This is a genomic window from Oceanobacillus sp. B139/18 (genome assembly GCF_055524595.1).
Genome location: NZ_JBVFXI010000005.1, coordinates 1 through 57,671 on the forward strand (window position 1 = coordinate 1; position 57,671 = coordinate 57,671).

Genomic DNA, 57,671 nt, shown 5'->3' on the forward strand with positions numbered 1-57,671 from the left:
TCAAGTCCAAAAAGGCCGGATATTTCACCAAAATGCAAGCATGGTAATGAAGAACATGTTCATCTTGGAATAGCAAGAAATATTTGCTTATTCTTAGGTGCGAAAGTTGAGTTAATAACTTATTTTTTAGAAAACTCGGTATATACTTCGCTTGATATTTCATCATTCATGCCTCTGACAGCATTGAGACCTGCGATTACTCGGTCTATTAAAACCGTTGTTGCAATTACTCGTCCTCTCAAAAAGCATTGCGGCTCCTTGCACTAATTAAAATAACGCTGTTTACATGTATTTAAAATGCAATTCCTCTAATAATGATTGCATCAACTGACTTGCCAGCATAATCTGCTCCTCAAAATCAGCCCCGTCGTATAATTTAATCCCCCAAAAGACGCCGTTACCTATCAAAACGAACTGCTTAATAATTCTGTCAATTTCATCAGCCTGCATCTTCGGATAACTATCTCTTAGTATCGAATCTAAGGATGCGACAAGCCATTCATTATATCGCTTCATATGGTCATACAAATACTGCGAGATTCCCGGTATTGGAGAAGTTACCAATGAAATATAAGCATCCGTTCCTTCCATATCTCCTTTATGGTGGTCTGCAATCCCTTCAAACATGGCAGAAAAAATCTTCTGAACAGGCTCCTCCCGCTTCTCATTCAAAATACTTTTCATTTTATCAAAATGGTTATCCAAAAATTGCTTGAATGCCACGATAAACAAATCTTCTTTATTTTTGTAGAAAAAATAAATAGATGCCGGTTTAATACCAACTTCATTGGCTATTTTCCTCATTGTTGCGCCATGATACCCATTTAAAGCATATTGTTTCAGTGCTGCATCAATTAACTTTTTTTGCAATTCCTCACCACCTAACGATTGTTAGATTATTATATTACCTAACGTTCGTTCAGTCAATAAGTTATTTGATAATTTAATTTAAATAAAATCTTCTCCTAATTTGCATTAATAGGAATCATCCTTGATCTATTCGTGATTCTCCTTTGTACAAAGAAATGGCAACAAAAAACAATCCAACTTTTTGCTAAAAATTGGATTGTCTCTATTTTCCTAGCTTCCTTGTGCTTTTGGCCTGCTGGAGGAAGATAGGAATGTTTGTGTGATTTTTGTTTCAGATAACGGCCCTTCCGTTGGCGGTGTTTTATACTTCTTTCTTGTTGCTTCTCCCCCGCGCAAATGTCGGATTGCTTTATGATACTCTAAGATTTCTTTTACTTCCAATGCTAATTTGGGATTGATTTCCGGCAGGCGCTCTGTCAAGTCCTTATGGACCGTACTTTTGGATACGCCAAATTCTTTTGCAATGGTGCGGACTGTTTTTCTCGTTTCTACAACATGCCTCCCTATTTTAATTGTCCTTTCTTTGATGTAATCATGCACACCGTTCGCCCCCCTAAGTTGTAATTCCGAGGTGTCGTTTGGACAGGGTGTATGTTTTGGGATAGGACTTATAAAAGGATGTTCAAAAAATCCACTGAAAATGACACATCGAATTTCTACGTTAGCTTGCTTTTCCGCTAACGTTGCGTTTTTAGCCGACTCGGTCCTTTTCATTGCACTTTTTTGAACACATACTATAATAAGCGGTTGACTATTTTTATGTAGTCATTGGTATATAAAAAAAGGGTTCCACTTTAGATGAAGGATACTTCTAAATCACATGTCTTTTCACCTCAGACAGTTCGATTGCATGGTTTGTAATATCATCATATTAAAAAAAACGTTCCTTTATGCTTAAGATTTGTACAAATAATTTCCGGGACAAGATGTATTTTCAAAAGTTCGTTCCTGTATTGCTTTAAAGGATGTTCAAAAAAGCCAATAAAAAACCGGCAATGAAGGATTCATCACCGGTTTTTTTGGTTTCCCAAGCATTTTTTATTATTCTTCTGAATTGTCCAATTCTACATCAATTTCTTCATCTGCTTCTTCGTCTTCATCACTTGGTACTTCTTCTTGCTCTGCTTCTTCTGCGTCTTCTGTATCTTCTTCAGGCTCTGTTACATCTTCTCCTGAAGTCGGTTCATCACTTACTGCTTCATCCTCTTCCGCACTCTCTTCTACGACAATGCTGGATGCCGGCTGTTCAAAGTAGCTTTCAGGATTCACTTCTTTGCCGTCTTTACGGATTTCAAAATGCACGTGTGTTCCGTTGTCTTTACCAAACAAGTTTTTTCCAGCTGTTCCCAGCTTGTCTCCTTGTTCAACCTTATCGCTGACAGTGACAGCTACATCTTCAAGACTAGCATAATACGTTTTTAAATCTTCACTATGAGATAAAACAACCACGTTGCCTAGTAATGGGTCTTCCTTCACTTCTTCTACTGTTCCACTGATAGAAGCCAAAACATCAAATGATTCTGCATCTGCTGCTGCGATATCTACTCCTGTACTTTGATAGTAACGATTGTTGTAAAGTACAAGTGCATTTTCTCTGTCTTCTTGTTCTGCGTTGTAGTCAAAAAATTTAGTTACGATTTCTGCTTCATCTGTGTTTTCAAGCGGCATTCCTACCAATTCCTGCTGGTCAACTACCGGAACGGAATCTTCTTCATTCATTACTGGAAGATATTCTTCCTCTCCATTTCTTTGATCAGCCGGTTCTGAAACATCAGATCCTGCATTTTGATACCAAACGACTGCTGCTAATAAAACAGCTGCGATACTTAAATACATTGCTGGGAAAAACCATTTCTTGCGGAAAATTTGGCTCCATTTATTTTTTGGGCCTTTGAATTCCTCTTTCATTTTCATCACCTCTGCAACCATTGTGAGCAGAAAAAGAGAATTATATACATGGCTATGAAAAAATTTTTTTGATTTTCATAATAAGTAGTTTATGCAGAGGTTTTCATAGATAGGTTATTTCCCTTTTATCCTGGTTTAAGATAGAAGGAAAAGCTTCATCGCAGCAGCTTCAAAAGCATCTGATTCTCAAACCATATGAAGCAGTTTTTTGCACATGAATAGAAAAGACATTGATAGGCTTACCCTATTTTTTTGATAAAAAATCCCCCGTCTCAGTTAGAAACGAGGGTTGGTGCTATTTCACCTATCTGGCTGATTTCAACATCTGTGTAATAGTGATGAATGATTTCTTCATAGTTTTTACCTTCTGCCGCCATGCCATTTGCTCCGTATTGACTCATGCCGACACCATGCCCATAGCCTTGTGTTGTAAAGATCAAATGGCTGTCACTCTGTTCAATGGTAAAGTCACTGGATCTTAAGCCCAATTTATCGCGGAAATCCGGGCCAGTAAATGCGTTTCCGGCTACGGTTATTTCATCTACTCTGCCGCTGTCTGTATGGCTGATTTCCATCGGAATGGCCTTATCATCCTGAAGCGGGATTTCTAAAGCTTCGGATACCTCTGCGACAGTCAGCGTCGTCTGCTGGGTGAATTCTGGTGACGCTTCATCCCAAGGACTCTCTACACTGCGCAGATAGGCAACCTCGCCTTCCCAATAATCCTCTGAATTTTCCGTGTATCCATTGCTGGTGGAGAAGAAGGAAGCCGTAATCGGTGCACTATTGTAAGTAATAATCTGCCCTTCTGTCTCTTTCACCGCTTGATTTATTTTGTTCATTTTTTCATGATATTCTGCTCCCCACTGTTCTTGCAGCTCTTGTTCACTTTTATATACTTGATGCTGTGTCGAATCGGTCAGGTCATAGCTGTCGTTTTTCTCGCCATTTAATAAAAAGTTAACTGTAAATGTTCTTGCAGCAATCGCCTGTGCTTTTAATGCCTCCAGTTCAAACTCTGCCGGCATCTCCGAAGAAACCACACCAGCGACATATTGCTCTACCGGAACATTTTCCACTTCTTCATTACTCACGCGCATGACAGAAACATTGAATGGAGAAGCCCCGACTTCTACTGCTTCGTCGCTGGATGCTGTCTCTTCTGGAGGATTTTCTGGCTCATTCTCTTCATCTGGCTTTGCTTCCTCCTTATTGTCGACCGTCTCTGAGCCTGCGCTAATTTGATTCTCTGTCTTAGACATTTGCACAACTACTGTCGGGACAGCAAGAATAAAAATTATCATAACCATAAAAACCGTGATGACTATCTGCTTCCAAGGAGACGGGCGCTGAGGCTTATAATGCACTGATTTCCGATTAGAAAAAGGTACGATTTTCTGCATTGGCTGGTTCGATATCCTGTTTTTCTGCTTCAATTGCTTCATTTTCTTATGAATTGCTGTGTTTTTCCGTTTATATTTTTTGTTATACACGTTCCTCCTCCTTTTCTTAAGACTGATAAGCTGTTTATATCTATCATGCCTACTATTAAATCTATACATTTTGCCGGCAAAATAGACCTTTTCTTAAGAAAAAATGTGAGAAGTACGTTATGCAAATGGAAAATTAAAAAGGAAGCTTTATTCAGCGGGGAGATTTTGCGTCCCTGCGGAATAAGGGTTAAAAACTTGGTGCGTGACATTCTCGGACCGCGATTACCAATGTTGTCAAGTTAAAACGCCGCTGCGACGGGTTTTGGCGGGGTGAGTAATCGCAACCCCAGAAAAACACTACGCTAGATAGGTTTTATTACTATCTGTATCAAAATTAATAAAATTCACTAATCTAAAAGCATTGCTTCCATTACGCGTCCCATCGAAAACCATTGCAATCAGGCGTTCCGCCAAAAACATTTATGGTATCGTCTATATTAAAACATCGTATCCAACAAGAAATTTGGACAGGCTTCCATTATCTCACTTATCAAAAAATTTCGCTTTTATGATATACACACAAAAAACCATAGAAGGGCTCTATTGTTTAAGAGTTTCCATGGTTTCTCCTGCTATGATTGGATTTCTTCTTCGACAATTTCTTTTGTCCGCTGCGGTCCTGTTGTCAGGCTGTCTTGATAATTTTTATCATAGAGGTGACAGGCTACACGATGCCCGGGATCTATCTCTTGCCATACCGGCTTCACGTCCTTGCATATCTCCATTGCCATGGGGCATCTTGTTCGAAATACACAGCCAGAGGGCGGGTTGATAGGGCTTGGCAATTCGCCTTCTAAAATAATCCGCTCTCTCTTTTCTTCTATATCCGGATCAGGGATTGGGATAGCTGATAGCAGGGCTTTGGTATAAGGATGCAATGGATTTTCGTAGAGTGCCTCTCCGCTTGTTTCCTCTACTAAATTCCCTAGATACATCACGCCGATCCGGTCTGAAAATTGCTTTACCATCGATAGGTCATGGGCAATAAATAAGAACGTCAGCCCTTTTTCCCGCTGCAGCCGCTTCATCAGATTCACGACCTGTGCCTGCACGGAAACGTCCAATGCAGAGATAGGTTCATCCGCTATAATGAAGTCCGGATTCAATGCGAGCGCCCTTGCAATGCCGATTCGCTGGCGCTGTCCGCCGCTGAACTCATGTGGATAGCGGTTCACATGATCCCGGCTGAGCCCTACCTCTTCCAACAGTTCATATATCCGGTTCATCAGGTCTTTTTTCTTCTTAAAAACCCCATGTACCTCCAGCGGCTCAGAGATAATTTCCCTAATGGTAGACCGGGGATTCAGCGAAGCATAGGGGTCCTGAAAAATCATCTGCATCTTACGGTAGAGAGCGAATTGTTCCTTTTCCGTCAACCCATGGACATTTTCATAATTAAACCAGACATCCCCGCTTGTTTTTTCATATAATCCTAGAATCGTGCGGCCGATGGTAGATTTTCCGCAGCCGGATTCGCCAACCAGCCCATACGTTTCCCCTTTAAAAATATGAAAAGATACATCATTAACAGCTTTTAAAATATCTGACCTCCCGACATCAAAGTATTTCACTAGATTTTTTACTTCCAGGATTTTATCTTCCATCTCCTCACCTCCAGTATCTTCTTGCTGCGCAGAGCTCCTTTTCATACTCGGTCCCTTTTAAAGGCGTGATTTCCACCCCTTTTCCGGTTTGCGGGGAATGCAGCATTTCTCCATTTCCTTTATAGATGCCGACATGATGGATGGCTCCTTTCCCTTCCTGATAGGCAAAGAAAAGCAAATCTCCCGGCTTGATGGCATCGATTGCAATTTCTTCTCCTGCCCTCGCCTGGTCTCCCGCATCCCTGGCAATCCAGTAACCATTTGCTTTATGTGCAGCATAGGCCAGACCGGAACAATCATAGCCGAAGGAGCTCATCCCGCCCCAGAAGTAATCCAATCCGATAAAGGGAAGAGCTGCAGTGACAATATCTGCTCCGCTGCCCTGTTTTATCCCGTCCTCTTTTGCCACGGTGACTGTTTTTTCTTTGGCGATCTGCTGCTTTCCGGATGGTGTTTGTACATAAACATGTGCTTCCCTCTCCCCTAAATAAGGCAGTATCGTTAAATAACTCAGCTGGATGCGAGTGTCTTTCGCCGGGTCTTCCAGCCAGGCATTGTCTGTCGTCACCACAATATATTTATCCTGAAGCCATGCTTCTTTATCCACGCTTGTCAATTGCCGGAGAGGGATATATCCAGGATAGCCTCTGGAATCTTTTTTGGACGGCTGGAATGGAGCAATCACATGCGCCCAGTCTCCCTCTTCTTCTAAAACGATAACAGGCTCGCCATATAGCGTTTGCGATTGTACGCGATTTTCATTACATAGTGCCAAGCTTTCCTCATAGGTTAAGGAATTGACCCATTTTAATATATCTGTAGGATGGGAGGTTCCATCTTTATCCTCTGCTCTGGCTGCCTGCGGATTGGTCCAAATTGTTGCAGCCTGTACATTTGTTACATGGAATGTTTCCGGAAGCTCCTTCAACAACTGCTGCATTCTACCAGCTCCCTTCCCTTTTGATTGTTTGCAGATAAGCTTTCTTCACTGATTTTATCCCGAGTCCGGATTGATTTGAAAACGTAATTTGATTTCCCTTTCCCTGATACTGGATACCGCCTTCCAAAATATCATCGGACAGCATCAGCGGCGCATCAAAATCAAAGCGGGTCACTGCCGGATGACTGGCTGCAAAATGAGCTGCTGCGGTAATGCCCAGCTTGGTCTCTATCATGCTTCCGACCATACATGAGACACCAAAATCCTGAGCCAGGTTCGCGATTTTTATAGCCTGATGGATTCCGCCGGACTTCATCAATTTAATATTGATTAAATCTGCCGCCCCCATTTCCAGCACACGGCGTGCATCCTGTGTGGAAAATACCGCTTCGTCAGCCATAATCGGTGTTGTGGTACGTTCGGTAATATATTTGAGCGCCTGCACATCATGTGCCGGCACAGGCTGCTCTACCAATTCCAAATTTAATCCCAGCTCTTCCATTTGTGTAATAGCTTTCACAGCCTCTTTCGCCGTCCAGCCCTGGTTGGCATCTAACCGGATCAGCACATCCTCTCCTGCAGCTTTCCTGATAGCAGCTACCCGTTCTATGTCTTTTTCTGCCGGGTCCTTGCCTACTTTCACCTTTAAAATCCGAAACCCATTCCCTTTATATAACTTTGCATCCTGCTCCATCTGTTCCGTCTCGTTCACGCTGACCGTATAATCATTTTCAATCTGCGAACGATAGCCTCCCAGGTATTGATATAAAGGCTGTTCGGCTGCTTGAGCAAGACAATCATACAATGCCATATCCACTGCAGCTTTGGCGCTTGTATTGCCTGTGATTGCTTTCTCTAAACGGGCAAATACAGCTGCATAAGAACATAACGATGCATCGATTATAACCGGACGGAGCACTTTATCCATTGCATAATGGATGCTCGCCAGGCTTTCCCCTGTAATAACATGTGTCGGCGGGGCTTCTCCCCAGCCAGTGATGCCATTATCGCAGGTTATTTTCACAACTATACTTTCCGCAATGGTTACTGTGCGCAACGCTGTTTTAAATGGGGTATGCAATGGAATCGAGCTATGATAAAGTTCCAAATCAACAATCTTCATGCTAAACAGCCCTTTCTATGTGGGTAATTCTCTCTTTCATTAACGGACTCCCGGCGACAGCTGAAGTGTTTTCGTTCTGCTGGATAACGTTGCTTTTGCCCCCAAAGGAATAGAGAAATGCGGAAAACAGTGGCCAATTCGGAAACCGGCAACAACCGGCTTGGTATAATTTCTAAAATAATGCTTCCATACTTCCTCCATCCTCAGACTGGGCTGGACTTTCGGTTCAGCTTCCGCAAAGTCGCCAATAATGATACCGGCAGCATCCTTTAGTTTCCCAGCCAGACGAAGCTGGTTCATCATCCCGTCAACTCGATACGGCTCCTCTCCAATATCCTCGATGAACAGCAACTTATCCTTTGTTACAATTTCATAGGGCGTTCCGATTGTCTGCACCAGGAGAGAAAGATTTCCACCGACAATGCTGCCCGTGGCTTCTCCTTCTCGATAGACAGTCAGCGGAGAAATGCTTTCCGAATAAATGAGATTGGTCGGCCCGAACAACTGTCTAAACAGCTGACTGGAAAGCGTATCGAAGTCTTTTTTCACCATATCCGATGCCGGCATCGGGCCATGGAACGTAATCAGGCCTGTTGCTTGCCGGATAGCTGTATGTAAAAATGTAATATCGCTGTATCCCCAGATAATTTTGGGATTTTTTTTGATTAATTCCATATCTAATTTATCAATGAAACGCCCCGTACCGTATCCGCCTCTGGCAAAAATGATCGCTTTGATGTTCCGGTCGGCAACCATCTGATGAAAATCTGCTAACCGATGGGTATCCTTTCCTGCTAAATAGCCATATTGATCATAGACATGCTGTCCAAGCTTTATCTTTAAACCCATATTTTCAAAAAAGGAGAAGGATTGCTCCAGTTTTTCTTTTTTTACAGGACCGGCCGGCGCAATCATTCCGATGGTGTCCCCAGTTTTCAAACGATAAGAAAGCATCTATATATCCTCCTTTTTTGGCAGTTAAGAAAGTATAAACTTTCTTACTGCATAAGTGTAACTAAGGTTGTCACCTAAGGGCTTAGTGACAACCAAGTTTTCTAAAAACAGAGACAGGCTCATATATGAATGAGCCTATCCTGTTTACCGCAGTTCCCCTGTACCTTACTCCGTCTTATCTGCGTATTTCAAATCAAAGTATCCTACCGGGTGGCGAAGGATTCCCTCCACGCCATCTGCTTCCAGAACAACCACGTTATAGTAGCGGATTGGCATGGCAATCATTTCTTCAGCCAGCATTCTTTCTGCTTCGTATAGATATTCATAGCGCTGCTCTTCATCTGTTTCGCTTTTACCTTTTTGAATCAGCTCGTCATATTCTTCACTTTCAAACCCGGTACGGTTCATATAAGAATCTGAGACAAAGCTTTCTAAGAAGTTGACTGGATCAGCATAATCATTGATAAATGAGCTTCTTGAGAATTGCAGTTCCAGATTTTGCTGCGCTTCTGCAAACACATTCCATTCCTGGTTCTCCAGTGTGACCTCCACGCCTAAGTTTTCACTCAACATATTTTGCATGGATTCTGCAATCGCTTGAATAGTGTCGCTGGTATTAAAGGATAGTACAATCGGCGGCAGCTCATCATAGCCTTCTTCCTTCATTCCTTCTGCGAGCAGCTCTTGGGCACGTTCCGGATCAAATGCTACTAAATCGCCGTTTTCTTCACGGAAATCGTTTCCATCCGGTGCGGTAAAGCCAGGTGATACAAAACCGTATGCAGGCTCTACCCCTTGTTTAACGACGTATTCCGCAATATCATCGCGGTTAATAGCGTATGAAAACGCTTGCCTGATTTTCTTATTTTGGAACGGTTCTTCTGTCAGGTTAAAACGAAAGAATTCCAGTCCGCCATATTCCCCGATAAATACATTATCTCCATCTATCAATTCATCAGATAGCTCTGGAGGCACGCTCGCTGTATCCAGCTCGCCTGTCTGGAACATTTGGTATTGTGTATTTGAATCGTTAACCATGGAAAAATGAACATAATCCAGGTTAACAGCATCTGCATCCCAATATTCTGGATTCTTTGCAAAAATCATTTCGCTATCATGATCCCATGAATCTAACATGTATGGACCATTTGCTACAAACGTATCTGCTTCAGCATGCCAGTCTGGCGTTTCTTCAGCAACCTGATGGTTGATTGGGAAAAATGCCGGGTTGGTAAGCAAATCCAGGAAGAATCCAGTCGGCTGAATTAAAACAACTTCCAATGTCTTATCATCAATGGCTGTGACATTGACATCATCGGCCGAACCTTCCCCGCTGTTGTATTCTTCTCCGCCTTCAATGTAGTAAGCTAAAAATGCGGCAGCAGAAGCTGTATCAGGATCCAGCATATGCTTCCAGGCAAAGACAAAATCTTCTGCAACCACAGGGTCTCCATTAGACCAATTGGCATCCTCCCGCAAATGGAATGTATACGTCAATCCATCCTCAGAAATATCCCAGCTCTCTGCCACCCCTTCTGCTGCTTCTGAATTCTCATCCAGACGTGTCAACCCTTCCATCAGATTATTCAAAGGATCCCAAGATACCTGATCAAAGCCAATGGATGGATCGAGGGAGGTCGGCTCTTGACCGTTGTTGATATATAATGTCTTTCCATCCAGATCCGGCGTTTCTTCTGCAGCAGCATCCTCTCCGCCCTCCTCGCCATCCGCTTCTTCTGCTGTATCCGTGTCCGCATCATCCGGCTCTTCTCCTGCATCCTCGCCCGCTGTACATGCAGCAAGAACAAATGCTGTAAAAAGTACCAGGAGTACCCATAAAAGCTTCTTTCTACTCATTGTTTTGCCCCCTTTTTAAGTTTGTAAGACATTTGCAGCTAACAGCCGCTTGGCCCGCTCATCTTGCAGCCAGCAATCCACATAATGTGTATCGCTGATTTTTTCTGGAGCGGGGTAAACTTTATCACACACCTCCATCGCAAATGGACATCGCGCTGTAAAAGGACATCCCTTTGGAGGTGAGAATAAATCAGGTGGTGTACCAGCAATCGGCTTTAATTCTTCCTTGGCATCTAATCTGGGAACAGAATGGAGCAGCCCTTGTGTGTATGGATGCTTCGATTCGTAGAATATTTCCCGTTTGCTGCCGGATTCAATAATTTTCCCAGCATACATCACAACAATGCGGTCTGCTATCTTTGCGACCACGCCCAGGTCATGCGTAATCAAAATAATCGATACCCCAGTCCGCTCCTGGATGGTTGCAAACAATTCCAAAATCTGTGCTTGAATGGTCACATCCAGTGCAGTCGTCGGCTCATCCGCTATCAGCAAATCCGGATCACAGATTAGAGCAATTGCAATCACAATCCGCTGACGCATTCCCCCGCTAAACTGATGCGGATATTGTTTTAAACGTTCCTCCGGGTTAGGAATTCCGACCAGGTTCATCATTTCAACCGCTTTTGCCTTCGCTTGTGTCCCCGATATTTTCTTATGTTCCTTTAACCCCTCCATCAGCTGTGTGCCAATGGTTAAGGTTGGATTAAGTGCTGTCATTGGATCTTGAAAAATCATTGAAATATCTACTCCGCGGATGGACCGCATTTTCTTCTCCGAATATGCTGCCAGATCCTGCCCTTTAAAAATAACGGAGCCTTTCGTGATTTTCCCCGGCGGATCCGAAATCAGCCGCATAATGGCATTGGAGGTAACACTTTTTCCACAGCCGGATTCCCCGACGATTGCTAAGGTTTCTCCTTTATCCAAGTGAAAATTGACGCCCCGGACAGCTTGGACTGTCCCTCCATACGTAGTAAAGGTCACATGCAAGTCGTTTACCTCGAGTATTCTTTCCAAGTTGCCCACCTACTTTCTTAATTTCGGATCAAGTGCATCCTGCAGACCGTCTCCCAAGACATTGAAGGCAAACATCGTAAAAGAGATAAAAAATGCCGGGAAGAACAAAGTCCACCAGTTTCCGGATAAAATCGCTCCTAATGAATCGTTTGCCATTACTCCCCAGCTGGCAAACGGGGCTTGAATCCCAAGACCGATAAAGCTTAAGAATGCTTCGGCAAATATTGCAGACGGCACGGTTAAGGTCATTTGAACAATAATGGGTCCCATCGTATTCGGAAGGAGGTTCTTCCGGATGATCCGCGATGTTTTCGTACCAAATGATTTCGAAGCGAGGACAAATTCATAGTTTTTAATTTGCAGCACCTGTCCCCGCACAATTCGGGCCATCCCTACCCAGCCGGTAATGGTCAATGCCAGAATAATCGTTCCAAGACTCGGCCCGAGTACAACTAAAAGTAAAATAACAACTAATAGATAAGGCAAGCCATATAACACTTCAATCATACGCATCATCACATTATCCGTACGGCCGCCCTTGTAACCGGAGATTCCTCCCCAGATAATCCCGATGGTGACGTCAATCAAGGCAGCTACCAGACCGACAAATAAGGAAATACGGGCGCCGTACCACGTCCGTGTAAACACATCTCTCCCTGCATTATCCGTGCCAAACCAATGCTCCATCGAAGGCGGCTGATACTGATTCGGAAGGTCTTGTCTGTTTACTTCATAAGGAGAAATAACCGGACCGAAAATAGCCATAATCGTCAGTAAGACGAGAAAGATCAGCCCAAGCATGGCCATCTTATTTTTCACCAGACGCCGCCAGGCATCCTGCCAATACGATAAGGATGGACGGGACACTTCCTCCATTTTTTCTTTATCCTTTTCTTTCCACGAAAACCATTCATCAGGGATAGCGGCCGGTGTCTCAAAATGCTCCATTTCTTTCTCTGGTTTCATCTTGATCTGCCCCCTTTCTGATGCATCTTGATTCGTGGATCAAGTATTCCATAGACAATGTCCACCAGGAAAAGCATAATAATCAAGAAAGCGCTGTAAAAAACAGTGGTCCCCATAATTACCGGGTAATCACGCTGGTTAATGCTTTCCACAAAATATCTTCCCATTCCCGGTATCGCAAAAATCTGTTCAATCACAAAGGTTCCTGTCAAGATCCCTGCAAAGAGGGTTCCCATAATCGTCACAACTGGCATTAACGCGTTCCGGAGCGCATGCTTGAAAATGACCTTCCAAGGCGACAGTCCTTTTGCCTTTGCCATTTTAATATAATCCTGTGTCAGCACCTCCAGCATTGTAGAGCGTGTCAAACGGGCAATAATTGCCATTGGTCCTGTCGCAAGCGCAAGGATAGGAAGCACCATGTGAGCGGGGCTTCTCCAGGTGGCTGCCGGAAATATTTCCAAATTTACCGCCAGCTGCTGAATAAGAATCGTAGCTAAAATAAAGTTTGGTATCGAGATGCCTAAAACAGCAATCCCCATAGTTAGATAATCAAGAAAGCCGTTATGCCGCAGCGCTGCAATTATTCCAATCAATACGCCGGAAACGACTGCCAGGGCAATCGTGATGATTCCCAGTTCAAAGGAAATGGGAAAACCCCGTGATAAAAGGTCATTTACTGTCTGATTAGGCTGCTTGATAGAAGGTCCGAATTCAAAGGTGACAATGGATTTAATGTAAAGCAAATATTGTATGTAGTAAGGCTGATCTAAATTATAATGCGCCTCCAGGTTAGCCTGTACCGTTGCATTTGATGACTGATCTGTGTTAAAAGGAGATCCTGGTATATTTACCATTAATACAAAAGTAAGGGTAATGATCACCCATAGTGTAACAATCATAATAAGTAAACGCTTAAAAATGTATTTCAGCATACCTTTCACCTCACTATCATATCTTTTTATAAAAAAACATTCCGTATATAAAGAAAAGAAAAACGAACCTGTTAATTAAAAAGAATAAATCAGCTTGTTACTAATGATAAATATGTTTGTTTCTTGTATTCATTACACTTTAAGAGGTGGTTTAGAAGCTTTAGGAAAATGTTGTCTGCATGGCCAGTTCCGTCATAACCAGCATCGCTTGATAGGCTTCCTTCATATCTTTTGCCTGGAAGCGCACTTTGGTTGTGCCGGGAATCCATAGCGTGCCGGGCATTAAATTGGCCCATTCTGCCTGTCCGCTGTTATTAAATTCGATCGTCAGCTCTGGATTTTCTGGAGGAATCAATGGGGATACAAGCTTGCGGTTATCCAGAGCGAGCTTTACTTTTTCTTTAAGCAACAGACCTGCTTTTTTAGGTGTTAAACTTTTTACGGAGGATCTCGAGATTGTTTCCTTTACAACAGCAGTGGTGACATGCGGGATTAATTTCTCTGCTTCTGCCGCTGCCTGGTCATCTCCTGCTACAAATAAAACAGGTACACCAAAGTATCCGGCAAGATATGCATTCATTCCCATCTCCCCGATACAATGATCATTCAGATAAAAGTTACGGATAGCGTGTATCATTGAGTGTGACATCACCCCGCGCTGCCCTGCTCTTGCATGATAACCTACAAAGAAAACACCGCTATAGCTGTCATTTAATCCTTGCATCATTGAAAAGGGCTTGACCTCTCCCGTTATTAATAAGGCATCCGGATGAATCTCATCAATAAGTAAATTGTTCATCTTGGAATGGCTGTCGTTCACTAATACTTCTTCTGCTCCTTCATCAAAGGCAGCTTGAATCACGTAATTTGCTTCATCCGTCATTATTTTGCGGGCTCTTTCATAATTATGTTTCCGCCAATCCACAAAGCTGGCGTCGGGAAGTCCTGTTATTCCTTCCATATCCACAGAGATATACATTTTCATTTTCATCACCCAATCGAAATATTAGTAATTTTCTCAAATATAGCATGTTTCATGAAAAGTGAGAAGAGAAATATTGTAAAAAAATGAATTATCACTCATTTCATTTTCTAACATTTTATTTCGAAAAACGAATAGACTGCTGATTTAACGTAACTTGTTACTAACCATATCTATTTAATAAGATTTGAAAAAATAATTCTTTGTACCTATATGCTTTAAAATGAAGGTTTTACCTTCTAGCTACCGCTACAGAAAAACACTACGCCTTCCGTGGGCTTGAGCTCAGCCTCCTCAAAAAAAAGAAGTTCGCTTTTTTCTGCGGGGTCTTCCCTCCGCGCTTTCCCACAACGGACAGGACGTCCTAATGTCGGTCGTTGGCACAGGACGTGACCGTTCTTAGTCGACCAGGAGTCTCCGTGTTTTTCTTCCGCTAGATAGTTTTTTACTACTTTTCTGTAGCAAATGTACTGTAACAAATATAATATTCAATAAAATTAATTAACCTGATAACATTGCTGCGATTAGTCGTCCTATCAAAAACTGTCGCTTGTTATAGGGGTTAATTACAGAAAAATAAAAAAGACGCATCTCCATGAGATACATCTTTTTTGAAAGGATTGCGATAGTATTATTCCGTTACAAATTCACTTAATTCGACATTTTCTTCTACGCCTAATGGCTGTAATACGACACCATTTTCATCAACGCGTCTAATGTCTGCGCCAAGATTCGCTAATTTTCCTACGATATCAACATATCCGCGATCTAAGTGCTTCAGCTCTGTAACCCGTGTATAACCGTCACTTACAAGTCCTGCTAAAATAAGTGCTGCTGCTGCGCGTAAATCTGTCGCTGCCACTTCTGCACCCTGTAATTTAGAAAGACCTTCGATAATCACACTGCGGCCTTCAATTTTAATATTCGCATTCATACGGCGAAATTCTTCTACATGCATAAAACGGTTCTCAAATACGGTTTCAGTGATAACACTGGTTCCCTTCGCACATAACATCAATGCCATCATTTGTGATTGCATATCTGTCGGGAAACCTGGATGCGGCAATGTTTTTATATCTGTAGATTGCGTCGCATCAGAACCAATAACCCGTAATCCGCCGTCTTCATCAATCACTTGCACGTTCATCTCTTCCAATTTCGAAACCACTGAACTTAAATGTTCACGCACAGCATTTTCAATTAATATATTTCCTTTTGTAATTGCTGCTGCAACCATAAATGTTCCTGCTTCAATACGATCTGGAATCATGATATGCTCTGTTCCGTAAAGCTTTTCCACACCGTGGATACGGATGGTTTCAGTACCAGCTCCAACGATTCTTGCGCCCATTTTATTTAAGTAGTTAGCTAAGTCAACGATTTCAGGTTCTTTCGCTGCGTTTTCAATCACTGTTTTTCCATCTGCTAATGCAGCGGCCATCATGATATTTTCTGTAGCACCAACACTTGGCATATCTAAATAAATTTTCGCGCCATGCAGGCGGCCATTTGATTTAGCTTCTACAAAACCATTACCAACGTGAATCTCTGCTCCCATAGCTTCAAAACCTTTTAAATGTAAGTCAATTGGACGTGATCCAATTGCACATCCTCCAGGCATAGCTACCTTTGCGTGTCCATAGCGGGCTAATAATGGTCCCAGCACAAGCACGGATGCACGCATTTTTCTTACATATTCAAACGGGGCTTCTGTCTCCAGCTTAGCAGAAGCATCAATCATTACTGTTTTTTCTGTTGAATCAAATTCCACATTGGCATTTAAGTTGCGAAGCACTTCATTAATTGTGTATACGTCTGCTAATACTGGTACTTCTTTAATAATACTTTTTCCTTCACTAGCTATTAAGCTAGCAGCAAGTACAGGCAGGACTGCGTTTTTAGCACCTTCAACACGCACAGTGCCTTCTAACTTTCGTCCGCCACCAACGATGATTTTTTCCATGTCATAAATCCCCTTCAGAATCTAATTTCCCTATTATTAATATTCATTGATTAGGATAGGTGTTCCTATCATAAAACTCTTTTCCCCTTGACGATCTGCAACAGTGGTAATTTGCACATTTTTTGGGTCATTTTCCATGAAATAAAACTGCTCCCATGTTTTTGTATACCCGTATGTACTTTTTTCAATCCTAGAATTTTCTATATTGTCATTTTTAGTCGAAATATGCTCTATATTAAAATATGTCGCTGCTTCATTTAAAATTACATCGTGATTCATTATATCACTATCTTGTATAGATAGACAAGTATATAGTTGTGTCTCTTTTGTTAAATAATTCTTTTGTACAGCTCTTTTCTCTTTTTGATACTTTTGGCTTATTTGGTTATTCCAATCAGTCCCATGCATAACAACAATTACCTCTGCCAGCTCTTCCTTATCCACAGGAAGAATCACATTATATATTACGTAAAAGGGGTCCTCTTTGTGACGACTCTCAAAAGTATACTTTATCCGGTTTTCATCCTTATCCTCCTGTAGCGTATACGTTGCTTCCAGCTGCTGAACAAGATGTTGTGCCTCTTCTGCTGCCATCTGTTCCTTCATCGTTACCTCCCAAAAGTCGATATTCCAATCGTTCGACATCGCAAATGCACCTAAGTCCTGCATTTCATCCTCCTGATAAGGCTGGCTGAAGGCCTGGTTAACAAAAAAGCAAATAAGCAGCAAAAAACAAATAGCCTGTTTGTTTCGCTGACCTCGATTTTGGAATGCCTGAAGGGGGCTTGCTTGGGTAAAAGGGAAATTAGAATGAAAAAGAATTTTATGAAACATAAAAAAACCTCCTATCAAATCTATTAATCTCAGTTTTGACAGAAGTTTTTATATCAATACATATATGGAAGAAAAAAGATATATTAAATCACCAGACCATTGTAATATATCAAGAAAGAACCTGCTTACACCTGTTCCAATCATAATCGTAATAAACAGAAGAAACACTCTTGCTTCTGCTGATCTTCCTTTTTTAAATATCGTTTCAATCCGGATGGCAGTAACTACTTTCCAAGTCAGATAAATAAACATGATATGGGAGAAGATACTGAGCAAAGCTAATTGTCCTGCTGAAAACATAACAAACTCCTTTCTTTATACGCTGAAATATTATTTTTTAAATGATTGTCGGATTTATACCTGCCGCTATAATGGTTATGACGGTGGTCAGTAACCGCACCCCACTAAAAACGTTCGCTGATTACTCTTTTCAATCACCATCTCGGCATTATTATAAGAAAACAAAATTCTAATTTCTTACTTTCATTTATATATACCATTCCACTTTTATTTTTTGTCTTATATTGTGGAATAATATTTTCAATGCATCATTTCCCGGGAAATTATAACATATTTCGTTTTATTTCCTTGGTAAGAAGTACTTTTGATATCGATAACAGCCAATATGAATTATTTATTATTCAACTGTTTGCTCCCTTCTTAAAACAAAATTTTATTCAGAGGGAGTCCTGCAGTCAGTTACACTGCGATAAAATAAACTCCCTATCCATCATTTGGGCAGGGAGTTTATTTATTTAAAACTTATATTATGAATTTGCGATTTCCAGACGATTAATTGCCCGTTTTAATGCAAGTTCAGCACGATATCTATCTACTGTATCGCTTTTATCCTGAAGACGTTTCTCTGCACGTTCTTTTGCTTGCTTTGCACGCAAAACGTCGATATGATCAGCAGTTTCCGCAGACTGTGCCAGGATAGTTACTTTATCAGGCTGTACTTCCATAAAGCCTCCGCTGATTGTAACCTGCTTCGTATCACCTGATTTCTTCAAGCGGACAATACTAATCTGCAGTGGCGAGACAAGCGGAATATGCTTTGGCAGGATTCCAATTTCACCAGTTTCCGCTTTACAGACAACCATATCAAAGCTATCTTCCAGAATCGGACCTTCAGGAGTGACGACACTTACTTCTAATGTACTCAATGTTTACCCCTCCTACAGCTGGCCTCGAAGCCATAAGGATGATACATTGGTCTTTCATTTATGAATCATCCTCTGCTGTCTATTATTCCGAAGCTTTTGCTTTTTCAACTACTTCTTCGATACGTCCAACAAGACGGAAGGCATCCTCTGGAAGGTCATCGTACTTTCCTTCAAGAATTTCTTTGAAGCCTTGAACCGTTTCTTTTACCGGAACGTACGAGCCAGGCTGCCCAGTGAACTGCTCAGCAACGTGGAAGTTTTGCGATAAGAAGAATTGAATACGGCGTGCGCGGGAAACTACCAGCTTGTCCTCATCACTTAACTCGTCCATACCAAGAATTGCAATAATATCCTGCAATTCACGGTATTTTTGAAGTGTTTGCTGTACTTCTACCGCAACACGATAATGCTCCTCGCCAACCACTTCCGGGTCAAGTGCACGAGAAGTTGATGCTAATGGATCCACGGCAGGATAGATACCTTGCTCAGAAAGCTTACGATCTAAGTTTGTCGTTGCGTCCAAGTGAGCGAAAGTAGTTGCCGGCGCTGGATCAGTATAGTCATCGGCCGGTACATAAATTGCTTGAATTGATGTTACAGAACCTTTATCCGTTGAAGTGATACGCTCCTGTAATCGTCCCATTTCTGTAGCAAGTGTCGGCTGGTAACCTACGGCTGAAGGCATACGTCCAAGAAGTGCGGATACCTCCATACCTGCTTGGGTAAAACGGAAGATATTATCAATAAACAATAATACGTCCTGACCTTGTTCATCACGGAAATATTCAGCCATCGTAAGACCTGTCAATGCCACACGCATACGGGCACCAGGCGGCTCGTTCATCTGACCAAATACCATCGCTGTTTTTGCAATAACTCCAGAGTCGCTCATTTCATAGTAAAGGTCATTTCCTTCACGGGTACGTTCTCCAACACCCGCAAATACAGAAATACCGCCATGCTCTTGAGCAATGTTATTGATTAATTCTTGAATTAATACGGTTTTACCTACACCGGCTCCGCCAAACAGACCGATCTTACCACCCTTGATATATGGGGCAAGCAAGTCTACAACTTTAATACCTGTTTCCAAGATCTCTGTTTCTGTAGAAAGATTCTCAAAATCCGGTGCTTCCCGGTGAATTGGATCTAAGCGGGTGCCTGCTGGAAGCGGCTCATCTAAATCAATTTTTTCACCTAAAATATTAAATACTCGTCCTAATGTAACATCTCCAACAGGGACAGAAATCGGTCGACCTAAATCTTCTACTTCTGCTCCGCGCTGGAAACCATCTGTTGAGGACATTGCAATTGTACGAACACTATGATCACCAAGGTGAAGGGCTACTTCAAGCGTTAAATCTTCACCTGACTGTTTACTGCGTACTACTAATGCATTGTTTATAGCTGGGAGCTGACCATCTTCAAAACGTACGTCAACGACCGGTCCCATCAGCTGTGTTACGCGTCCTTTCGTCATCTGTTCCCCTCCTAACTTAACTTACCTGCGTGCCTATTCAAGCGCTGCTACACCGCCGACGATTTCGGTAATCTCTTGGGTAATCGCTGCTTGACGTGCACGGTTATATGAAAGTTCTAAATCACCAATCAATTCATTTGCATTATCTGTTGCACTGCGCATTGCTGTCATACTTGCAGCATGCTCACTTGCTTTTCCGTCAAGTAATGCGCCAAAAATCAAGCTCTCTGCATATTGAGGTAAAAGTACTTCCAGAATCTCCTCCTGATTCGGATCAAATTCATAATCAGAGGCAGAAGCGCTTTGTTCTTCTATATTTTCAATCGGCAGAAGCTGTTTATTTGTGACTACTTGAGAAATCGCACTTACATAATGATTATAAATAATATGAAGTTCATCAATTTCCTCATCAGCATACATTTGCACAGCTTCAGAAGCAAGGTCTTTCACATCTGCAAATGAAGGATGGTCTGACATTCCTAATATACTCTGGGCAACTGGAAGTCCGCGTTTACGGCAAAAGTCATATCCTTTTCTCCCAATCACAATAAGGGTATATTCATCTTTTGAGGAATGATTCTGTTCAATTTTATTTATAAGGTTTTTTAAAATATGACTATTATACGCTCCAACTAAACCACGGTCAGAAGTGATGATCAGATAGCCTGTTTTCTTCACTTCCCGCTTCGTAAGCATCGGATGCTGTAAGTCTGTATTGGAATTTGCAATACTGCTAACTACTTCCTGCAGCTTCTCTGCGTATGGAACAAATCCGCGGGCATTTTGTTCTGCCTTAGACATTTTAGATGCCGATACAAGCTCCATTGCCCCTGTGATTTGTTTTGTTTTCTTCGTTGAGTCAATTCTTCCTTTTAAATCTCTCAGTGATGCCAAGCTTTTCACCACACTTTCCTATAAGGAATGCGGACCGAAGTTATTCGCTATTCGGTCCTTTTACTTTTATCGCAGACATCTTATTGATTAGATGGCAAGAATGTATTTTTGAAGCTTTCAATTGCTCCGCTGAATTCTTTATCATCTGGAAGAGCACCAGTTTCGCGAATTGTTGTGAAAATATCATTTTGGTTATGCTCGATCCAAATATTCATTTCTTCTTCAAAACGCTGAATATCTTCCACAGGAATATCATCTAAGAAACCTCTTGTTAAGGCATAGATAATCGCAACCTGTTTTTCAACGCCCATTGGTTTATGAAGACCCTGCTTCAATACTTCCACTGTACGTTGACCGCGGTTAAGTTTCGCTTGTGTTGCTTTGTCAAGATCAGAACCGAATTGCGAGAATGCTTCCAGCTCACGGAATGATGCCAGGTCAAGACGAAGCGTACCAGCAACTTTTTTCATCGCTTTGATTTGTGCGGATCCACCTACACGGGATACAGATAAACCAGGGTTAATCGCCGGACGTACCCCTGAGAAGAATAAGTCGGATTGTAAGAAAATCTGACCATCTGTAATCGAGATAACGTTGGTAGGGATATACGCAGAGATATCTCCTGCTTGTGTTTCAACAAAAGGTAGTGCTGTTAACGAACCGCCGCCTTTTGCGTCACTTAGTTTAGCTGCACGTTCTAATAAGCGTGAATGCAGATAGAATACATCCCCCGGGAATGCTTCACGGCCTGGCGGACGACGAAGTAACAGAGAAAGTTCACGGTAAGCAACTGCCTGTTTTGATAAATCATCATAAACAACAAGCACGTGTTTGCCGTTATACATGAACTCTTCACCCATCGCTACACCAGCATATGGTGATAAGTATAATAATGGAGCCGGGTCAGATGCACCTGCAGATACAACGATTGTGTAATCTAATGCACCATGTTTACGGAATGTTTCTACTGTCGAACGGACAGTGGATTCTTTTTGACCGATGGCAACATAGATACAAATCATATCCTGATCTGCCTGGTTCAAAATTGTATCTACTGCTACCGTTGTTTTACCAGTCTGACGGTCACCGATGATCAACTCACGCTGTCCGCGTCCGATTGGTACAAGCGCGTCAATCGCTTTTATACCTGTTTGTAATGGCTCATCAACGGATTTACGATCCATTACACCTGGTGCCTGTGCTTCGATTGGACGCATTTTTGACGTTTCGATTGCGCCTTGTCCATCGATTGGCTGACCTAACGGGTTCACCACGCGGCCTAAAAGTTCCTCTCCAGCCGGTACTTGCATGATACGGCCTGTACGACGAACTTCGTCACCTTCTTTGATTTCCTCGTAAGGTCCAAGAATAACGATACCTACATTGCTTTCCTCTAAGTTCTGAGCCAGGCCCATTACTCCATTAGAGAATTCAAGCAGCTCTCCAGCCATTGCATTATCAAGTCCGTGTGCACGTGCAATCCCGTCCCCGATTTCAATAACTGTTCCTACATCAGTAACTTCTATGTCTGAATCAAAATTTTCAATTTGCTTTTTTATCAGCGTACTGATTTCTTCAGCATTAATGCTCATACCATTTCACCCCTATCATCATTTATTAGCAGATACAATACTACGGGAGATTCGATTTAGCTTCCCTTTTACCGTACCGTCATAAATCGTATTTCCAACTCTGATTTTGATTCCGCCTAAAATCGACGGATCGACGATATTGTTAAGTTGAACTGCACTTTTTCCTAATCGGACAGCAAAAGAGCGTGCTAAATGACTCTTTTCATCATCCGTTAAATTTCTTGTCGAATAAACTGTAGCATCTGCCATTCCTTTTGCATCATTTACTAAAGAAATGAATTCATCGATAATGGTTGGAATGATCGATATTCGATGGCGATCCACCAATAATTGAAGTGTATTCAATACAATCGGGTCCACCCCTTGAAAACCTTCAACTACCAGCTGTTTCTTTTTTGCATTATCAATCTTTGGATGCGTCAGGAATTTAGCTAATTTTTTATCATTCTTAAAAACAGGCTGCACGACTTTAAAGTCTGCTGTAAGCTGTTCTAATTTTTGCTGTTCTACTCCAAGTCTGAAAAGAGCATCTGCGTATCGTTTAGCAACTACTACATTACTCATCGCTCTTCTCCTACCTCTTTAATGTATTCGTTGATTAATTTCTCTTGATCCTGCTCCGTTAATTCTTTCTCAATCACTTTGCTGGCAATTAATACAGATAGAGACGCCACTTTATCCTGCAGCGCTTGGATAGCTCTTTCTTTCTCGTTTTGGATATCTGCCTGGGCAGCTTCTTTCAGACGCTCTGCTTCTTTCTTCGCAGCTGCAATAATCTGTTCTTCTTGCTTGCTGCCTGCTGCTTTTGCATCTTCAATCATTTTTTGAGCTTCCGCTCTCACTTGATTAAGCTGCTCAGCTGCTTCTTTAGAAGCTTTTTCTGCATCAGCTCTGCTTTTTTCAGCTTCTTCGATTTCATTCGCTACGTATTGCTCACGCTTTTCCATCATATTCATCAATGGACCCCAGGCGAACTTTTTCAATAATGCCAGAAGTACAAGGAAGAAAAATAGCTGAACGAGCATGTCTACCCATTGCAAGCCGCCGATTTGGGCTCCAACTATCAATAAATCAGTATATGAATGCACGAATTCCACTCCTTTCGCTAAGACCTTGTTCTAAAATAGAGCGCATACCGCTGCTGCTCAGCCGGGCTGCCTGCTCTATTTCATTTATTACATACAAAACGTCGTATACCTTTTAGAATGAACACTGTTGCATAAAGGAATGGCGAAGATTCTCCCTGAGATAAACTTCGCCATTATATTTCTGAAAAATTAGCCGCCAATTACCATAAATGCGATAACTGCTGCGATGATCGGAATCGCCTCAACAAGTGCTACCCCGATAAACATTGTTCCTTGAAGCGGTCCTCTTAGTTCTGGCTGACGAGCGATTCCCTCTACTGTTTTACTTACGATCATACCGTTACCAAGACCAGCACCTAATGCTGCCAGTCCAATTGCGATTGCTGCTGCTAAAGCTCCCATGAATAATTTCCTCCTTTTTATGTGTAAAAAAATATAATAGTTTTATTTAATGGTCCTCGCTCACTTTATGAGACATGTACACCATTGTTAACATAACAAATACATAAACTTGAATTGTACCGATAAAGAGTTTGAAGCCCATCCACGCAAGTGTCGGGATCGCTGCTCCGAAAAATCCGAATACAGATGATGTTGCCAGTCCAATAAGTAGACCTAATAAGATTTCACCTGCATAAATGTTACCGAATAAACGAAGACCTAATGTTAAAGTATTTGTGAATTCTTCAACAATTTTAAATGGCAACATAAGCGGCACGGGACTTACGAATGTTTTTAAGTATGCCTTGGTGCCCCGGATTTTTATACCATAGTAATGCGTTAATAAAATAACCATTACAGATAGTGTCAATGTCATCACTGGATCTGCAGTTGGAGATTTCCACCATAAGTCATGTCCAACCACGCCCACAGTTGCTACACCCACAAGGTTACTTACTAAGATATAAAAAATAAGCGTTAAACCAAGCGGAAGAAATAGTCTCCCTGTTTTCCAATCCATATTGTCTTTTATAATGCCTTTGACAAACTCTACTGCCCATTCCATAAAGTTCTGTATGCCTGTAGGCTTCATCTGCAGTTTTTTGCTTCCCCACACACAAAAAACAAACACAATGAGTGATACAATAACAGTCATTAAAAGATTGGCAAGGTTTAAATCCGCACCTGGTATCCCAAAGACATCATGTACTATCGGACTTTCGTGATCCAAAATTATCACCCCTTTACTAAAACTATTTGTAAGTAAAAATGGAATACTAGAGTGGTCTATCTTCTCCTCGTTTGTATACGATAATCTGATAGAAAATAAAATCCAGCGCCATAATCACATAAGAAGATACAATTCCAAAGATTACAGCATATAAATGGAAATACGCTTCAAATCGCATCGCGATGACAACAGCTAAAATGGCGGCTGTCATCCTGGAGAATGTACCTAAACCGCTTCTAGCCTTCCTGCCTGCTGCAATTGTTTCGCCAAGTTGATTGGACTTGTATTGCAGTAACCACAAGTTATAAAGACTAACACTACTACCTAAGATTAGACCGAGTAAAATTCGGGTATAGGGTAGGAATCCAGCGCAAAGAACTAAAATTGCTAACCAGTAAAGCATCCACTTCCGCTGACGGATAATCATATTATCAAAATTAGACATCAATGCTATTTCACTCCTAATGCCCGTCAACTTAGATACTTGTGTTAGGAAAATAGATTTGCATCCGTTTTCAATCAAGTTGGGGAACTTCTTGCTGGGTAATACTACTTGTAGTCTTAGATGCGGAGGTGTTACATACTATTTGCATCTATGTATAGAAGGCAGAGAAATGCATTTCGCATATTTTTCAGAAAGCATCGATTTTTAATGGGCTTTTACCGCTCTCTCCTTTTCTCCACACTAAGTAAGTTTACAATACGCCTGTAAGAGTTGTCAACGTGTACCAAGCAATATACTGGGTATTTTTAAAACCGTCATAAAACCCTTCAAATCAAGCGTATTCCTATAGTATAAGGGTTTGTGAAATGTTTTACAAGGTCTCTTCCACACAAATACTTCCAATCGATTTGACATTTTTGTGAACAAGCTTTTTTTTACTAGATAAAAAAGGTAGAAATCAGAGATTTTTTCATCTTATTTTAGCTGAGATAAAATAATACATTTTATTATCATACATGGATGTTCAGAAAGACCAAGAACACCAATAGGTCTTTACAACCTCGGTGTTCTTGCCAAAGAGATGTCCGCTGCGACGTTTTTCGATGGGACGAGTAATTGCAGGTTAATGCGACCGCTGCGAAAAAACACTACGCTTTCCATGGGCTTGTGCTCAGCCTCCTCGAAAAAAAGAAGTACACTTTTTTTCTGCGGGGTCTTCACCCTACGCTTTCCCATAGGAGTCTCCGTGTTTTTCCTCCGCTAGATAGGTTTGAGTACTATCTGTATAATATTTAATAAAATTCATTAACCTGACAACATTGGTAATTGCAACCCACATCCCGCCGAAAAAAGCCTATCCGTACTTCTTGCGTGCTGTGTTTTACAGAAATCCTTGCCCGCAGCTTATTACTGAGGGACATTTTGAACGTCTTCTATAAAAACCATCGTTTCCACCTGCTCAAACTCACCGTCTTCAAGCTCTGCTGTGATTAATGCCAGGTAATAACCAGGTGCTCCTGCTTCTTCTTTGCTGATAACTCCCTCATGACGCCCTTCCTCCAGTTCTGCTTCTTCCAGCAGTTTCCGTTCAAACAATAATGTCTCTGGGTGATATAAACTGACATCCAGGCTTTTAACAGGTTCTGTTACAAAGAATTGATACTTATAATCCGCATTTTCAAACGGTTCCAAGTAGAATTCAAAGCCTGCCGTTTTAGGCTGATCTGCCTCCTGATTGACAATGATGTACGGCAAAGCATAGCTTCTTTCATCTTCTTTCAGTGTCAGCCAGCCTTCATGCACTCCTTCTTCCAGACGCTCCCGGTTCATTGACAGCTCTATCGTTACTTCCTCTTGTTCTCCCGGTTCGATTGTAAAGGATTGCGGGATGCTCCATACTAGACCATCTTTTCGCTCCGGCGTTTCAAAATAATACGTTTGTTCTTTCTCTGTTTTATTTTCAATCGTAACTGTTTCTGTAAATGCTTCCTGATACTGATTCAGCTTCCCAAACTCCAGCTGCGGGTCAGAAATAATGGCAGGGGTATCTACTGCCGCATCCAGCTGCATCAGTCCCATCCCTTGCGTAGTAGCATTAAGCCGGACTTCCTGTTCTTCAAAAGGCTGTGCTGTTGTTTTAAGTGCGCCAATCAGCTGTGTATTCGTCCAGTCTGGATGCGCCTCCTTTAAAACAGCAAAGGCCCCTGCCACATGCGGAGCGGCCATACTCGTCCCGTCCATTGCCTGATATCCTCCGGGAACCGTGCTCCATATGGCAGCTCCCGGTGCAGAAATATCCGGCTTGATTGCCCATTGGACAGTCACCGGCCCACGTGAACTAAAGGGTGCAATCGTCAATAACGATTCTTTTTGAATAGAATCTATAAAATAATTCCCTTGATTTATTTGCGTCTGCAGCCATTCTCCTTCTTCTTGCTGGATAGAAGCAACCGGAATTGTTACAGGCTGACGGTTATTCTCTACCGATGCCTGCAAAGGTCCAGGTTCTGAATTATAAATAATCAAGGCTTCTGCACCCAGACTTTCTGCTTGTAATGCCAATTCAAAAAAGGGAATCTCTTTTCGTTTCGCAACTGCTATTTTTCCTTGTAGAGATTCTCCCTGCTCCAGATTGTCCATATCCGCCAGCTCATAGGAGCGGTCCAGCTCCCATGGTTCAGCTCCGATTGCTTCGATTAAAGGAATTTCCTTTTCCTCAAACGTATCTGCAAGCACAGGCTCTTTTTGGGGTGTTGTGGATGCTCCCACAGATACAGACTTGTCTGCTGTTGCCGGCGATCCGACTGTCCATGCATCCGGTCCGCTGTTTCCATTTGCAATAACAACAATCATGCCAAGCTCGCTGGCACGGTTTACAGCCATACTCGTCGGGTAATCCGGAACATTGACATCATTGCCCAAGGACAGGTTGATAATATCCATCTCATCCTCGATTGCTTTTTCTATAGCAGCCAGCACTTGAACAGAGGAGCCTGAACCGCCTGGCCCAAGAGCACGATAGGAGTAAATCTCTGCGTCTGGAGCTACCCCATTTATCTCCCCATTGCCTGCAATGATTCCTGCTACATGGGTCCCGTGTGCAGTTGGCTGCCCTTCCTCCGGTGTGGTTTCCATTGGATCATCATCGAAATCAACCAGATCATAGCCGCCTTGATAATTCTTTTGTAAATCATTGTGGTTATAGTCAATTCCTGTATCAATCACACCTACTTTAACACCGTCCCCTGTAAAAGGAGTTGTATTCAAATCTTGCGGTTCTGGTGCAGAGGAATCCATTTCTTCCGTTACATCGGCGCTATTTGTCTGTTGAGGCAGGGTTTCGTATGTCTGCACCTGGTGGAATGTCTTCACCTGCTCAATGGAGCCAAGCTCTGCCAGCTGCTCTCCTTTTCCTTCGACAGCAAGTCCGTCAAAAACAATATCGTATACCGCTACAACCTCCACAAATGGATGATAAGCTTCTATTTCTTCTTTTACTTCATGCGGGTCTCCCTCTACTTCTATAATCAGAGTCTGCTTGGGATTGTCAGCATGATACACCGTTATGGTTTGCAGCTGCATCAAAAGCAAGCAGATTACGAGAGAGTACAACACCTTTTTCCACATAACATCTCCACCTTTGTAGAGTAGTTTTCGTGGATAAAGGTCATTTTATACAATTTTTAACGGGGGTAAATTTATCACACGGTTCTTTTATGGTATTCTGTGTTATCCACAGTCTTCTTTTTAACATGAAAAGCAGACTAGATATGATATCCAGTCTGCTTTTCATTCTCTTATTTTGTTCCGAATAGACGATCTCCTGCATCTCCAAGGCCGGGAACAATGTAACCATGGTCATCCAGACGTTCATCTAGTGCTGCTAAGTAAATATCTACATCCGGGTGTACTTCTTGTACTGCCTTCACGCCTTCTGGTGCCGCTACCAGACACATCAAGCGGATATTTTTCGCGCCGCGTTTTTTCAAAGCACCAATGGCATCAATTGCCGAACCGCCTGTTGCCAGCATCGGGTCAATCACAATCAGTTCACGTTCTTTAATATCATTGGGTAATTTAACATAGTATTCTACCGGTTTTAGTGTTTCTGGGTCACGATATAAACCAACATGTCCAACTTTTGCTGCCGGAATCAGTTTGCGTACGCCGTCAACCATGCCTAAGCCTGCACGAAGAATCGGCACCAGTCCAAGTTTTTTACCAGCTAATACTTTTGATTTTGATGTGGTAACTGGTGTTTCCACTTCTACATCAGATGTTGGTAAATCTCTTGTAATTTCAAATGCCATTAACATCGCTACTTCGTCTACAAGCTCGCGAAATTCTTTTGTTCCTGTATTTTTATCGCGAATATACGTTAATTTATGTTGAATTAACGGATGATCAAATACAAATACATTACTCACGTGACCACTCCTTAAATTTATATATCGTTCAAATTGTACTGAAAATCAGGTATGCTTTCAAGTGAATTTTCTTTGCTGAATGAATAATAGTTTATTGCAAAAATTATAATTTTGTTTTTTATTATCTCGCTGATTCCTGAAGAAATCAAGTTGGTTTTACTATAAATCAAATAATAGATATGCTTTGGAATAAAAAAGATTTCCTGGCTGTCGCTCCAGAAATACACTCCGCTTTCCGTGGGCTTGAGCTCAGCCTCCTCGAAAAAAAGAAGTTCGCTTTTTTTCTGCGGGGTCTTCCCTCCGCGCTTTCCCACAGGAGTCTCCGTGTATTTCTTCCGCTAGTTATAATATCTGACTAAAGATTATTCACGTCTATTATAAAAGAAAAGTATATAATTTAATAATTCACCTTATGCATCTTTTAAATTTAGAGAATATTTCTATACTAACCAACAGAAAAAAATAAATATAGAAATCCACAGAGCACCTAACTCTGTGGATTTCTATTGTCCTGCTTTAAACGTATAAAGTTTATCCACAGTGGGGATATCTTATTTATAAAGCGGGAATTTTTCTGTTAATGCTTGTACGCGTTCTTTTGCTTCGTTGAGTTTTTCTTCGTCTTCGTAATTTTTTAAGGTAAGTGAGATAATTGCTGCTATTTCGTTCATTTCTTCGATTCCGAATCCGCGTGTGGTTACTGCTGCTGTTCCAATACGTACGCCGCTTGTAACAAATGGGCTTTCGGTATCAAAAGGGATGGTATTTTTATTTGTAGTTACGCCCACGTCATCTAATGCTTTTTCTGCTACTTTTCCTGTCAGATTTAATGGCGTAACATCTAATAATAATAAATGATTGTCTGTTCCGCCTGAAACAATACGGATGCCTTCTTTTTGCAGTGCTTCTCCAAGTGCTTTTGCATTCTCAATGATATTTCCGGAATATGCTTTGAAATCATCGGATAATACTTCTTTGAACGAAACCGCTTTTGCTGCAATAATATGCATTAAAGGTCCGCCTTGGATTCCAGGGAAGATGGCTTTATCAATTTTCTTCGCATATTCTTCTTTACAAAGAATCATTCCGCCGCGTGGACCGCGTAATGTTTTATGCGTTGTGGTTGTCACAAAATCAGAATATGGAACCGGATTTTCATGGTGACCTGTCGCAACCAATCCGGCGATATGTGCCATATCCACCATTAGATAAGCACCGACAGCATCTGCAATCTCTCTGAACTTTTTAAAGTCGATGCTTCGGGAATACGCACTTGCACCAGCAACAATCAGTTTCGGTTTGACTTCTTTTGCTTTTTCCAGGACAGCATCATAATCCAGCTGCTCTGTCTCTTTATCCACACCATAGTCAACAAAGTTGTACAACCCGCCGCTGAAGTTGACCGGGCTTCCATGCGTTAAATGTCCGCCGTGATTTAAATTCATTCCTAATACGGTATCTCCTGGCTCCAGAAAAGTAAAATATACGGCCATATTCGCTTGGGAACCGGAATGAGGCTGTACATTGGCATGATCCGCGCCGAATATTTCCTTCGCACGTTCTCTGGCAAGGTCCTCTACAATATCAACATACTCACAGCCGCCATAATAGCGTTTATCCGGGTAACCTTCCGCATATTTATTCGTAAGTATGGACCCCATTGCATCCATAACCGCCTTGGATACAAAGTTTTCTGAAGCAATCAGCTCAATCTTATTTTGCTGACGCTCCTTCTCTTGCAACATCGCCTGAAAAACTTCATTATCTGCTTGTTTTACATATTCCATCATTACTGCACAGCCTCCTATATAGGGTAAAAATTTATTATTATTTGTTGTTCAAACGAAAAAGAATGACTTATCTCACTGCGTTTTCTCCGTAATATGCCCGGTGGCCGCCAATCAATTTCGGACGGGTCCGAGCTGCCCTGACTCTGGCGTGGCCAATCGTACGCTGTTCCAATTTCAAGGGAACCGCTACTGGCTTCAAATGCATGCCTATCATGGTTTCGCCAATATCTATCCCGGCATGGGCACGAATATTCTCCACAACAACAGGATGCTCCAGTTGCCTATAGACATAGCTCGCCATTGATCCACCTGCTTCTGGAACAGGCACCACAGCAACTTCCTCCAGACCATACTGCACAGCTGTCTGTTGATCTACGACAAGAGATCGGTTTAAGTGCTCACAACATTGAAATGCAAGATGGACTCCAGTTTGCTTCTGAAGCTTTGTCATCTGCTCGTAAATACTTTTAGCAATTTCCGTACTCCCGCTTGTCCCGATTGGCTGACCGGCTACCTCACTTGTAGAGCAGCCAATAACAACGATTTCGTCTTTTTGCAGGCTGTTTGTCGCCAGCCATTGATCAATAACTTGTTCTAAGTCTTTTGTTATCATCATGACACACCCTTACTGCTTATCATCCTTCTGCGTCTTCGTTTAACACAGCAAATAATAGAATCATTTATAGCATACCATGATTTTTTTAAAATTACGATACATCTTGATGCCTGTTTTCCTCTAAACCGCCCCTGCTGCTGTCAGAAGGCTCCATGGATATCACGCTGCCAGAATCCGTTTCTTGCTTCACATTAAATTGCTTAATCTGTTCTCTTAGATTTCCGGCATGCTCCTCCATCTGGCCTGCTAATTGGTCCACTTGTTCCATTGTTCCAATCTGCTCTTGAACCGCAGCATTGACCTCCTGTGTACCAGCAGATGTTTCCTCGGCAATCGCTGCTACTTCCTGCGATTGATTGGCTGTATTTTGAATCGATTGCAGCTGCTGCTCCACCAATTCATAAATCGTATCGACCTGCGTGGCGGTCTCTGTAACTGTTGTCCCCATTTCCGTAATCGTACGATTCGTGTCCTCTCCACGACCGACTTCTTTCCGCGCGGATGCCGCATTGGTATTCATTTTTTCTGCTAATTGCTTCACATCTGTCTGGATGGAAAGCAGGAGCTCGGAAATATCGTTCACTGCCTTTCCGCTTTGGTCGGCTAGCTTCCTCACTTCCTCTGCAACCACCGCAAAGCCTTTTCCATGCTCCCCAGCCCGTGCAGCCTCAATGGAGGCATTTAATGCCAGTAAGTTGGTTTGTTCTGCAATCTCACCGACTAAAGTAATGATTCCTTCCACTTCCATCGTGCTTTGGCGCAAATGATTGACATCTTCCATTGAAACTTCCTGCTCTACAGCAATACGCTCGATTCCGGCAACTAATTGTTTCACCATGTTCTGGCCTTCCTCCAGCATATGAATCATAGCATGGGACTGCTTTTTGGAGGTCTCTGCTTTATTTTGTACTTCGTTCGCAAGCTCTGTTGCAATTTCAATCGATCCGACCGTCTCCTGTGTCGCACGTGATGAATTCTCGGCACCATCTGAAATTTCGTTGATCGAATCACCAATCGCAGCAGCATGCTTTGTAGCCGTATTCGAAGCTTCCTTCAATTGATGGACGGTTGTATTTGTTTCCTCAAAATGCTGGTCAATATTTATTACCATTTTATTTAAACTCTGCAGCATACTGTTTACCGCAACAGATAACGATTTGATTTCATCATCCGATTTCGGGATTTCCACCCGCATCTCTAAATTTCCTTTGGCTGCTTCCCCTGTAATTTTCTCCAGTTTCTGCAAAGGCTTTGTAATCCATCTCGCAGCAAAAAAAGCTAGAATCCCGGACCACACCACCCCGGCCAGCAGCGTGCTGATAACAAAAACCTGCTGAGATATATTGACCCGGGATTGCACATAGTCATATACAACATAAATAAAAAATGCGCTTGTTGAGTATGTAATAAGCGCTAAAAAAGTAGTAAACACAACCAGCTTTAACCTAAGACTAAACCGATACCTATTCCCCATTAAACTTCCACTCCCCCAATTAAAATTTTCATCGCTGCGGTTATAAGACTTGCATGCTGTACAGCGGAAATCTGATGAAAATACAGCAAGCAAAACATGCAAAAACTCCGGCACAAGCGCTTTCAAGAAAAAGCAAATTTTTTCGCTTTCCCTTTCACTGCAAAGATTCCACGGAGTTTTCACAGACTGCCATCCACTGCCTTCTTCATTGCTGCTTTTTAAGATGACAGCCAATGATCAAGACAGGCTTCAATTTCTTGTTTTGTCTTCAAATAATGCGCTGTTGACCCGCCAAAAGGATCGGCAATATCAGAATGCGTCAGCTGTCTTTTTAAATCACGAATTGTTTCCATCTCTTCCTGACCTATTTCATACAGCCGCTGGCGCTGTTCTATCGGATCCATTTTAGAATCAAACTGCTTGACGCAGCGCTTTCTTTTTTCTTCTAAATTCGCATAGGCTTTTTCTATTTGCTCCCATATTTTTATATCGGCATGTAGTGCAAATTCTTTAAGTGTATATGTTTTTTTTCTTTCTTCGGGATATTCGGACCAGATTCTTTCTTTATGGGAAGCGGTCATAGTCAGGATCACATCGGCCCATTGTACCAATGCGGCGCTGATTGGGGCGGATTGATGATTGATTTCAATCCCTTCCTGTCTCAGGACCTCTTCTGTCTGACTGCTCGCCGGCGCTCCCGGCATCGCACTGATTCCGCAAGATTTCACCTGTATATCTGATTGTGCGCGCTGCTTCAACAAGGCTTCTGCCATTGGACTGCGACACGTATTTCCCGTACATACAAATAATACATTCATAAGATGAATCCTCCTGTTCTTATCACGGTAATATTTATCAAACGTATTCTTTTTTACATCATATCATGATTAAATCAAAAACGCAGACTGCCCTTTAAAAGAGATATGAGGTTTCGTTTCTCTTCATAAGGTGTATCTACTACTTAGTATGGTAGAAATAAATTATAAAAATGAACAGCTCGCATGAAAAGAACAATTACGCAGCTGGGACAAAGGGAAGATACACCCTTTCTTTAATAGGTTTATTAATAGAAACGAGGAGAAATAATATGAAGCGAAATCACACTATGATTCAATTTTTCGAATGGCATGTAGAAGCAGACGCTCTCCATTGGAACCGGCTGAAGGAAACAGCTCCTGAATTAAAAAACAGAGGCATCGACGCTGTTTGGATTCCGCCTGTTACAAAGGGCATGTCACCTGAAGATAATGGCTACGCTCCCTATGATGTATACGACTTGGGGGAATTTGATCAAAAAGGGAGCACCGCTACAAAATACGGCACAAAAAAAGAGCTGCAGGAGGCGATAAAAGCGTGTCATGATGAAGATATCCATGTGTATACGGATATCGTGATGAATCATAAAGCCGGAGCAGATGAAACAGAAGTATTTCAAGTGATTGAAGTAGATTCGAATGACAGAACAAAAGAGATTTCAGAACCCTTTGATATAGAAGGTTGGACAAAATTCACCTTCCCTGGACGTGGTGACACGTATTCTTCTTTCAAATGGAGGTTCGAGCATTTTAATGGGACAGACTACGACGCGAAGGAGGACAGAACAGGTATATTCCGAATTGTAGGCGATAATAAAACATGGAACGAAGCGGTAGATGATGAATTCAGCAATTACGATTATTTAATGTTTGCGAATATCGACTACCATCATCCAGAAGTCCGGGAAGAAATGATCCGCTGGGGCAAATGGCTAGTAGATACGCTACATTGCAATGGTTTTCGCTTAGACGCAATGAAACACATTAATCACGATTTTATTAACGTGTTTGCAAAAGAGATTGCCCAAACGTACGGCGAGGAATTTTATTTCGTCGGCGAGTTCTGGAAGCATGATTTGGAAGCATGCCAGCAATTTTTAGAACAAGTTGATTACCATATCGATTTATTTGATGTCGCGCTGCATGATAAGCTGCATGAAGCTTCTAAAGCCGGCAACGATTTTGATTTGACAGCCATTTTTGACGATACACTGGTTCAATCCTATCCGCATCATGCTGTGACCTTCGTGGATAACCATGATACACAGCCTGATGAAGCACTTGAATCCTGGGTCGAGGATTGGTTTAAACAAAGTGCTTATGCCCTTATTTTACTGCGGGAAGGCGGATACCCATGCATTTTTTACGGTGATTATTTTGGGATTGGAGGAGAAAATCCAATCGAGGATAAAAAAGAAGCCATTGATCCGCTTCTCTATGCTCGCTATCATAAAGCGTACGGTGAACAGGAAGACTACTTCGATCACCCTAGCACGATTGGCTGGGTTCGCTGCGGCTCCCCGGAAATAGAACGATCAGGCTGTGCCGTCATTATCTCAAACGGAGATGATGGCGAGAAAAGAATGTATGCAGGAAAAGATCGTGCAGGAGAAGTCTGGGTCGACCTGACCGGAACAAGAACCGAGCATATCTCCATTGAAGAAGATGGCTTTGCCGTTTTCCCTGTCAATGGAGGCAGTGTGTCCATATGGGCGCTTCCAAAAGAAGACGTCGAATAATTTAGTCCCATCAAGCCATAACTAGGTGTTAAAAAGGTTAAAACCTGTGCAATTCGGGGTTTTAGCCTTTTTGTAATAGGGTGGCGTGTGCTTTTTTCATCTGTGATTGATATGGAATATATCGTTTTATCCCTATCCCCGTTCTGAAAATTCGGCCGCCAGCACTTTTTATTTCGATTCATCATTTACGCTCAGCTGAATAACATATAAAGCCCAAAGCATGAAAGAATAATCCCTCCAAAAATTTCACTGTATATACCAAGGAAGCCCTGCAGCCGTCTGCCTAATAATAAGCCAATCCATGTAAAAAGACAGCTTACAGCCCCAAAAATAAGGAGCGTAAAAATAATCGTGACGCCAGAAATACCAAGGCTGAACCCAACTGTAAAGCTATCGAGGCTGACGCTGAACGCAAGCATCCACAATCCGAGGCCGACCGGCTGCCATCTGTACTCCTCGGATGTATGAAAGGCGGAGAAAAACATATGGACGCCGATAAAGAACAGCAGGATTCCCGATGCCAGCGCTGCCCATTGTCCGACCTGTTCTGATAACGCATGTCCAAGCAGCATGCCTGCCATCGGGAAAAGCATGTGGAGACTGCCGATTACCAGGCCAATAATAGCAATCCGTTTCAATCGCATTTTATTCATTCCTAAGCCCAAACTGATAGAGAATGCGTCCATACTTAAACCAACGGCAAGCAAGGCCAGTGAAAGTAATTCGGTAGAAAAAAACATTCATACGTCCCCCTTTGAAGCATGCTTGTACACTTTATGCTTCCAAACAGGATTATATGAATGTTTTCAGAAATATTCGTGACGACCAATGTGGATATCTCTACTATTAAAAAGATTATTCTTTTATAATTTGATCTGCCGCCTTTCGCAGACGATTCATGACTGCTTGACCAATTCCTTGCTCCGGAAATGTCTCGCAAACAATCTTATCCACATTGGCATGCTTAAAGAACCGCAATCCATCATATAAGGAAGAAGCGATTTCTTCTATCGTCCCGCCAAGCAGATGCACTTTTGTGCCGTCTGGAAAAATTTCAGCACTTTGATTGGATGCCAGGACGCCTATTCTGTTCCCTGCCTGCTTTTCCTTATCCACAAATGCACTAAAAGCCTGAAGATTTCCTTCAAATAAATAAAGCGGAACCTCTGGTGCATAGTGTTTATATTTCATTCCAGGAGCTTTGGGACGGTCCGCGGAGGATGTAACAAGGCCAGGGTCGATCATCACAGTGCCCGCTTCCGCCTCTAATTTTTCCTTTGTCACTCCGCCGGGCCGTAAAATAACCGGTATTTCTCCCGTGCAGTCAATGACCGTTGATTCCAATCCGACACCAGTCTGCCCGCCATCAATCAGTCCGCTGATTTTTCCGTTTAAATCCTCATATACATGTGCCGCTTGAGTCGGGCTGGGTTTTCCGGACACATTTGCACTGGGAGCCGCAACAGGTTTTCCTGCTGCCTGTAATAAAGCAAGCGCAATAGGGTGACTCGGGATTCGCACCCCGATTGTGGATAAACCCGCTTTTACATTCTCTGCACAGAAATCATTTGCTGGTAAAATATATGTTAAAGGGCCCGGTGAAAAAGCCTCCATCAATGGATACACATAATCTGGAATATATGTGACAAGCTCTTTTAACTGCTCCGCTGACGCAACATGGGCAATCAATGGATTATCCTGCGGGCGTCCCTTTGCTTCAAATATTTTTCGGACAGCTGCTTCGTTCGTCGCGTCTGCGCCCAATCCGTATACCGTTTCTGTAGGAAAGGCGACAACCTCTCCTTCTTTTAACAGATTTGCTGCCTCTTGAATCTCTTTGTCTATGATAGTGGTTCCATTCTTTTGCCATACTTTCGTGTGCATAACTTTTCCTCATTTCCCGCAGTGTAACAAGCTGGGAGATCGATTACCAATGTTGTCAGGTTAATAAATTTTATTGAATATTATATTTGTTACAGATAGGTAGTAAAAAACTGTCTGGCGGAGGAAAAATACGGAGACTGCTATGGGAAAGCGCAGTATTTTTCCGTAGCGGCTATTAACCTGACAATATTGCTTCGATTACTCTTCCCACCGAAGGGCTTTTGTAAAACTCCCACTGCATGAAGTTTCACTTTATACGTTTCTATTTTAGTCGATACACAACGGAAACGCAAAAAAGCAGTATTTTTACAAACTTATGCACATTATTCACAGTTTTTATCCACAAAATGACGATAATTCACATATATCCCCTAATTATACACACCCTGTTGTGAATAGTGTGTATAATTTTCACTTGACAAATTACGAAATAAACTATGCTAGTTATATCAAGCTTCTCTCCTTTTTAAGAAATTAGGATACCTGATACGCCCACCAATTCCCTGTTTTTTCTGAATTTATATTTTTAAATGTGACATCGCTTTCTCTTTTGAATTGTAAAGACTCTAATAAGATATCCACAACCGGGCTTTGATTATGCACATATACACATTTTACGTTATTTTTTCTAGATATGACGAGAACAGATTCAAATACAACAAATAATTTTTCTACATGCTCTTTATTTAAATATAATTGCTTCAGCCAATACGTTGATTCATCTACCATATCCAGATTAAAGCAGCCTTCCATACTTCCGTTGATTTCTACAACATAGCTCTCCTTTGTTAATTTTTTGCCGAAAAGCGTTCCGTTCTTTTCCATAAATTTCTCTATCAGCTCTAGTTTTGCTTCTTTAACTTGGTAGATTTGCATTTTTCCATCCTCCATTCTTTTTCTTGATTAAACTTAAGCTACGCTTTACTATCATCGTATGCCTCTATGAACAAATCTATGACAAGCCTAACCATTTAAATAAAAAGAATTCTACTTCGGCCTCTTCTTCCTCTTCTGCTTCTGCTGCATCTCCATCCGCTACAGAGGTGCCGTTAAAGAAATCTAAAAAGCATAATGGCGGGAATAGGACACACCACCAGTTGGCGCCAGAACCTTCTCCTATCGTTACTAAAATCGCTTCATATTCCCCTGCCGGATAAAGGTAGTCTCCATATAATTTCGCAGGAAATGATACATCCTCCGCAAATTCCAGTTCAAAGTCATCATCGCTATTTTCTTTCTCCAGTGTATCTCTGACTACTTCTTCTAATTCCGGAAGCCGGTCATCGATCAGCTGTCTCGCCTCTTCAATATCATCAATGTCCTTCACCCATTCTGTGATGACTTCATTCACTTCATCACGGACCTTATGTTTTACATCTTGGTCCTTCTCGCTGTCACTATTTGCCAGAATACGCAGCCGGATCGCTTCGTCCGGGATAACCTGATAGTCAAGCTCTTTATTTTGCAATTCTTTTGCTATACTAACTACTGGAATAATCGATAATAATAAAAATATAAGTGCCATTGCCATCCATAATTTTTTCATAAAAAAATCTCCCTTCCATCTATCTATGAGATAGTTTGGACAAGGAGATTTCTGCTTATACAAGTTTGATAGAAATATATATTTGAAAACCGGGTATACTTTTTCGTTATTCTGGCTATGCAGACATCAGTTTAAATGGCTCGCAAATACCATTCGATCTTTTCCGTTGATATCTTGTTTGATTTCCACATGGCTGCCTGGAAAAACCTGCTGTATCCGTTTCTTTACAGATTCCCCCTGCGTATGGCCAATTTCAAAAGCCAGCAGTGTATCTTTTTTTAAGGGCAGCTGTTTCACTTGTTCGATAATCATATGATATGCTGCCAATCCATCCTCTTCTGCAAAAAGCGCCAGCTCCGGGTCAAAATCACGGACGGTATCACTAAGCGCAGCTGCTTCTGATTTCGCAATATACGGCGGGTTGGAAACAATCACATCAAATGGCGTGGTTTCATGAATAACCGGAGATAAAAAATCTCCCTCCAGAAATGATACATCTGCCTCCCATTGATCGGCATTCTGCTTGGCTATTTGAAGCGCCTCAGCTGAAATATCGGTAGCAAAGACTTCTGCATGATTTAATTCTAATGCCAACGTAATCGCAATAACGCCGCTTCCTGTACCTATATCAACCACCCGTACAGGTCCGGTTTGCGCAGCAAGGTAATCCTTTACAGCAAGCACCAGCTCTTCCGTTTCCGGTCTGGGAATTAACACATGCTTATTCACTTGAAAGACGCGTCCATAAAATTCCTCAGATTCCGTCAAATGCTGGACGGGAATTCCAGTTTCAGCATGCTTTTTTATATCTGCTTCAATCTGTATTTGTTTTTCTTCAGATATGGGGTCACGCAAAGCAAGCAGCCATTCCTGTCTGGATAACCCTAAATGATGTCTGATTAATATTTCTGCCACTTTTGGTTCTCTATTTGCCTTTTCTAAAAAAAGAGAAGCCCGGTGAAGGACTTCATAAATTTTTGTTTGGGTCATTGATTGGGTTCCCCAATCTGCTCTAATTTTTTCGCTTGCTCTTCCATGACAAGCGCATCGATAAACTCATCCAGCTTGCCCTGCATAATCTGGTCCAGCTTTTGAATGGTCAAACCGATCCGATGGTCTGTCACACGGTTCTGTGGATAGTTATACGTACGGATACGCTCTGAGCGGTCTCCTGTACCAACCGCTGATTTACGATTTTCATCATATTCTGCTTGTGCTTCCTGCTGGAATTTATCATAAATACGAGCCCGTAATACTTTCATTGCTTTTTCTTTATTCTTAATCTGTGATTTTTCATCCTGAATCGATACCACAATCCCAGTAGGCTCATGCGTTAAACGTACTGCTGACATCGTCGTATTTACGCTTTGTCCCCCCGGTCCGCTGGAAGCAAAGGTATCCACACGAATATCCTTCTCATGGACATCTATCTCTACCTCTTCCGCTTCAGGCAGCACCGCAACAGTTGCAGTGGATGTATGAATCCGTCCGCCAGACTCTGTTTCCGGAACACGCTGTACGCGATGGGCGCCATTTTCATACTTCAGTTTCGAATAAACGTCTGATCCATTGATCATAAAGATGATTTCTTTATAACCGCCAACGCCTGTGGAGCTAGCCTCCATCACATCGATTTTCCAGCCCTGCGCTTCTGCATAACGAGAGTACATCCGATATAAATCACCTGCAAATAAAGCAGCTTCATCTCCCCCGGCAGCACCGCGAATTTCCATAATAACGTTCTTATCATCATTCGGGTCTTTAGGAAGCAGGAGAATCTTCATTTGTTCCTCCAACTCTTCTTTTCTGGACGATAATTCAGATACTTCCATCTTCGCCATTTCCAGCATTTCATTATCTGATTCATCTTCCAGCATTTCTTTCGCATCTGCCAGTTGTGATGTAACTTCTCTATACTCACGGTGAGCCTGGACAACGTCCTCCAGTCCAGCCTGCTCTTTCGAATACTCACGCAGCTTTTTTGTATCACTGATTACTTCCGGGTCACTTAACATTTCATTTAATTTATTATACCGATCTTCTAGTGCTTGCAAACGATCTAACACAAGAATACACCTCTTTCTCCATAACAGTCTTATTATATTATAAGGGAGCATCCGGGTCAATTGCACACCAGATGAGCAGTAATGGCAGGGTTGCCGATAAACAAAAAAATACCCATAAACTCGGCACGTTTTATACATGACCTGTCTATAGGCATTCTTTCTTGATTTCTTCTTTATTTAATTTAATATACAGCATCCGCTTATTTTCCCTTCCAATTCCGTATCTTTCTAAAAAGAAAAGTTTATTTTTTTAACCTTTATCTGATACTTATTTCTTTTTTCTGCATGATATTGGGATTTTTCCGGCTTGTATGAAGCACATATACCTCTCTTCCTAAATTGTATCGGTGAATCTCCTGACAAATTTTCATTGCCTCTGGAGAGTTGGAGAATTTTTTCAAAGGGTCCATGTCTTCTAAAATGCGTTCACTGTGCTCATTAGTATGCGCCTGAACTACTTCAATTAAAACCCATTGTTCCGGAAATGCGTTGCGCACTTCTTCCCATTTCAATGTATTCACCTCCAGAATGATACATAGTATATTTATATTGTATCATGAGAAGGAATAGCGTAATAGCACTTGTGCAAAAATTACGATAACTTTCACAATTTCTTTGAAAAAGAATTTGTCCAGAAAGAAGACCCTTTTTATCAAAAAGAAACCCAAGCTAATTTGGATTTCTTTTGTGGTATACGAATCTGATGTAAAATATTGCACCTGCAATTATCGTATTGTTATTTATTTTTTTAATAAATGTTACCTTTTCCTCCGCCTGTATTATTCATCAGCCTTACTCCTATAACAACGTTTTAAAAAACGGCCAAGCGTTATCACATCCGTACAATAACAGCTCCGCCGCCACTTCCTTGAATACATTTGGTATCTTCTTGCTCATGCATAAATTGCAGCAGTCGATTGTTCTGTGCAATCAAGTAGTTAAGCTGCTCCAGCTGGCTTCTTAAATCCATCATCATCTGCATCATGTATTGCATATCCGGTGATGCATCATGATAAGAAGCGGAATGGGCTTTATATAGATTGCTTCCCGGTCTTTGGCTGGCTGTATCCTGAACAGGAAGTTCATAGCCTGATCCATAGTTATCACCTTGTATTTGCGTTTCCACACCTGCGTCCTGTGCGCTATTGCTCCGTTGGCTCTGATATTCCTTTTGCCGGGTATACCCTCCCTGATTTTGACGATAAGGGTGCCAGCCGGGCGAATAGGGATAGTGAAAAGACATCCGTTAACCTCCTCTCATCCTATATCCAGTGTATTTGCCCGTTCTTTCCATGTGTGCAACGACCTGAAATTGATTAATTAGCCCGATTTGTGAATTATTTTTCCTCAATAATATTAGGATTCTGACGGTTAGTATGAAGAACAGGAAAAAGCCAAATCAGAACAAACGGAAATCAAATGTCATTTATTTGAGATGGCCTCTAAGGATCATCCATATATCCCGTACCCTTTTTTGAATGCTTTGTTTCAATCGATGAAACAGAACGATTATCAATCCTTACCGATTCAATCGAGTCAAGGCATTATGAAAATGGTCTTTCAAAATTGGAGATCTTTTTATGGCAGCTTACGGGAGTATAAAAAGAATCCCGTAAAATTTAAAGCACGTCCTAGAATACCAGGATATTGTCGTTCCAAAGAAAAAGAAATAACCTTTTCCAATCAGGATTGTATGGTAAAAGATAATAAATTCTTGAAGTTCCCTAAAACAAAAGCACGCCTGAATATAGGGAAGTTAGGTTATTCGGAAGGAAGGCTCAAACAAGTTCGAGTCGTTCCCAAGTACGGTCAATATGTCGTGGAATTAGTTTTTCAAATTCCTGCAAAAGCAGAGAAAAAAGAATCCAAGAACCGTTTTATGTCTGTTGATTTAGGTATGGATAATCTTGCAACCATTGTCACGAACACAGGCAAAAGGCCAGTTTTAGTGAAGGGCAAAAATATCAAATCCGTCAATCAACGCTATAATCAGCTAAAAGCCTATTATACAGGGATCTTCCGTCAAGGAAAAAATACAAACGAGGGGCCGTTTACATCCAAACGTTTGGAGAAAATCAGCCAAAAACGATTTCTTCAAATCAAAGATCTCTTTCATAAAGCCAGTTTTCAAATCGTGAAAATCGCCTTGGAAGAGGATATTGGTACCATCATCATCGGGCAAAATAAAGACTGGAAACAACACGCCGCTATAGGAAAAAGGAATAACCAATCTTTTACAGCTATCCCGCACAGCCTGCTTATTCAAATGATCACATACGAAGCAGAAAAGCATGGGATAACGGTGATGTTGACAGAAGAATCTTATACGTCGAAAGCAAGTTTTCTTGATAACGATGAAATCCCTATTTATGACCAAAAGAGTCAAAGCGTTGTATTTTCAGGGAAGCGTATCAAACGCGGGCTTTACCTTTCGAAAATGCGTTTACTATGTATCATGATTATACCAAGAATTATTACACTTCCATTTCGATACATGCTTATATATGTAAGAAGAAATTTCGTTAAATTATTCCAACTCCATTTACCACAATATAACTGAATGTTTGGCGTTCACTCCAAAATAAGTAAAATATCATTTTTAAACAGGAAATCCAACAACAAGTACCAACACGATTCACTCAACTGCCAATGGTTTTAATTGGGTAAGTAATCGCAAAAGCCATTCTATGGAAGAGAGTAATCAATGCGCCTTTCTCCAACTCTAACCTAATCCTGCAAGGTGGCGAGGAGGAATCGCAACAAAATGAGGTTTCATTATATAAAAAACTGCCGAATATATAGATTCGGCAGTTTTCGTATTAACTATTTGCTTGTTTTACAACATTTTGTGCTACATTTACTTCTGGTTTATTAGGTACTTCATGATGATGACGGCAGCGCGGTTCATAGGATTCTGAAGCTCCTACCAGAATGACAGGGTCATCGTAGGAAGCAGGTTTTCCATCAATCAGCCGCTGCGTTCTGCTGGCAGGCGAACCGCATAATGGACAGATGGCGTTTAATTTCGTCACCGATTCCGATAAAGCCATCAGCTGCGGTACGGGTTCAAAAGGAACCCCACGAAAATCCATATCCAGGCCGGCAACAATGACACGGATATCCCGGCGAACAAGCTCCTCGATGACATCAATGACATTGTTATTGAAAAATTGCACTTCATCAATCGCCACAATCTCTACATCGGGCTTTATTTCCTCTAAAATTTCAGCCGCATCCTTGATTGATTTTGCAATAGTAGTTCTGCCATCATGAGAAACAACTGCTGTTTCATCATAACGGTTATCAATAGCCGGTTTAAATACACATACATCTAGATGCGCATACGTTGCTCTTCTGACACGACGTATTAATTCTTCTGATTTCCCGGAAAACATGCTTCCGCAAATTAATTCTACCCAGCCATTTCGCTTCATTATATGCATTTGGAGAAACTCCTCTCGCGAATAAGTATAACTATTTTTAATGAGAAGCTCAGGCAGCACTCTCAACTATCTTCTATTATATGATAAATGAAAAAAACTTATTTTTCATATTTTATCTCATTAAAAGTAAAAAAACAGGCAAAATGAGACATTTTGCCTGTCCTTTCCAAATTCCATTCCTTATAAAAATTCTTTTTAACCGATAGACGGTTCATCAGAAAATTAGTTAAGGTTATATTTTTTCTTAAAGCGATCCACACGGCCGCCGACTTTGTCAGCTTTTTGCTTACCAGTGTAGAATGGATGTGAATCAGAGCTGATTTCTACTTTTAATAGAGGGTATGTGTTTCCATCTTCCCACTCAATTGTTTCGTCTGATTCTTTTGTAGATCCGCTTAAGAACTTGTAATTCGTGCTAGTATCAAGAAAAACTACTTTTCTGTACTCTGGATGAATTTCCTTTTTCATGTTCTTCTACTCCTTTTTGCCCTGAGTCCCTTGGAAACAGAGTTATTCGAAGAGTCGTTCGCGATGCAATGCACCCTACCTAAACTCACATAGAAAGATTATAACAGTGTATAGAATGAAATGCAATAGAAGTTATTAACAAAAAACAAGATACATCTGATTCTATTGACGATTCATTCCTTTTCGTTTCATTTCTTCGTCCATCAGCTGCAGGAATTCTTCATTATTCTTAGAATTCTTCATCCGTTTTAAGAAGCGGTCTAAGAAATCATTGGAATCCTGCATGGTTTTCCGCAGCAGCCACATTTTATCTAAATGTGCTTTATCTACCAAGAGCTCTTCTTTACGGGTTCCTGAACGCAGAATATCGATAGCAGGGAAGATTCGGCGGTCTGCAAGATGACGATTCAGGTGCAGCTCCATATTCCCTGTTCCTTTAAATTCTTCATAAATCACATCATCCATACGTGAACCGGTGTCTACCAGCGCTGTCGCTAAAATGGTAAAGCTGCCGCCTTCTTCAATATTTCTTGCCGCACCAAAGAATCGCTTTGGACGGTGGAAGGCTGCCGGATCGATACCGCCGGATAAGGTACGTCCGCTTGGAGGAATAACTAAGTTATACGCCCGGGCCAAGCGTGTAATGCTATCCATCAGAACGATGACATCACGCTTGTGCTCGACAAGACGCATAGCACGCTCTAACACAAGCTCCGACACTTTGATATGGCTCTCAGGAACTTCGTCAAAAGTAGAGGAAACGACATCAACGTCCGGACCTACAGAACGTTCAATATCGGTTACTTCCTCTGGACGCTCATCCACCAGCAGAATAATCAGTTTGGCATGCGGATGGTTTTGAGAGATGCTGTTTGCAATTTCTTTAATCAGCATCGTTTTCCCAGCTTTTGGCGGCGCGACAATCAAACCGCGCTGTCCAAAACCGACTGGTGTCATTAAATCCATAATACGTGTAGATAACTGGTTTGTTTCTGTTTCTAACCTGATTGGCCGATTTGGGTAAAGTGCTGTTAAAGCTGGAAAATGGACACGTTCTTTGGAAGAATCCGGGTCTTCATCATTCACTGCATCGACATGCAACAGACCGTAATAACGTTCGTTTTCCTTTGGCGGACGTACCTTTCCGGATACTTTATCTCCATTTCTCAAATCAAAACGACGGATTTGGGAAGCAGAGATATAGATATCCTCTGCACTTGGAGAATAGTTGATTGGACGCAGGAAACCAAATCCTTCAGAAGGAATAATTTCTAAGATTCCATCCATAAATAAAAATCCATCTTTTTCCGCCTGCGCTTTTAATATTGCAAAAATTAGCTCTTTCTTTGTCAGCTTTGCGTAATATGAAATTTTATAATCTTTCGCAAGTGCATAAATCTCTTTTAACGTCATTGTCTCTAAACTAGAGATTGTCAGTGTTGCCATTAAATCACCACGCCTGTTCTAGGTTCTTTTATATATTTTAATAGGACGAATAAACATTGTCCCATCTTTTCATACAGCTTCTGTATTTTATGATAAATAATTTGATGGAGTACACCATCTCTATCTTTCTCCATAGCTGATCGTTTGGTTACCTATTGCTGTCTTATCGTGTATACGCTTCATTAGAATTTCATCCGCTAAAGATTTTAATCAAATGGAGAAAAAACGGATGATTGATTCGTTGACAGCTTATCATTCGTTTCCTATTTTTCGGAAACGATATGTATCTGGTATTATTTTTAAATCTTTCTAACTTCCTTTTTCATCTATCATCGTCTTGACTGTAAAAGTACCATTTTCGTCATGGTATGCAAAACGGATTTCCTTATAATGATATGGAAGGAGTACTAAGAAGACCTGCTCCGGCTGAGAGAAGCAGTTAGAAGCTGTGATATTGCTGCAGATGTCTGGAGATAACAGACACAATCCATGTTATTTATTAGACTGACAGTACTTTTCAGGAAGGCGGGTCATCAGAGTTGCGTATTTTGGTAAGAATACGATATCACTGTAAAATGAAACTTCCTTTTCTATTTCCCTGTCAGACTTTTATCAAATTGCTTGGTTTGACTAAACATCTATTATCATACTCTTTTACGAATAAAGATTCAATAGACTTTTTTGTCAAAAATAGAGGAATTTTATCATGTTAACTATGACTTTTATCTATGATTCTGAAGTTATCGAAAATGTACTCATCTTGCAGGCTTTTTCGACAATAGAAGTTATTTGAGGACAGGTGTATCTTTTCTATCACTGCGTTTAAAAATATTCAGGAAAACGATACATCGATAAGAAGTATTTGCCAGACCGCCCGAATACCTCAAAACATGCTATATAATAAAAGAGAAGGAAGCCGCTTCTCTTTTAGAGGATGTTTAAAAAGCAAATAAAAGGACTTGCCGGCTTAAATTACAGCAGTTGGAGGGATGGAGCCCCCGCGCTGTAAAAATTCGATGTGTCCTTTTATTCCGCTTTTTAACCGTCTCTTTTACGTATTCTGATCTTGGTAAATTTCTGATTCAGTCATTTCTTCCCGCCAAATGGTTGCTCCGAGAGAAGAAAGCTTGTCCGTCAAATTCTCATAGCCGCGGTCAATATGATCCAAACCGGTAATCTCCGTTACGCCATTTGCAAGAAGTCCGGCAATTACCAGAGCTGCTCCGGCACGAAGGTCACTGGCTTTTACCTTTGCACCTTCTAATTGAGTCGGACCAGAAACAATCACGGATCCGCCCTCCACTTTTATTTCCGCATTCATCCGGCGGAGCTCATCAATATGCTTTAATCGTGCAGAATAAATGGTATCGATAATCACACCAGAATACCCCGCTTGTGTTAATAGTGTTGTAAGCGGCTGCTGCAGGTCAGTCGGAAAGCCAGGATAAACCAATGTCTTGATATCCACACTGCTTAATGATTTTGTTCTGGCAACATATAATTGGTCATTGTGTGATTCAATATTTACATTCATTTCCCGCAGTTTTGCAATCAATGATTCCATATGCTGCGGAATAACATTGTCAATAATCACTTCTTTCCCCATTGCAGCGGCTGCAATAGCATACGTACCCGCTTCAATACGGTCAGGAATAATGGTATGCGTACAACCATGTAAGGAAGGAACCCCGTCGATACGAATCACATCTGTTCCAACACCTTTGATTTTGGCACCCATATTGGTTAATAGCGTCGCAACATCAATAATCTCGGGTTCTTTTGCAGCATTTTCAATGATTGTTTGTCCTTTTGCCTTTACCGCGGCCAGCATAATATTAATGGTAGCCCCAACACTGACGACATCCAAATAAATGCGTGCACCGCGCAGCTCTTTGGCACGTAAATAAATCGCACCCTGCTCATTTGTCACCTCAGCACCTAATGCTTCAAATCCTTTAATATGCTGGTCTATTGGGCGCGGCCCCAGGTAGCAGCCTCCAGGCAAACCAATAACTGCTTTATTAAATTTTCCAAGCATGGCACCCATGAAATAATAGGATGCACGTAATTTTTTGACTCTTCCGTTCGGCAATGGCATGGCAATCATTTTCTCTGGATGGATCGTCATGTCCTGACCATCCCGGGATACTGTCCCGCCAATTTCTTCTAACAGCTGACCTAACGTATCTACATCCGAAATATCCGGCAATCCTTCAATCGTTACTGTAGAATCTGCAAGAATAGCTGCAGGCAATAAAGCTACTGCACTATTTTTTGCACCGCTGATATGAACTTCTCCAGATAATTCATGCCCACCCTCAATTAATAACTTTTGCATGTAAAAACCTCGTTCCTATGGAAGTTATGATCCACAAGTTGTTTTTGTTTATTCAGATGCATATCATCTTTACCCTTTTCTTATTGTCTGTCTTTTTTCCAACTCTATGCAATTATTTTTGATTATTCCAGTCTGCTAAGAATTTTTCAATTCCCTGATCCGTTAATGGATGCTTGACTAAGGACGACAGAACGTTGAATGGAATGGTTGCAATATGCGCTCCGTTTAATGCAGCATCTGTAACATGAATTGGATGACGGATAGATGCAGCAATGATTTCAGTCTGAATCTGATGACGGTCAAAAATAGCTGCAACATTAGCTATCAATTCCATTCCATCCTGTCCAATATCATCTAATCTTCCCAGGAAAGGAGATACATAGGTTGCTCCAGCACGTGCTGCAAGCAATGCCTGATTCGCATTAAAAATCAATGTTACGTTGGTTTTGATATTTAAATCGCTGAACACCTTAACCGCTTTCAAACCTTCAAGGGTCATCGGTACTTTTACCGTAATATTTGGTGCGATGGCTGCCAGCTCTTTCCCTTCTTCTATCATGCCTTCTGCGTCCTCAGCAATTACTTCTGCACTGACTGATCCAGAAACTTCTTCTGTGATTTCACGCAAGCGGTCATGAAAAGAAACCCCTTCTTTTGCTACAAGGCTTGGGTTGGTTGTAACACCAGCCAGTATTCCAAGCTTATTCGCTTCTTTGATATCTTCAATATTAGCTGTATCAATGAAAAATTTCATTTAGATTACCTCCCTGAGATTTTGCAGCAAAAGCTGCACCATCGGTACAGCTTTTGCCTGATATATTTTTATTGATGTGATTAAAAAGTTTCTTATCTGCTCTTTTTAACACATATTTTTAATGAAATCAATTATGCATTATTAGAAGAACCAAATTCACGCATTTTACCGATTACGGTTTCTTTAATCGCTGCAGTACCTGGTCCTAAATATTTACGCGGATCATATAAATCCGGCTTTTGTGCTAATGTTTCACGAATTGCTTTCGTCTGGGAAATTTGATTCTCTGTATTCACATTGATTTTAGCAGTTCCTAAAGAAATTGCTTTTTGAATATCTTTTGTAGGAATTCCTGTACCGCCGTGAAGTACTAATGGCACATTAACTAACTCCAGGATTTCTTTCATTTCTGTGAATCCTAAGTTAGGCTCTCCTTGGTATGGACCATGAACGGAACCTAGTGCTGGCGCCAGGCAATCTACTCCTGCTTCTGTCACAAGACGCAGACATTCTTCTTTATCTGCATAGTTGATTCCGCCGATAACACCATCTTCTTCTCCACCTACAGTACCAACCTCTGCCTCAACAGATACACCATGGATATGAGCAAGTTCAACCACTTTCTTTGTTACTTCGATATTTTCTTCGATCGGTGAGTGCGATCCGTCTATCATGACAGAAGTAAATCCTGCATGGATTGCTTCTGCACAGCTTTTAAAGCTGGACCCGTGATCTAAATGAATGGCAACAGGCACGGTTGTACCATATGAATCCATTAAAGATTTTACCATAGCAACTACGACATTGTAGCCGCCCATATATTTTCCAGCACCCTCAGAAACACCAAGAATTACTGGTGACTTTTCTTCTTGAGCTGCTTGGAGAATACCTTGGATATATTCCAGGTTGTTAATATTAAACTGACCTACTGCATATCCATTTTCTTTTCCTTTTTCGAGCATTTCTTTCATTGATACTAAAGGCATACCAAGTTCCTCCTTCAAATTGTCCGCATGAATTTCTGACAACATTCATTACAATATAAGAATACCAATTTCAAGACTTTATCGCAACAAAGTAGCAGTGATTCATTCGTTTTTCTTCAAAATTTCTTCCACAACATGACATAGTTTTGCAACATTGAATGGCTTCGAAATAATTTCCTCAGGTAAGTTTTCCCCCAGTTCCTGTTTTGCAACTTCCGGCAATCCAGTAATGATGATAGTTTTTGCTTCTACCCTCATCTGCTTTATTTTTTGCATGACAGCCTTTCCGTTGTAAACAGGGATATGATAATCCAGAACTACCAAATCGCAAGGGGACTCTGATAAATGTTCAACCGCTTCTTTTCCGTTCTTTGCAAGTGAAGTACGATAACCGGCTGTTTGAAAAACTTCTTGAAGCAACATGCGAATTCCTATTTGGTCATCAACAATGAGGATTGATTGTGTCATACTTACCCTCCGATATATTTAATTTTTGTTTTAAATTTAAAATTCGATATATTTATTTAAATTCCTGCTTATTTATATGGATTTGTTTTTTACCCCCTATTTTAACAAGAATCATTTTACGGCTAAAACTGCAGACCTGATGGCAGTTTCCACCATTCATTTAGATGTGTATTCACAAGCGAAAATTATACACCACCGCTCATCGTTCCTCCCGGCCTTTTGCCAGCCAAAGCAGCCATTGTCTCGATGAGATTCAGCTCCTTTCGCTTTTTTTCAATAAACCTTATTCTTCCAAAAAACAGGGGACAAGATTTACATAACACAATGGTGAATCAGCCGTTTTTTCTCCGGCACTATGGGATAGTATAGATGCAATTGCTTCTGTGATGTATTTCTGCCCACGGAAAATACTTTAACCATACTTTAGCATAGATGTCGAGGAAATTGTTCCTATATTTTATTTTGATAAGCGATTAAAGTACTTATACTTGCTGTTTAACCCAGCGTGAATACAAAAAAAGATACTCATCTGTGATAGATGAATATCTCCTTTTTGCTTTTATCATTTATTTTTTATTTTCCACAGCCGCACCGATAAATCCTTTGAACAATCCTTGCGATCTGGTAGGGCGAGAAGTGAACTCCGGATGGAATTGGCAAGCAATAAACCAAGGATGATCCTGAATTTCAATTGTCTCTACAAGGCGTCCATCCGGGCTAGTCCCAGAGAAAACAAGCCCTTTTTCTGCCATTTGCTCCCGATACACATTATTAAATTCATAACGATGACGATGTCTTTCTTCCACTACTTCTGCACCGTCATACGCTTCTTTTGTTTTCGTGCCTTCTGTTAAATGGCATGGATATAATCCAAGACGCAATGTACCGCCTAAGTCTTCAATATCCTTTTGCTCTGGAAGCAGGTCAATAATCGGGTATGGCGTTCCCGGATTAATTTCTGCAGAATGTGCGCCTTCTAAGCCTGCTACGTTTCTGGCAAACTCCACAGTAGCCAGCTGCATGCCTAAGCAAATTCCAAAGAACGGGATTTTGTTTTCACGCGCGTAACGAATCGCATGGATTTTTCCATCGATACCACGGTCACCGAATCCGCCAGGAACGATAACCCCGTCTACTTTCGATAATGCTGTTTCAATCTCTGCTTCTGATAATAATTCAGAGTTGATCCAATGTATATTGACATTCGCATCAAAATCATACCCGGCATGCTTTAAGGATTCGACAACAGAAAGATAAGCGTCAGGAAGTTCTACATATTTCCCGACCAGCCCAATCTCGACTTTTTTAGAAAGGTTACGAACCTTATTAATAAGTTCCTTCCAGTCGTCCATGTCTGCATCTTGGCAATCTAACCCAAAATGGTTGCAAACAATCTGATCCATATTTTGCTCCTGTAAAGCAATAGGAACTTGATACAGCGTATCTGCATCCATCATTTCAATAACCGATTTTTCATTAATGTCACAGAATAAAGCAATCTTTTCTTTCATTTCCTTAGTAATTGCCATTTCGGTACGTAATACAATCACATCTGGCTGGATTCCAAGAGAACGGAGCTCTTTTACACTATGCTGTGTCGGCTTCGTTTTTACTTCGCCTGCAGCTTTAATGTAAGGAACAAGCGTACAGTGGATGTACATCACACTATTCCGGCCAACATCACTTTTAATTTGACGGATAGCTTCTAAGAATGGCAGTGACTCAATATCGCCGACAGTTCCGCCGATTTCTGTAATAACAACATCTGCGCCAGTAGCTTCACCTGCACGGAATACCTGGTCTTTGATTTCATTGGTAATATGCGGAATAACCTGTACTGTTCCGCCAAGGTAATCGCCGTGACGCTCTTTGCGGATGACACTGGAATATACTTTCCCTGTTGTAATATTGCTGTATTTATTTAAGTTGATATCGATAAAGCGTTCATAATGTCCAAGGTCTAAATCTGTTTCAGCGCCATCTTCGGTCACGAATACTTCCCCATGCTGATAAGGACTCATTGTCCCAGGGTCTACGTTGATGTACGGATCAAATTTTTGAATCGTTACTTTTAATCCGCGGTTTTTTAATAAACGTCCTAATGAAGCTGCTGTAATCCCTTTTCCAAGCGATGATACTACGCCGCCAGTTACAAAAATATACTTTGTCACTTGTTCTCATCCTTCTTTCTTTATTTTATGTTATGCATTGATTAAGTGATTTAGGGAGTTAGCGCCCGTTATCTCTCGCCCGAATACATTTATTTTGAGGCGGAAGGTTTACGGAGGCTTCTCCGTGATAAAATTGGCCGTTCTTTGGAATGATTGTCCTGTCCGTAGCATTTACATAGATGGTAAAAGCTATCACACAAAACTATTTCAATTTATTTCTCTATCTAACAAGAAAAGCGTTTCCCCTCTCATCTCTCAGGGGAAACGCTTTGTAATTATATTCAAAGAGCCCAATAAAGATTCTACTGTTAGTCTATGTAAATGTCAAGCACTGAAAAAAACATGTTTTTTTCCTGTCACGTTCCCGCTTTATTACAAAAAGCTGGAGCAAGTCGAATGATGATCAACTTGCCCCAGCTTATCAACTTTGTACATTAATGATTAACGATCGTCTTCATTATCGTAATCTAATTCATCGAGATCGTCCTTGCCGATAACGTCGTCTACTTCATCTTCAATTTCTTCCAGATCCGCATCTTCTACGTCATCATCGAAATCATCCAGCATATCATCGATGTCTTCATCAGTTATGTCTAAATCATCATGGATATCTTCTGTGTCTTCCACTGCAGCTTTCTTCTTTTTCTTACGCTTTTTCGGTTCTTCCGTAATTTCTTCTTCTCCCTGTTCGACCGAATACCAGCTTTTTAGTCCCCATACACCGGAACCTAATGTTAAATAACGTCCGTCAACATTCATGTCTGTATAGAATTGTGCAATCAAATTTTCTTTCTGTTCTTCGGATAAGTTTTTTAACTCTGCTATTTGAGAAAATAAATCTTGAAAAGGGATTGCTTTATTTTTTTCTTTTAGAATGAGGGAACCTAATTCAATCATGGATAAATCGTCAATTTGCTCTTGTGTTAATTCTTTCAAACTCACGCTCATGCACTCCTTTTAGAAAATAATCATACCCATCTATGCTATCAATGATTATTATATATGCTATTTTGAGATCGACACCAAAATCTATGGTTTATAAATAGATGTTATCATGACTCATAGTGACCGCTACGGAAAAACACTACGCTTTCCGTGGGCCCCGAGCTCATCTCCTTTAAAGAAGACTTGCTGATTGGCAAGCCGTCAGGCGCAGACAGAAGCATAGTCGCACTTATGCCCTGCGGGTAGAAAAAAAGAAGTACGCTTTTTTTCTGCGGGGTCTTCCCTCCGCGCTTTCCCACAACGGACAGGACGTCCTAGTGTCGGTCGTTGGTCACAGGACGTGACCGTTCTTAGTCGACCAGGAGTCTCCGTATTTTTCCTCTGGGACTGGGACTGCGATTACTCGTCCCACCGAAAACCATTGCGGTTACTCGCCCCATCAAAACCGTCGCTAGCTAGTATCGCCAACATAATTATTCACTTATATCAACCAATGATTTGGATGAACATCCCCATTTCTTCACAATAAATCTATTTTACATTATAAACACATTTGATTGCAATTATCCAGTGAAAGTTGTTCAGATCTACGCTGGATTTAAACATACCATTTCTTCTGCTTCTAAAGGAGCACGAGCTGGTATTACAAATGCCGAGACGGGTTTCTGGATATTACATGTTCCGTCTGTATTGCCCGCCGACTTCATAGAGTGCTCTGGTGATTTCTCCAAGGCTTGCGTGGCGGACGGTGTGCAGCAGTTCTTGGAAGATGTTTCCGTCTGTTACTGCTGTCTGTTTTAATCGTTTTAGAGCTTCTTCTACATGATCTTTATGCTCTGATTGAAAACGACGCAGTTCATTAATTTGATGCATTTTTTCCTCTTCGGTTGCCCGGGCAAGCTCCATGGAATCAATGTCTTCCTCTGAAGGCGGGTTGGGATTTAAATACGTATTCACCCCTACGATCGGCAATGCTCCCGAATGCTTCTTTCCCTCATAATAAAGCGATTCCTCCTGAATTTTCCCGCGCTGATATTGGCGTTCCATCGCTCCCAGGACACCACCGCGGTCATTCATCTGTTCAAATTCCTGCAGAACCGCTTCCTGCACGAGGTCGGTTAATTCTTCAACAATAAAGGATCCCTGTAAGGAATTCTCATTTTTCGCCAGGCCAAATTCTTTATTAATAATCATCTGAATCGCCATCGCTCGGCGGACAGATTCTTCTGTCGGGGTCGTGATTGCTTCATCATAAGCATTGGTATGCAGGGAATTCGTATTATCCTGAATAGCTAATAATGCTTGCAATGTGGTGCGGATATCATTAAAATCAATCTCCTGCGCATGCAGGGACCGCCCTGAGGTCTGCACATGATACTTCAGCTTTTGGCTGCGTTCATTGGCACCGTATTTTTCCTTCATGGTAATTGCCCAGATTCTTCTCGCTACCCGGCCTATCACGGTATATTCCGGATCTAGCCCATTCGAGAAGAAGAAGGAGAGATTCGGTGCAAATTTATTAATATCCATTCCGCGGCTTAGATAATATTCTACATACGTAAATCCATTTGCTAACGTGAACGCCAGCTGGGTAATCGGATTCGCGCCGGCTTCTGCAATATGATAACCAGATATGGAAACAGAATAATAATTACGTACCTTATTCTCTATAAAATATGCTTGAATATCCCCCATCATCCGCAGGGCAAATTCAGTTGAAAAAATACAGGTATTCTGCCCTTGATCCTCTTTTAAAATATCTGCCTGCACGGTCCCTCTGATGACAGAAACAGTATCTGTCTGAATTTGACCAAATTCTCCACTGGTTGGCGGCCGTCCCTGCTCCTCGGTAAACTTATCCACCTGCTGGTCAATGGCCGTATTAAAATACATCGCTAAAATAATAGGCGCCGGACCATTGATTGTCATCGAGACAGATGTTAAGGGGTCTGTTAAATCGAAACCGCTATAGAGCTTTTTCATATCCTCTAATGTACAAATGTTTACGCCGCTGTTGCCAACCTTCCCGTAAATATCCGGACGTTCTGCAGGGTCTTCTCCATATAAAGTAACTGAATCAAATGCTGTAGAAAGTCGTTTTGCTTCCTCCCCTTTAGACAGATAATGGAAGCGGCGGTTGGTCCGTTCCGGTGTCCCCTCACCGGCAAATTGTCTGGTCGGATCTTCTCCCTTTCGTTTAAATGGAAATACGCCTGCTGTATAAGGAAAGGCTCCGGGAACATTTTCCCGCATTAACCAATAAAGGCGGTCTCCCCAATCCTGGTATTTCGGCAGCACTACTTTCGGAATCTTTAATCCCGAGAGAGACTCTGTTGTTAAATCCATCGTAATCTCTTTATCTCTTACTTTAAACGTAAAGGTATCCCCAAGATAGCTTTCTTTTAATGTCTCCCAATTTTCCAGCAATTGTCTGGAGTTTCCGTCTAATTGCTGTTCATAGCTTGTAATGATTTGATCCAATGAAGCCGCAATAGCTTCCTCCGCGTCTTCCTTAGCTCCGGTTAATCGATAAAGTTTAGAAGCAATTTCCTGCTGCTTCCCGGCGCGCTTATCATAATTCCGGACATAGGAAGCAATCTCCCGTAAATAATGCCTGCGCTCATTCGTAATGATTTGATTTTGCTTTTCGGAGATAACATGACGCGGAAAGGAGACCTCTGCTTCCCACTGATAATCGGCTTTTATCCGGTCAATCAAAGACGCAAACAAAGCATTCGTTCCTTCATCATTAAACTGGCTTGCTATTGTGCCGAAAACAGGAAATCGGCTTTTATCCTCATGAAACAGCATATGGCTGCGTTCGTATTGTTTCCGGACTTGATTCAGCGCATCCTCTGACCCCTTTTGTTCAAATTTATTAATCACAATAAAATCGGCATAATCGATCATATCTATTTTTTCTAATTGCGTCGGCGCCCCAAACTCCGCTGTCATCACATACATGGATAAATCCGTAATATCTGTTACCGCAGCATCACCCTGCCCAATCCCGCTCGTTTCGACAATAATCAGGTCATAGTCTGATGCGCGCACGACATTTATCGCATCCTGAATGGAATCGGAAAGCTCTGTTCCAGAATTTCTGGTCGCCAGCGAGCGCATATACACCCGCTCTGAAAAAATCGCGTTCATACGGATACGGTCACCAAGCAATGCTCCACCTGTTTTTCGTTTGGATGGATCGATAGATAAGATAGCTATTTTCCGCTCTGGAATTTCATTTAAAAAACGGCGGATAAGTTCATCTGTCAGCGAGCTTTTCCCTGCTCCGCCTGTTCCTGTAATTCCGAGAACAGGGATTTTCTGTTTTTGCTGCTCTGAAAGTTTTTTTAATACCTGCTTTTTCGTTTCTTCCTCCCCATTCTCCATCAAGGTAATGAATTTACCGATTGCTAAGCGATCTCCTTCTTTTAACCGCTCCATATCTTTTTCAATATCAATCGGCGGAAGAAAATCACATTTTTCCAGCATCCGGTCAATCATCCCCTGC

52 protein-coding genes and 1 pseudogene (1 of these 53 running past the window's edge) are annotated in these 57,671 nt (G+C 41.5%); 3 read left to right on the plus strand and 50 right to left on the minus strand.

What is annotated here, in order from left to right; all coding sequences use genetic code 11:
• A partial coding sequence (locus tag ACZSMY_RS14955; protein ID WP_465147940.1) for a hypothetical protein occupies positions 1-267 on the plus strand: 267 nt, incomplete at its 5' end.
• Between the two features lie 15 nt (positions 268-282).
• Here ACZSMY_RS14955 and ACZSMY_RS14960 read toward each other — a convergent pair.
• The 32 genes from ACZSMY_RS14960 to ACZSMY_RS15115 form a co-directional block, all read right to left on the minus strand.
• Positions 283-870, minus strand: a complete 588-nt coding sequence (locus ACZSMY_RS14960) for a TetR/AcrR family transcriptional regulator (RefSeq protein WP_256705209.1) — start codon at positions 868-870, stop codon at positions 283-285.
• A gap of 210 nt (positions 871-1,080) precedes the next feature.
• On the minus strand, positions 1,081-1,410 hold the full coding sequence (spoIIID, locus tag ACZSMY_RS14965; RefSeq protein WP_256705210.1) for a sporulation transcriptional regulator SpoIIID: 330 nt from the start codon (positions 1,408-1,410) through the stop codon (positions 1,081-1,083).
• Between the two features lie 501 nt (positions 1,411-1,911).
• On the minus strand, positions 1,912-2,778 hold the full coding sequence (locus ACZSMY_RS14970) for a M23 family metallopeptidase (protein WP_042529539.1): 867 nt from the start codon (positions 2,776-2,778) through the stop codon (positions 1,912-1,914).
• A gap of 272 nt (positions 2,779-3,050) precedes the next feature.
• Positions 3,051-4,271 (minus strand): stage II sporulation protein D, encoded by a 1,221-nt coding sequence (gene spoIID, locus ACZSMY_RS14975; protein WP_368901281.1) that lies wholly within the window; start codon positions 4,269-4,271, stop codon positions 3,051-3,053.
• A gap of 572 nt (positions 4,272-4,843) precedes the next feature.
• A complete protein-coding gene (locus ACZSMY_RS14980) occupies positions 4,844-5,875 on the minus strand; it encodes an ABC transporter ATP-binding protein (RefSeq protein WP_256705212.1) in 1,032 nt (343 codons plus the stop codon).
• A gap of 4 nt (positions 5,876-5,879) precedes the next feature.
• Positions 5,880-6,815 carry a C40 family peptidase gene (locus tag ACZSMY_RS14985; protein WP_465147941.1) on the minus strand — a complete coding sequence of 312 codons (936 nt, stop codon included), beginning with the start codon at positions 6,813-6,815 and terminating at the stop codon, positions 5,880-5,882.
• 1 nt (position 6,816) lies between these two features.
• Entirely contained in the window at positions 6,817-7,938 is a 1,122-nt protein-coding gene (locus ACZSMY_RS14990) for a dipeptide epimerase (RefSeq protein ID WP_368901280.1), read from the minus strand.
• A 39-nt stretch (positions 7,939-7,977) separates the two neighbouring features.
• Positions 7,978-8,892, minus strand: a complete 915-nt coding sequence (locus tag ACZSMY_RS14995) for an LD-carboxypeptidase (protein ID WP_368901279.1) — start codon at positions 8,890-8,892, stop codon at positions 7,978-7,980.
• A gap of 165 nt (positions 8,893-9,057) precedes the next feature.
• Positions 9,058-10,749 carry a peptide ABC transporter substrate-binding protein gene (locus ACZSMY_RS15000; protein ID WP_289585504.1) on the minus strand — a complete coding sequence of 564 codons (1,692 nt, stop codon included), beginning with the start codon at positions 10,747-10,749 and terminating at the stop codon, positions 9,058-9,060.
• 15 nt (positions 10,750-10,764) lie between these two features.
• Entirely contained in the window at positions 10,765-11,769 is a 1,005-nt protein-coding gene (locus ACZSMY_RS15005; protein WP_465147942.1) for an ABC transporter ATP-binding protein, read from the minus strand.
• Between the two features lie 9 nt (positions 11,770-11,778).
• Complete coding sequence (locus tag ACZSMY_RS15010; protein WP_042529522.1) at positions 11,779-12,735, minus strand: ABC transporter permease; 957 nt, start codon at positions 12,733-12,735, stop codon at positions 11,779-11,781.
• Positions 12,732-13,670 carry an ABC transporter permease gene (locus ACZSMY_RS15015; protein WP_042529520.1) on the minus strand — a complete coding sequence of 313 codons (939 nt, stop codon included), beginning with the start codon at positions 13,668-13,670 and terminating at the stop codon, positions 12,732-12,734. Before ACZSMY_RS15015 ends, ACZSMY_RS15010 begins: the two co-directional genes overlap by 4 nt.
• Before the next feature lie 160 nt (positions 13,671-13,830).
• A complete protein-coding gene (locus ACZSMY_RS15020) occupies positions 13,831-14,655 on the minus strand; it encodes a M55 family metallopeptidase (protein WP_042529518.1) in 825 nt (274 codons plus the stop codon).
• A 628-nt stretch (positions 14,656-15,283) separates the two neighbouring features.
• The gene (gene murA, locus ACZSMY_RS15025; RefSeq protein WP_042529516.1) at positions 15,284-16,615 is read right to left on the minus strand and encodes a UDP-N-acetylglucosamine 1-carboxyvinyltransferase; all 1,332 of its coding nucleotides are present in this window, start codon (positions 16,613-16,615) and stop codon (positions 15,284-15,286) included.
• 36 nt (positions 16,616-16,651) lie between these two features.
• Positions 16,652-17,449: a YwmB family TATA-box binding protein gene (locus ACZSMY_RS15030; protein ID WP_289585507.1), complete on the minus strand. Its 798-nt coding sequence runs from the start codon at positions 17,447-17,449 to the stop codon at positions 16,652-16,654.
• 48 nt (positions 17,450-17,497) lie between these two features.
• Positions 17,498-17,749 carry a DUF1146 family protein gene (locus ACZSMY_RS15035; RefSeq protein ID WP_256705219.1) on the minus strand — a complete coding sequence of 84 codons (252 nt, stop codon included), beginning with the start codon at positions 17,747-17,749 and terminating at the stop codon, positions 17,498-17,500.
• Between the two features lie 467 nt (positions 17,750-18,216).
• Positions 18,217-18,615 (minus strand): F0F1 ATP synthase subunit epsilon, encoded by a 399-nt coding sequence (locus ACZSMY_RS15040; RefSeq protein ID WP_042529512.1) that lies wholly within the window; start codon positions 18,613-18,615, stop codon positions 18,217-18,219.
• A gap of 82 nt (positions 18,616-18,697) precedes the next feature.
• Complete coding sequence (gene atpD, locus ACZSMY_RS15045) at positions 18,698-20,095, minus strand: F0F1 ATP synthase subunit beta (protein WP_042529510.1); 1,398 nt, start codon at positions 20,093-20,095, stop codon at positions 18,698-18,700.
• Positions 20,096-20,128: 33 nt separating this feature from the next.
• Entirely contained in the window at positions 20,129-20,989 is an 861-nt protein-coding gene (gene atpG, locus ACZSMY_RS15050; RefSeq protein WP_042535684.1) for an ATP synthase F1 subunit gamma, read from the minus strand.
• Between the two features lie 80 nt (positions 20,990-21,069).
• A complete protein-coding gene (atpA, locus tag ACZSMY_RS15055; protein ID WP_042529508.1) occupies positions 21,070-22,581 on the minus strand; it encodes a F0F1 ATP synthase subunit alpha in 1,512 nt (503 codons plus the stop codon).
• Positions 22,582-22,599: 18 nt separating this feature from the next.
• Complete coding sequence (locus tag ACZSMY_RS15060) at positions 22,600-23,145, minus strand: F0F1 ATP synthase subunit delta (protein WP_042529506.1); 546 nt, start codon at positions 23,143-23,145, stop codon at positions 22,600-22,602.
• Positions 23,142-23,669 (minus strand): F0F1 ATP synthase subunit B, encoded by a 528-nt coding sequence (locus ACZSMY_RS15065; RefSeq protein WP_042529504.1) that lies wholly within the window; start codon positions 23,667-23,669, stop codon positions 23,142-23,144. The genes ACZSMY_RS15060 and ACZSMY_RS15065 overlap by 4 nt, the downstream gene beginning before the upstream one ends.
• Before the next feature lie 189 nt (positions 23,670-23,858).
• The gene (atpE, locus tag ACZSMY_RS15070; RefSeq protein WP_040978261.1) at positions 23,859-24,071 is read right to left on the minus strand and encodes a F0F1 ATP synthase subunit C; all 213 of its coding nucleotides are present in this window, start codon (positions 24,069-24,071) and stop codon (positions 23,859-23,861) included.
• A 46-nt stretch (positions 24,072-24,117) separates the two neighbouring features.
• The gene (gene atpB, locus ACZSMY_RS15075; RefSeq protein WP_042529502.1) at positions 24,118-24,840 is read right to left on the minus strand and encodes a F0F1 ATP synthase subunit A; all 723 of its coding nucleotides are present in this window, start codon (positions 24,838-24,840) and stop codon (positions 24,118-24,120) included.
• Positions 24,841-24,886: 46 nt separating this feature from the next.
• Entirely contained in the window at positions 24,887-25,285 is a 399-nt protein-coding gene (locus tag ACZSMY_RS15080) for an ATP synthase subunit I (protein WP_042529500.1), read from the minus strand.
• A gap of 906 nt (positions 25,286-26,191) precedes the next feature.
• Positions 26,192-28,411, minus strand: coding sequence for a S8 family serine peptidase (locus ACZSMY_RS15085; protein WP_339234677.1), 2,220 nt, complete (start codon positions 28,409-28,411; stop codon positions 26,192-26,194).
• Between the two features lie 170 nt (positions 28,412-28,581).
• Positions 28,582-29,211: a uracil phosphoribosyltransferase gene (upp, locus tag ACZSMY_RS15090; protein WP_042529494.1), complete on the minus strand. Its 630-nt coding sequence runs from the start codon at positions 29,209-29,211 to the stop codon at positions 28,582-28,584.
• A gap of 17 nt (positions 29,212-29,228) precedes the next feature.
• A complete protein-coding gene (locus ACZSMY_RS15095) occupies positions 29,229-29,525 on the minus strand; it encodes a hypothetical protein (protein WP_193064703.1) in 297 nt (98 codons plus the stop codon).
• A 237-nt stretch (positions 29,526-29,762) separates the two neighbouring features.
• The gene (locus ACZSMY_RS15100; RefSeq protein WP_193064737.1) at positions 29,763-30,998 is read right to left on the minus strand and encodes a serine hydroxymethyltransferase; all 1,236 of its coding nucleotides are present in this window, start codon (positions 30,996-30,998) and stop codon (positions 29,763-29,765) included.
• 70 nt (positions 30,999-31,068) lie between these two features.
• Positions 31,069-31,617, minus strand: a complete 549-nt coding sequence (locus tag ACZSMY_RS15105) for a TIGR01440 family protein (protein ID WP_193064704.1) — start codon at positions 31,615-31,617, stop codon at positions 31,069-31,071.
• Positions 31,618-31,708: 91 nt separating this feature from the next.
• Positions 31,709-33,091: a methyl-accepting chemotaxis protein gene (locus tag ACZSMY_RS15110; protein WP_465147943.1), complete on the minus strand. Its 1,383-nt coding sequence runs from the start codon at positions 33,089-33,091 to the stop codon at positions 31,709-31,711.
• A 218-nt stretch (positions 33,092-33,309) separates the two neighbouring features.
• Positions 33,310-33,909 carry a low molecular weight protein arginine phosphatase gene (locus ACZSMY_RS15115; RefSeq protein ID WP_455725665.1) on the minus strand — a complete coding sequence of 200 codons (600 nt, stop codon included), beginning with the start codon at positions 33,907-33,909 and terminating at the stop codon, positions 33,310-33,312.
• Between the two features lie 269 nt (positions 33,910-34,178).
• Between ACZSMY_RS15115 and ACZSMY_RS15120 the strand changes: the two genes are divergently transcribed.
• Positions 34,179-35,645 carry an alpha-amylase gene (locus ACZSMY_RS15120; protein WP_455725666.1) on the plus strand — a complete coding sequence of 489 codons (1,467 nt, stop codon included), beginning with the start codon at positions 34,179-34,181 and terminating at the stop codon, positions 35,643-35,645.
• Between the two features lie 191 nt (positions 35,646-35,836).
• Here the strand turns inward: ACZSMY_RS15120 and ACZSMY_RS15125 are convergent, their stop codons facing one another.
• The 8 genes from ACZSMY_RS15125 to ACZSMY_RS15160 all read right to left on the minus strand — a co-directional run bounded on the left by ACZSMY_RS15125 (position 35,837) and on the right by ACZSMY_RS15160 (position 42,384).
• On the minus strand, positions 35,837-36,385 hold the full coding sequence (locus ACZSMY_RS15125; RefSeq protein WP_455725667.1) for a manganese efflux pump MntP: 549 nt from the start codon (positions 36,383-36,385) through the stop codon (positions 35,837-35,839).
• 115 nt (positions 36,386-36,500) lie between these two features.
• Positions 36,501-37,529, minus strand: a complete 1,029-nt coding sequence (locus ACZSMY_RS15130) for an L-threonylcarbamoyladenylate synthase (protein ID WP_465147944.1) — start codon at positions 37,527-37,529, stop codon at positions 36,501-36,503.
• Between the two features lie 474 nt (positions 37,530-38,003).
• Positions 38,004-38,405, minus strand: coding sequence for a hypothetical protein (locus ACZSMY_RS15135; protein WP_042529482.1), 402 nt, complete (start codon positions 38,403-38,405; stop codon positions 38,004-38,006).
• 76 nt (positions 38,406-38,481) lie between these two features.
• Positions 38,482-39,075 (minus strand): stage II sporulation protein R, encoded by a 594-nt coding sequence (gene spoIIR / locus ACZSMY_RS15140; RefSeq protein ID WP_042529480.1) that lies wholly within the window; start codon positions 39,073-39,075, stop codon positions 38,482-38,484.
• 126 nt (positions 39,076-39,201) lie between these two features.
• Positions 39,202-40,065 carry a peptide chain release factor N(5)-glutamine methyltransferase gene (gene prmC / locus ACZSMY_RS15145; RefSeq protein ID WP_465147945.1) on the minus strand — a complete coding sequence of 288 codons (864 nt, stop codon included), beginning with the start codon at positions 40,063-40,065 and terminating at the stop codon, positions 39,202-39,204.
• Positions 40,062-41,141, minus strand: coding sequence for a peptide chain release factor 1 (gene prfA / locus ACZSMY_RS15150; protein ID WP_465147946.1), 1,080 nt, complete (start codon positions 41,139-41,141; stop codon positions 40,062-40,064). The genes prmC and prfA overlap by 4 nt, the downstream gene beginning before the upstream one ends.
• A 257-nt stretch (positions 41,142-41,398) precedes the next feature.
• Complete coding sequence (locus ACZSMY_RS15155; RefSeq protein ID WP_465147947.1) at positions 41,399-41,653, minus strand: hypothetical protein; 255 nt, start codon at positions 41,651-41,653, stop codon at positions 41,399-41,401.
• A gap of 320 nt (positions 41,654-41,973) precedes the next feature.
• Positions 41,974-42,384, minus strand: coding sequence for a hypothetical protein (locus ACZSMY_RS15160; RefSeq protein ID WP_042529472.1), 411 nt, complete (start codon positions 42,382-42,384; stop codon positions 41,974-41,976).
• 135 nt (positions 42,385-42,519) lie between these two features.
• Between ACZSMY_RS15160 and ACZSMY_RS15165 the strand changes: the two are divergent.
• A pseudogene (locus tag ACZSMY_RS15165) lies at positions 42,520-43,590 on the plus strand (RNA-guided endonuclease InsQ/TnpB family protein); the annotation flags it as partial.
• Positions 43,591-43,960: 370 nt separating this feature from the next.
• Here the strand turns inward: ACZSMY_RS15165 and ACZSMY_RS15170 are convergent.
• The 10 genes from ACZSMY_RS15170 to icmF form a co-directional block, all read right to left on the minus strand.
• Positions 43,961-44,584 carry a thymidine kinase gene (locus ACZSMY_RS15170; RefSeq protein WP_042529470.1) on the minus strand — a complete coding sequence of 208 codons (624 nt, stop codon included), beginning with the start codon at positions 44,582-44,584 and terminating at the stop codon, positions 43,961-43,963.
• Between the two features lie 222 nt (positions 44,585-44,806).
• Positions 44,807-45,052 carry a type B 50S ribosomal protein L31 gene (locus ACZSMY_RS15175; protein ID WP_042529468.1) on the minus strand — a complete coding sequence of 82 codons (246 nt, stop codon included), beginning with the start codon at positions 45,050-45,052 and terminating at the stop codon, positions 44,807-44,809.
• A gap of 162 nt (positions 45,053-45,214) precedes the next feature.
• A complete protein-coding gene (gene rho / locus ACZSMY_RS15180; protein ID WP_042529466.1) occupies positions 45,215-46,498 on the minus strand; it encodes a transcription termination factor Rho in 1,284 nt (427 codons plus the stop codon).
• Positions 46,499-47,549: 1,051 nt separating this feature from the next.
• The gene (locus tag ACZSMY_RS15185) at positions 47,550-48,836 is read right to left on the minus strand and encodes a UDP-N-acetylglucosamine 1-carboxyvinyltransferase (protein WP_042529464.1); all 1,287 of its coding nucleotides are present in this window, start codon (positions 48,834-48,836) and stop codon (positions 47,550-47,552) included.
• A gap of 112 nt (positions 48,837-48,948) precedes the next feature.
• Positions 48,949-49,590: a fructose-6-phosphate aldolase gene (gene fsa / locus ACZSMY_RS15190; RefSeq protein WP_042529462.1), complete on the minus strand. Its 642-nt coding sequence runs from the start codon at positions 49,588-49,590 to the stop codon at positions 48,949-48,951.
• Positions 49,591-49,721: 131 nt separating this feature from the next.
• Complete coding sequence (gene fba, locus ACZSMY_RS15195) at positions 49,722-50,576, minus strand: class II fructose-1,6-bisphosphate aldolase (protein WP_042529460.1); 855 nt, start codon at positions 50,574-50,576, stop codon at positions 49,722-49,724.
• A gap of 102 nt (positions 50,577-50,678) precedes the next feature.
• Positions 50,679-51,044 carry a response regulator gene (locus tag ACZSMY_RS15200; RefSeq protein ID WP_042529458.1) on the minus strand — a complete coding sequence of 122 codons (366 nt, stop codon included), beginning with the start codon at positions 51,042-51,044 and terminating at the stop codon, positions 50,679-50,681.
• Positions 51,045-51,610: 566 nt separating this feature from the next.
• Positions 51,611-53,215: a CTP synthase gene (locus ACZSMY_RS15205; RefSeq protein ID WP_042529456.1), complete on the minus strand. Its 1,605-nt coding sequence runs from the start codon at positions 53,213-53,215 to the stop codon at positions 51,611-51,613.
• 441 nt (positions 53,216-53,656) lie between these two features.
• Positions 53,657-54,157, minus strand: a complete 501-nt coding sequence (gene rpoE / locus ACZSMY_RS15210; RefSeq protein WP_042529451.1) for a DNA-directed RNA polymerase subunit delta — start codon at positions 54,155-54,157, stop codon at positions 53,657-53,659.
• Between the two features lie 675 nt (positions 54,158-54,832).
• A protein-coding gene (gene icmF / locus ACZSMY_RS15215) for a fused isobutyryl-CoA mutase/GTPase IcmF (RefSeq protein ID WP_193064712.1) crosses the window boundary here: on the minus strand, positions 54,833-57,671 show its 3' portion. The gene runs 392 nt beyond the window's last position; the window shows 2,839 of its 3,231 coding nt (coding positions 393-3,231); its start codon lies beyond the right edge, outside the window; it ends in the stop codon at positions 54,833-54,835.

Bases quoted from the DNA above. Each gene is read 5' to 3' on its own strand.
- atpD (WP_042529510.1), bottom strand. From the start codon at position 20,095: ATGACGAAAGGACGCGTAACACAGCTGATGGGACCGGTCGTTGACGTA.
- murA (WP_042529516.1), bottom strand. From the start codon at position 16,615: ATGGAAAAAATCATCGTTGGTGGCGGACGAAAGTTAGAAGGCACTGTG.
- ACZSMY_RS15000 (WP_289585504.1), bottom strand. From the start codon at position 10,749: ATGAGTAGAAAGAAGCTTTTATGGGTACTCCTGGTACTTTTTACAGCA.
- ACZSMY_RS14990 (WP_368901280.1), bottom strand. From the start codon at position 7,938: ATGAAGATTGTTGATTTGGAACTTTATCATAGCTCGATTCCATTGCAT.
- ACZSMY_RS15125 (WP_455725667.1), bottom strand. From the start codon at position 36,385: ATGTTTTTTTCTACCGAATTACTTTCACTGGCCTTGCTTGCCGTTGGT.
- ACZSMY_RS15105 (WP_193064704.1), bottom strand. From the start codon at position 31,617: ATGATGATAACAAAAGACTTAGAACAAGTTATTGATCAATGGCTGGCG.
- ACZSMY_RS15020 (WP_042529518.1), bottom strand. From the start codon at position 14,655: ATGAAAATGTATATCTCTGTGGATATGGAAGGAATAACAGGACTTCCC.
- ACZSMY_RS15175 (WP_042529468.1), bottom strand. From the start codon at position 45,052: ATGAAAAAGGAAATTCATCCAGAGTACAGAAAAGTAGTTTTTCTTGAT.
- ACZSMY_RS15115 (WP_455725665.1), bottom strand. From the start codon at position 33,909: ATGAATGTATTATTTGTATGTACGGGAAATACGTGTCGCAGTCCAATG.
- spoIIR (WP_042529480.1), bottom strand. From the start codon at position 39,075: ATGAAAAAATTATGGATGGCAATGGCACTTATATTTTTATTATTATCG.
- rho (WP_042529466.1), bottom strand. From the start codon at position 46,498: ATGGCAACACTGACAATCTCTAGTTTAGAGACAATGACGTTAAAAGAG.
- ACZSMY_RS15085 (WP_339234677.1), bottom strand. From the start codon at position 28,411: ATGTGGAAAAAGGTGTTGTACTCTCTCGTAATCTGCTTGCTTTTGATG.
- ACZSMY_RS15185 (WP_042529464.1), bottom strand. From the start codon at position 48,836: ATGCAAAAGTTATTAATTGAGGGTGGGCATGAATTATCTGGAGAAGTT.
- ACZSMY_RS15160 (WP_042529472.1), bottom strand. From the start codon at position 42,384: ATGTCTTTTCACTATCCCTATTCGCCCGGCTGGCACCCTTATCGTCAA.
- ACZSMY_RS14985 (WP_465147941.1), bottom strand. From the start codon at position 6,815: ATGCAGCAGTTGTTGAAGGAGCTTCCGGAAACATTCCATGTAACAAAT.
- prmC (WP_465147945.1), bottom strand. From the start codon at position 40,065: ATGACCCAAACAAAAATTTATGAAGTCCTTCACCGGGCTTCTCTTTTT.
- ACZSMY_RS15030 (WP_289585507.1), bottom strand. From the start codon at position 17,449: ATGTTTCATAAAATTCTTTTTCATTCTAATTTCCCTTTTACCCAAGCA.
- atpA (WP_042529508.1), bottom strand. From the start codon at position 22,581: ATGAGCATTAATGCTGAAGAAATCAGTACGCTGATAAAAAAGCAAATT.
- fsa (WP_042529462.1), bottom strand. From the start codon at position 49,590: ATGAAATTTTTCATTGATACAGCTAATATTGAAGATATCAAAGAAGCG.
- ACZSMY_RS15060 (WP_042529506.1), bottom strand. From the start codon at position 23,145: ATGAGTAATGTAGTAGTTGCTAAACGATACGCAGATGCTCTTTTCAGA.
- ACZSMY_RS15135 (WP_042529482.1), bottom strand. From the start codon at position 38,405: ATGCAAATCTACCAAGTTAAAGAAGCAAAACTAGAGCTGATAGAGAAA.
- fba (WP_042529460.1), bottom strand. From the start codon at position 50,576: ATGCCTTTAGTATCAATGAAAGAAATGCTCGAAAAAGGAAAAGAAAAT.
- ACZSMY_RS15035 (WP_256705219.1), bottom strand. From the start codon at position 17,749: ATGTTTTCAGCAGGACAATTAGCTTTGCTCAGTATCTTCTCCCATATC.
- ACZSMY_RS15170 (WP_042529470.1), bottom strand. From the start codon at position 44,584: ATGCATATAATGAAGCGAAATGGCTGGGTAGAATTAATTTGCGGAAGC.
- ACZSMY_RS14980 (WP_256705212.1), bottom strand. From the start codon at position 5,875: ATGGAAGATAAAATCCTGGAAGTAAAAAATCTAGTGAAATACTTTGAT.
- ACZSMY_RS15010 (WP_042529522.1), bottom strand. From the start codon at position 12,735: ATGAAACCAGAGAAAGAAATGGAGCATTTTGAGACACCGGCCGCTATC.
- ACZSMY_RS15015 (WP_042529520.1), bottom strand. From the start codon at position 13,670: ATGCTGAAATACATTTTTAAGCGTTTACTTATTATGATTGTTACACTA.
- ACZSMY_RS14995 (WP_368901279.1), bottom strand. From the start codon at position 8,892: ATGCTTTCTTATCGTTTGAAAACTGGGGACACCATCGGAATGATTGCG.
- ACZSMY_RS15080 (WP_042529500.1), bottom strand. From the start codon at position 25,285: ATGTCTAATTTTGATAATATGATTATCCGTCAGCGGAAGTGGATGCTT.
- ACZSMY_RS15100 (WP_193064737.1), bottom strand. From the start codon at position 30,998: ATGGAATATGTAAAACAAGCAGATAATGAAGTTTTTCAGGCGATGTTG.
- ACZSMY_RS15120 (WP_455725666.1), top strand. From the start codon at position 34,179: ATGAAGCGAAATCACACTATGATTCAATTTTTCGAATGGCATGTAGAA.
- ACZSMY_RS14970 (WP_042529539.1), bottom strand. From the start codon at position 2,778: ATGAAAGAGGAATTCAAAGGCCCAAAAAATAAATGGAGCCAAATTTTC.
- ACZSMY_RS15200 (WP_042529458.1), bottom strand. From the start codon at position 51,044: ATGACACAATCAATCCTCATTGTTGATGACCAAATAGGAATTCGCATG.
- ACZSMY_RS15130 (WP_465147944.1), bottom strand. From the start codon at position 37,529: ATGCACACGAAAGTATGGCAAAAGAATGGAACCACTATCATAGACAAA.
- atpE (WP_040978261.1), bottom strand. From the start codon at position 24,071: ATGGGAGCTTTAGCAGCAGCAATCGCAATTGGACTGGCAGCATTAGGT.
- ACZSMY_RS15110 (WP_465147943.1), bottom strand. From the start codon at position 33,091: ATGGGGAATAGGTATCGGTTTAGTCTTAGGTTAAAGCTGGTTGTGTTT.